Genomic DNA, 57671 nt, shown 5'->3' on the forward strand with positions numbered 1-57671 from the left:
AGGAAGGCGATGATCCCGCCGACAGTCAGCTCTCCTGCCGCGACCAACCCGGCACCGACGCCGAGCACGATCGCGGCCGCGACCTCGTAGGCGAGTTCGGTGAAGGAGAAGAACCACGCCAGGTGGATCTGGGAGCGGCGACGCCGCGCCAGCAACCCCGTCGCCAGGTCGTCGAAGATCTCGATGTTCCGACCCTCACGGCCGTACGCCTGCGCGACGCGGATCCCCGCGATGTTCTCCTGGAAGTTGGCGTTGACGGAGCTCAGCTGGTCACGCGCCTCGTCGTAGGCCTTGGTCGACACCTTCCGGTAGACGGCGACGGCGACGGCGAAGGCGGGCAGGAGCGCCACCGTCGCCAGGGTCAGGGGCGGACTGATCTGGACCATCACGCCCAGCACGCCGACGAAGGTCAGCGCCGCGACGACGACCATGCCGAGGCTGCCCTGGATGAACGCGCGCACCGCGTCGACATCGCTCGTGAGGCGCGTCATCACCTGACCGCCCCGCTCCCGCTCGTAGAAGTCGAGTCCGAGGCGTTGCAGGTGCGCGAACATCTTCACCTGCAACCAGTAGAGGACGCGCTCGCCGTTTCGCCCGACGGTCCGTACGTTCGCCATGGTGACGAGCCACCCGGCGGCCACGGTCACGAGCGCGAGCCCTGACATGCCGAACAACACGTCGGCGACGCCCTGGGTGACACCCTGGTCGACGCCCGCGCGGGTCAGCCACGGCACGGCGAGGCCGAGCGCGGCCTCGACCGTCACCAGCGCCGTGCTGACCAGGATGCCCGTACGGAAGGGGCGCCAGAGGTGTCGCAGGCTGAACGTCGGCTCGGCGCGTCGGGCCTCGTCGACGTCGACGTCGGGCGTCGCCTCGACGGCCGGGAGGGCCGCGACCTTCGCCTGCTGGTCGGGCGGCAGCGTCGCCTGGCCCAGCGCTCCGACTCCCACCAGGTCCTCCGCCGGCGGGTTGGACCACAGCTCCGGTGTGTGCGCCGGCGTCGTCGGCTCGGCGTCCGGCCGCAGCTGATCGTCGGCTCGGCCGACAGCATCCGGTCCGGCGTCCGGTACGGCGCCGTCGGTTTCGTCGTCATGGCCGGTGAGCAGCAGGCGGTAGCGCGCGCAGCGTCCGACCAGTTCCTCGTGGGTCCCGATGTCGAGGACCTCGCCATGGTGGAACACCGCGATCCGATCGGCCAACTGCAGGGTGCTGCGCCGGTGGGCGATGAGGATCGTCGTACGTCCCTTCATCACCTGTCGCAACGTGGCATGGATCTCGGCCTCGACTCCCGCGTCGACCGCCGAGGTGGCGTCGTCGAGCACAAGGATGTGCGGGTCGGACAGGATCGCCCGTGCCAGTGCGATCCGTTGCCGCTGCCCGCCCGACAGGGTGAGGCCGCGCTCCCCGACCACCGTGTCGTAGCCGTCGTCCAGGGCGCGGACGAACCGGTCCGCCTCCGCGGCCCGGGCCGCCGCTCTCACGTCGTCGTCGGTGGCGTCCGGACGACCGAACGCGATGTTGGCGCGGATCGTGTCGGAGAACAGGAAGCTGTCCTCGAAGACCATGCCCATGCGCCCGCGCAGCGAGCTCATCGACAGCCGGCGGATGTCCTGACCACCGAGCCGGACGGAGCCGCTCCACGGGTCGTAGAACCTCGCCAGGAGCATGGCGGCCGTGGACTTGCCCGAGCCCGCTCCGCCCACCAGCGCGAGCGTCTCGCCGGGGTCGACCCGCAGTGACACGTCGCGCAGCACCGGGTTGTCCGGGTCGTAGCCGAAGGTCACGCGGTCGAACTCGATCGGGACCGCGCCCGCAGGTGCGTCACCGGCATCCGGCGCGTCCGTGATCGTCGGCCGGGCGTCGATGATTTCGAAGATCCGGATCGCCGCGGCCTTGGTGGTCTGCGCCTGGGTGATCTGGCCGGTCAACATCATCAACGGACCGATCATCGAGCCCAGGTAGGCGGCGAACGCCATGAAGGTCCCGAGCGAGATGTCACCGCGCAGGGCGAGGTAGCCACCCACCGCCAGGATGCCGACCTGGCCCAACGCCGGCATCCCACGGAAGAACGGCATGTAGAGCGCGACCAGCCGGTTGACCCGGATGCCGGCGGCGTAGACCTCGGTCGCGGCGCGTTCGAGCTTGCGCTGTTCGCGATGTTCCTGACCGAAACCCTTGACGACGCGGACGCCCGACACGGCCGCTTCGACGACCCCGGCCACCTCACCCCGGCGCTGCGCCTGGTCCCAGGTCGCGGGGAAGAAGACACTGTTGCCGCGTCTGGTCACGAAGATCACGATCGGTGTGATCAGCAACGCCACGCTCGTCAGGATCGGCGACAGCACGGCCATGATGACCAGCGCCGCGACGAACTGCACCGCGCTCGCCAGGAGCAGCGGAACCATCGACATGAGCCGTTCGACCAGTGTCACGTCCGACGCCGACCGGCTCACGACCTGTCCGGTGCGTAGCTGGTCCTGCTGGGCGCCGTCGAGATGCTGCAGGGACCTGAACAGATCCATGCGCAGGTCGTACTCGAGGCCGTACTGGACGTTGCCGACGTACCAACGGCGGAGAAATGCGAACACTCCGCGTCCCACGCCGGCGAGGATGAGCAGGCCCAGCCACGGAGCGAGCGGCTGTCGTTCTGCCAGGATGACCTCGTCGACCACCTGCCGCACGACCAACGGCGTCAGCACGGCGATCGCGGTCACGCCGAGGGAGCCGACCAGGCCCAGCAACACCGCGCGGCGCGACCGCCAGCAGTAGCCCGTGAGCCGACGGATCCATCCCATGATGTGTCTCCCCCCACCTCGATTTCCTGCGTACGCGGCAGAACGGCGTCCGCAGGCTCCCGCAATGCCGTCTCACACAGAGTCGTCTCACCCGGTCTCGTCTCACCGGTGTCGTCGGCGCGCCCACACTAGCCACGCAGACCCGAACCCAGAAAGGGAATTTGATCGCCTGGCGTAGCATGCATACGAGCGCGTGGAGCCGATGCCTCTCGTTTTGTCGGCGCACTCGTCGAAGACCGGGACGAGACAACGTGCGACAGTGTGCGCAGCCGTGAGCGGCGAATACAAGTCTTGTTTTCCCGTGCTAGTTGCGATGAAATTGATCCAACGGCAAGTTGAAGCTGTTGTTTCTCAGCCCGCACGCTCTCTTCCGAGAGTCGTCGCGAGGGCGCCGACCCATTCGAGAAGTTGCTCGTCGCCTCCGGCGGGGGCGATGCACTGCAGGCCGTGCGGGAGGCCACCGGGCCCGTCGTAGACGGGAATGCTGATCGCCGGCCAGCCGGCAAGTGACCAGAACGACGTCAGCCAACTGTCGCCGGCATTCTCGTAGCCACCCCGCGCAACGGCTTACCGCCGAGCTGGCCGGCCGCGGGCCTGACCTGCCCGCCACCCGTCACCTGCTCGCCAGCCACTCGGCGCCGACGCGCTTCCGGGTTCTCGTGCAGGAACGCCGCGATCTCGGGATCGAGCCGGTCGATCTCATCGAGCGCCGTCGCCACGGTGGTCGTCATGCTCCACCATGCCTTTCCCGAGCCCTGACTGCCCGCCGTTCATGATCATGAGGCAGAAACTGGGCTTCGGTAGCCTAAGAAAGCCGACCTTCTGCCTCATGATCATGAAACCGGCCGCCGCCCGGCAAACGGAGGAGCCGAGATGAGCTTCCAGTCCTACGACGAGGCGATCACCCAGCACCGCTGGGACATCCCCGCGCGCTACAACATCGCCGAGGATGTCTGCTTCAAGCATCCGCCCGACACACTCGCCATGGTCCACGAGGACTTCGCCGGCAACGTACGGACGGTTCGCTGGGGCGAGCTGCAGGAGAAGGCCAACCGCTTCGCCAATGTCCTGCGCACCCACGGAGTCGAGCGGGGGGACCGGGTGGCGATGCTGTTGCCGCCCACGCCTGAGACGGCGGCCGCGTTCTTCGGCACCTACCAGAGCGGAGCGATCCTGCTGTCGATGTCCGTCCTCTACGGCGACGACGGTATCCGCCACCGCCTCACCGACTCCCAGGCGAAGGTCCTCGTCACCAACGCGGCCAACAAGCACCGGATCGATCCGAGCCTGGTCGAGCATGTCCTCGTCCTCGACGACGCTCTGCTCGCGTCCGGAGCTCCGACGTTCGACTGCGTGGACACCTCCGCCGACGATCCTGCCCAGCTCTACTACTCCTCCGGCACGACCGGCCTCGCCAAGGGCATCGTGCACGCGCACCGCTACCTGCTGGCGCACGAGGAGTTCGTCTACTGTCACGACGTCCGCGAGGGCGAGGCGTTCCACGGCATGGGCGAATGGGCCTGGGCCGCCGGCATCGCACCGCTGCTCGGACCGTGGCGGCTGGGTGCGGTGCAGTACGTCTACCAACGCGAGGGCGGCTTCGACCCGCACAAGCAGCTCGCCTTCCTGAGTCGCCACCAGGTCACGAACGTCTTCACGACACCGACGGCCGTACGCTCGATGATGGCGGTGTCGGACGCCGCTGCGCGTTACCCACAAGCGTTCCGCGTCGTCTGTTCGGCCGGCGAGCCGCTCAACCCGGAGGCGATCCGGTGGTTCCGCGAGCAGTACGGCGTGACGGTGCTCGACTACTACGGCCTCACCGAGTCCTACCCCCTGTGCGGCAACTTCGGCTTCATGGAGGTCCGCGAGGGTTCGATGGGCCGGCCGATGCCCGGGTGGGACGTGCAGATCCTCGACGAGGACGAGAAACCGGTCGCGGCGGGGGTGCGCGGCGAGATCTGTCTGCGGGCGCGGTCGAATCCGCACTACCCGTTGGGCTACTGGAACCGTCCCGAAGACACCGAGGAGGCGTTCGAGGGCGAGTGGTTCCACACGAAGGACGCGGCAACGGCCGACGAGGACGGCTACATCTGGTACGCAGGACGCGCCGACGACGTGATCATCTCTGCGGGCTACCGGATCGGTCCGTTCGAGGTGGAGTCGGCCTGTCTCGAACACCCCGCCGTCGCCGAGGCCGCGGTCGTGGCCTCACCGGACGAACGTCGCGGCACCGTGGTGAAGGCGTTCATCGTCCTGGCCGCGGGCAACGAGGGTTCCGACGAGCTGATCAAGGCGATCCAGGAGCATGTACGCAGCCGGCTGTCGGCGTACGCCTATCCACGCAAGGTGGAGTTCGTCGACTCCCTGCCGAAGACCCTCACCGGCAAGATCCGCCGGATCGAGCTGCGCCAACGCGAACTCGACCCACGCGGCTGAGGCGGAACCGCGGCCACCCGCGCGCCTTATTACTCGCCTGTTGCTCGCCTGGTCAGCCAGGCGTGTGCTCACCGACGAGGCGCCGACGCCTTGCCCACGTGCCACAGGCATGCTCAGCGTGGTCATTTGCGGCCCGGGGAGGCGGTGACCGGCGCCTACCGCCAACCGGGCACGGGGCGGATGTCACGACTGCTGGTACGCCTTCGCCTGCAGGTGGTAGAGCTCGGCGTACAACCCGTCTTGTCCGACGAGATCCTCGTGGCTGCCCTGCTCGACGACCCTCCCCTGGTCAAGCACGACGATCAGATCCGCCATGCGTACGGTGGAGAACCGGTGCGAGATCAGCAGCGTGACCCGCCCGGACCGGGCGTCTCGCGCGCCGGCGGCGACCTGCTCGAACAGCGCGTGCTCGGTGTGCGGGTCGAGGGCGGCGGTGGGTTCGTCGAGCACCATCAGCAACGGGTCCGTACGCAGCATCGACCGGGCCAGCGCGACCTTCTGCCACTCGCCGCCCGACAGGTCCACCCCGCCCTGCCACGACAGGCCAAGCTGGGTCTCGACCCCGCTGGGGAGGCGTTCGGTGAAGCCGGCGTTCGCCTTCGCCAGCGCGTCTCGCACCGCGTCCTCGTCGTCCATCCGGGGCAGGTCCCCGACGCCCACGGCCTCCCGGATCGCCAACTCGAAGCGCATGAAGTCCTGGAAACCGGCGGTGAGCCGCTTCCGGTACGCCTCGATGTCGATGTCGGCCAGGTCGATGTCGTCGAGGAGGATCCGGCCCTCGGTGGGTGCGTACATCCCGCACAGCAGCTTGACCAGCGTGGTCTTTCCGGCACCGTTCTCCCCCACGACCGCAACGACCCCGCCCGCCGGTAGCCGCAGCGAGACGTCGGACAACACGGACCGATCGCTCCCTGGGTAGCGGAAACTCACCCGGTCGAGGTCGACTCCCTGCCGCAGCTGGGCTGGAGGTGGCTCCGGCTCACTACCCGTACCCGAGGGACTGGCCTGCCCCTCGAGCCAGTGGTAGTGCTCGGAGGCGGTCCGGGTCCGGAGCAAAGACCCGGCAAGATCGGACAGGCGGCCGGCGGCCAGCACCACCGCCGCGGCGAGCCCCAACGTCAGCGCCACATCCCCGGCCGTCGCCCGCCCACCCGCCGCCTCGCGCAGCACCAGGAACAGGGCGCCGACATAGGTCACGGCAAAGAGCAACCAGCCTCCGGCGTTGACGGCCACCGCCAGGAAGTGCCCTGTTTCCATGCCCCGGTGGACGTCCCTGCTGACCTGGCGGTGGCGGTCGAGCAGCTCGTGGTGCAGGCCGTAGACGCGCACCTCGGTGGCCGGTCCGGCGGTCGAGGCGAGCGTCAGCAGGTGCTCGGCCACCCGACGGCCCTCGGCGGTACGCAGGTCGGCGGCACGGCGCAACGCTTCGGCGCGCTGGCTCAGCCACGCCGCCGGAAGCGCGATGACGGGGACGAGGAGCAACACCGGTTGCAGCCGCCCAAGCAGGACCGCGGTGACCGCCAACTCGACGAGCAGGATCGGTCCGATGACGGCAAGGCTCATCCCGAGCGCCAGGTCCTGCGTACTGCGTTCGAGCAGGCGTAGCCGGTCCCAGAACGCCGGCACCTCCAGGTGCTCCACGCGGGGCGCGCCGCCGGCCAGGGTGAGCATCCGGCGCTCCATCACCATGATCGACCGCTCCCGCAGCCGGATCGTCGTCCATCGGTAGCAGACGGGGGCCAGGGCGGTCAGTGCCAGCCCCACCGCGCACAGGACCGCGCCGCCCATCACCTGGTCCGCCCGGTCCGTCGTGACGCCGTCCACCAGCGGCCGCAGGCCGACGGCGAGCAGCAGCGGTGACACAGCGGCGATGACGCTCACGCCGACGTAGCTGAGGACCACGACCGGTCCGATCTCCCAGGCGATGCCGAAGAGCAGCCGCCCCGTCCGCAGCCATGCGTTCACTGCTCGCTCACCGCCGCTTCACCGAACCGGGACGCCTGGAGGGTGAACATCTCGGCGTACGCGCCACGGCGGTCGAGCAGGTCGTCGTGGGTGCCCTGCTCCACCACCCGGCCACCGCCGAGCACGACGATCGAGTCCGCCCGTCGCACGGTGGAGAAACGATGGGAGATGACGATCGTGGTCAGCCCTTCGGTGATGGCCAGGAAGCGTTCGTAGAGTTCGGCTTCGGCGCGGGCGTCCAGGTGGGCGGCGGGCTCGTCGAGGACCAGAACCGAGGCGCCGTGCCGGACCGCGAACAACGCCCGGGCGAGGCCCACCTTCTGCCACTCGCCGCCGGACAGGTCGGCACCGCCGGCGTACGCGGTCGACAGCGGAGTGTCCCAGCCGAGCGGGAGCGCATCGATCGGCCCGGCGATCCCGGCGTCGGCGGCGGCTGCCTCGATACCGGCACGGTCGTCCGCCGCGTCCACCCGCCCGAAACCCACATTGGCGTACGCCGGCAACTCGAAGCGGGTCGAGTCCTGGAAGACCGGAGCCAGTCGGCTCCGCCACTCGGCCGCATCGAGCTTCCTCAGGTCGGCGCCGTCGACGGTGATCCGGCCCGCAGTCGGCTCGTACGACCGGCACAGCAGCTTGATCAGCGTCGACTTGCCGACCCCGTTGGCGCCGACGATGGCGAGCGAACGTCCCGCCGGGATGAGGAGATCCAGGCCACTCAGGACCTCGACCGTGCTACCCGGGTAGGAGAACGCGACGCCCTCGAACCGGATCTCCTCGATCGGCCGTCTGTCGACCGGCCGCCTGTCGACGGGCCAGCTGCCCACGGGCCGGCTGTCGACCGGGCGCTCGTCGACCGGGCGTCTCTCGACCGGTGCCACGTCGCTCCCCGGCGGTGTCGCCGGCCGCGTCGTCTCCGGCGTCGCCTGCGGTGTCGCGGCCGAGTGCCCGGCCTCGGCAACGGCGGCGACGGCTCCGCCGTATCGGCGCAACGTCGCCAGCGCCAGCTCGTTCTGCAGGCTCGCCCACGAGGACGTGTGGATACCGGCGAGGCTCACCATCAGCGCCTGCAGGTAGACCGCCGCCGGGCCGGGTGCGATCCGGCCGGCCACCGCCTCCCACGCGATCCACGCCAGGCCGAGCAGGACAACGGCGAGCAGGACCAGCGCCGCGACCAGGGGGCGGCGTCCAGCAGGAGCGATCACCTCCACCATCGACCGGCGCCACAGGGTCGAGAAGCGGTCGAGCAGGAACCCCGACAACCCGAAGACCCGCACCTCCTTCGCGGCTGGCGGGCGTACACCCAGCTCGTAGTAGTACGTCGTACGCCTGGCCAGTTCGGTGCCGCCATGATGGTGCTCGGCCTCCACCCGGGACGCACGCTTGTCCTCGTACGCCGCCCAGATCCCGCCGACGAACAGGGCCGCGCCGAGCGCCGGGTGGAACGGGACGAGCATGGCGCACGCGCCGGCCAGCATGAGGCGCCCGGCGACCACGCCACTCACCGTCCGTACCAACCGCCCTGGCCGCGACCACGGCGAGCGGAACGTCTCCCGGCCCACACTGATCAGATCGAGGGCCGTCGGGTCTTCCAGATGCGCGACACCCGCGGGCCTCAGCACGGCGTCCATGAGTTCCCGCGCCAGGGCGGCGTCGATCCGCTCGCCCAGTGTCGTGACCGCCGCCATCTGCAGAGCGCCGGACGCCCACTGCAGCAGGAAGAAGGCGCCGGCGGCACCTGCCCACCACAGTGCCGCCCTCCCGGCAGGTGAGTCCAGGCCGTTCGCTGCCACGTCGGGGACCTCCCCGACGACCGCGCCGAGCGCGGCGACGGCGGCGAGGGGAGCCGCCGCGGACACGAGGACCGCGAGAACGCACACCGCACACAGCGCAGGGCTCTCCCGGACCGCGACGCCGGCGAGATGCCGGTAGGAACGCACGTTCGTCGACAGGGAGGTCCGGAGTTCGTGGGTGGTCATCGAATCGCGGACACTCTCATTTCCCGGCCTTTCTGTGGTGGCATGGCGAACGTCATTCTGCGCGGGAAAGAGAACAAAAACGAGTCTTGTCCTGCGGTCGCCCGTCATGATGGAATTGAGCCATCGGGCCGAGAGGCCCGTTTTCTTTTCCCTCCGAAACCGCGCCGGCGCCGCACGTCGGGAGCGGGCAGCCTGGCTCCTCCGGTGTCGTCCGCCCGAGCGTGATATCACGGAGGCAGGGACGGGGGCAGGCCATGGCGACATTTCTCCCCGCCCCCCAGGACCCGGCGAGTCGTCTGCGCGAGTTGGAGGCGATGATCGACGCGATCTCCAGTCTGGTGATCACCAAGCTGGACATCCACGGTCGCATCGTGAGCTGGTCCCCTGGCGGGCAGGCGATGTTGGGCTACACCGACGACGAGGTCCTCGGCCAACCGGTGTCGATGTTCTACACCGAGGAGGATCGGCAGGCAGGGGTCGCCCAACGCGAGCTCGCGGAGGCGCTCCGCTCCGACATGACCGCGTTCGAAGGTGTTCGGGTGCGCAAGAACGGCGAACAGTTCTGGGCCGGCATCACCGTCTCGCCGATCCGCGACGACACCGGTCGGACGACTGCCTTCGTCCAGGTGATGCGTGATCTCAGCCGGCGCCGGCACCACGAGGCGCAGCTGCATCGACAGCGGGACGAGATCGTCGAGCTGTCCACACCCGTCCTGCAGATCTGGGACCGCGTCCTCGTCCTTCCCATCATCGGCACGCTCAACTCCCTGCGCACGGCCCGGCTCACCGAAGCCGTCCTGAACAAGCTCGCCGAGACCCGGAACGACGTCCTCATCATCGACGTCAGCGGTGTGCCGGTCATCGACACCAACGTCAGCCAGCATCTGCTGCAGACCGTGCAGGCAGCCGCGTTGATGGGTACGGTCAGCATCCTGAGCGGCGTGCGAGCAGAGGTCGCGCAGGCGATGGTGCGCCTCGGTGTCGATCTGGGGCAACTGCGCTCGAGCAGCTCGCTCCGCGACGCGTTACTGCTCGCCCTTCGACACCTTGGCGAACGTGGTGCCGCGGGGTTCAGCCGTACTGCGCCTCGTAGTTCTCGCTGATCAGATCCGCCTTGCGCTGCAGCCGCTTGTTGAGCCGGGAGAAGACGGCCTCCACCGAGTCGGTCGAGGAGTAGAGCTTCTGCAGCGCCGTGTCCATCATCTCCCCCGCACTGGGGACGATCGGCCGGATCAGGTCCTGCGGCTTGGTCTTCAGCAGCTGGTTCAGCGCGGTCTGGTAGTTGGGGTCCTCCTGCGCCTTGTCCACGAGCGCCTTCTCCTGCTGCGCCGCCTTCGCCACCGGCATGTAACCGGTCTCGATCGTCCACTGGGCCGACTTCTCCGGCTGGGAGAGCCAGCGGATAAACTCCATCGCCGCGTCCTTGCGTTCCGGCGCGGCGTCGCGCATGACACCGATACCCGAACCGCCGGTGGGGCAGCCGAAGCCGTCGTACTCCGGGAGGAACGTCGTACCGACATCGAACTTCGCATCGGCCGACACCGACGCCAGGCTGCCGGTGCTGAGCATCGCGCAGGCCGTGACCTGGTTGGTGAAGTCGACCTGGGAGTCGGCCGACAGGTAGGCGGCCCTGTCCTTGCGAACGAGGTCGACCATCCAGTTGCCGGCTTCGAGCGACTTCTCGTCGTCGAGTGTGACCTTGAGGCCGTCGGAGTAACGACCGCCCCACTGCCAGACGTTGCCCTGGAAATACCAGCTCGCATAGCCACCGGCGAGGGCGAGTGCGTACTTGGTGTGCTCCTGCAGGGCCGGCGCCCACTCCTTCAGGTCCCGCCAGTTGCCCGGGCCGGTTTCGGGCAGGCCCGCCTTGGCGAAGACGTCCTTGTTGAAATAGAAGAGCGGCGTGCTCCGTGCGAACGGAATCCACCACACGGTGTCCTTGACGGTGCCCTCGTTGATGAAGTTGTCCAGGTAGATGTCGGGCGTGTAGTCGCCGCCGAAGTAGGAGTTCAGCGGTTCCAGTTTGTCGGCGAGGTGCATCTTGCGCCAGGTGACCTCGGACAGCACCACGATGTCGGGGATCTGCCGCGCGATGAGCGCCGCCGAGAGCTTCTGGACGGTGGCTTCGTAGGACCCCTGGAACTGCCCTTCGACGAAGATGTCGTCCTGTGCGCCGTTGAACTCGTCGATCAGCTTGTCCATCGCGACGCCGAGGTCGCCACCGAACGAGTGCCAGTAGACCACGTGCAGGCGGCGCCGGTAGTCCCGCGGAACGCTCCCGATCACCTGGACGTACTGTCCAGTTCCACAGCCGGCGGCCAGCGCCGCGGCCGCACCGCCGGCGGCGGCGAGAAAGCCCCGGCGACTCAGGGCACCTCGTGCCGTCATGCCAGCCCGTCCCCTCATGAAAGAGCCCTTCCCCTGCCAGTTCTCACAAAGCCTGTACGCATGGCGCCGGTACGCATGGATCTCAGCCCTTCGTCGCGCCCGCGGTGAGTCCCGCGATGATCTGCCGCTGGGCGAAGAAGAACACGACGAGGACGGGTACGACGACGAACACCGAAGCCGCCATCACGACGCCGTAGTTGGTGTAACCCTCGTCACTCTTCAACATCAACAGGCCCACCGGCAGCGTCCGCATCGTGTCGGTCGTGGTCACGATCAGCGGCCAGATGAACTCGTTCCACTTCTGCACCAGGGAGATGATGACGACGGTGACGACCATCGGCCGCGACATCGGCACGATGATGCTCCACAGAATGCGCAGATGGCTCGCTCCGTCGACCCTCGCCGCCTCGCTCACCTCGATCGGGAGGGTACGCATGTGCTGCCGGAGCAGGAACATCGCGAACACGCTGCCGAGGCCAGGCACGATCAGTCCGGCGTAGCTGTTGACCCAGCCGAGGCCCGCGACCGTCAGGTAGTTGGGAAGGAGCACGACGGTTCCGGGCACCATCATCGCGCCCAGGAACACCATGAACACGACGTTCTTGGCCGGAAAGCGCAGGAAGGCGAAGGCGTACGCCGACAGCACGGCGACACAGATCTCCAGCGCGGAACCCACCACCGCGAAGACGATCGAGTTGATGTAGAGCCGGCCGAAGGGCGCGGCGTGCCACGCGTCGACGTAGTTGCGGAGCTCCCAGGTCCACGGCATCGGGAACCACTCCGGCGGGAAGTGGTGCACCTCCGCCGAGGGTTTGAGCGAGCTGATGAGAAGCCAGTAGACGGGCACGATCGCCGCCAGGGCGACAAGAGCCATCAGCAGATAGAGCGCGATCTTGCCCAGCAGCGGAACGATCGGCGATCCGGTCTCGGTAGGCCCGGACGTGGCCGGTCGCTCCTCGGTGGACGTGGTCGTTGGCGTGGCCGTGCTCATCGGTAGTGCACCCTCCGCTCGAGGAATCGGGCCTGCGCCGCGGTGATGAGCAGCAGGATGACGAACATGATGATCGCGGCGGCACCCGCGCGACCGGCGTCGAATGCCTGGAAAGCTTCGGTGTAGATGAACCACGACAGCGTGGTCGTGGCGTCGCCCGGCCCACCACCGGTCATGATCGCGATGACGTCGAACGCCTGGAACGACCCGATGACCGTCACCACGGCGACGAAGAACGTCACCGCCGAGAGCAGCGGAAGCGTGATCCGGCGGAACAGCGTCCAGGCAGTCGCACCGTCGATCTTCGCCGCTTCGTACAGATCGGCAGGCATGCTCTGCAACCCGGCGAGGTAGATCACCGCGACGAAGCCGATGTTCTTCCAGAGATAGACGAGCACCAGGGCAGGCAGTGCCCAGCCCGCATCGGTGAGCCAGTCGGGCGAGCCCACACCGATGACGCCGAGCAGCTGCTTCATCAGCCCGAAGTCCGGGTCGAAGATGTAGAGCCAGACGGTACCGATCGCGGCGCCGGTCACGATGTACGGCGCGAACGACGTCGTGCGCACGAGGTTGCGGCCGAACAGCCGCTGGTTGAGCAGCATGGCGATGGCGAGACCCGCGACCATGCTGCCGATGGTGATCCCACCGGAGAAGAGGATCGTGCGCAGGAGGACGCCGAGGAAGTCGGGATCGCTCAGCATGTCGATGTAGTTGGCGAGCCCCACGAACGGCTTGAACTCCGACAGCAGGTCCCAACTGGTCAAGCTGAGGTAGAGGTTGTAGAGGACGGGCCAGTACGAGAACACCCCGAGCAGGATGACGTTCGGCGCGACGAAGGCCAGGAAGAGGAGATACTCACGGCGCCGCGAGGCACGTGCGTCAGACCTGTCGGGTGGGATCTTGCCCGGCGTGGTGCCGCGGTCGGCCACGGCCGTTGGTGAGCGTTCGGGGGCTGTCAACGGGCGTCCTCCTCCGTCGGGCGGACCACCGCAGGAAAGTTTCGCGATCTGCAGAGGTGCCGCAGGATACCGGCGGAGGCTAGGCCTCTTTGCCCTGGTATGCAACACCCTCGCGGAAGTTGTTCACGACCAGTTGTGCGCATGCTCGCCGACGACGGCGGGCGGTGCACTGCCGTTCACCTCAAGGGGGTCCGTGACTCACAGGGGTAGGACCTCACCAGGTCCGTGACTCACCGGGGTAGACCTCACCAGGTCCGTGACTCACCGGGTCGGCGGGTCACCGGGTCGGCGGGTCACCGGGTCGGCGGGTCACCGGGTTGGCGGGTCACCGGGGCACGACCTCACCGGGCACGACCTCACCGGGCACGACCTCACCGGGCACGACCTCACCGGGCACGACCTCACCGGGGCACGGTTCGCCGGCGCTCCGGTCAACAGGGTCGTGCGAATCACCTCGCCCCCGGTGGTCGGCATCGGTGGCGGCCAGGGAGGGTAGCAGTCGCCTGTGGGCTTCCTGCGTACGCGCGAACGTCTACCGACGAGCTGGCGAGTCCGCCGGAGCGTGCGGTGATCGACTTCGTGTTCAGGCTCTACGTCGCCGGGGAGGCGGACCCCTCACACGCCGCCGTCGCCCGGCTGCGGTCACTGTGCGAGTCCCGGATCTCCGGGCACTACGAGCTGGAGGTCGTCGACATCACGCAGCACCCCGACCTGGCCGAGGCCGACGGGATCGTCGTCGTTCCCACCGCGATCCGGCGGGTGCCGTTTCCGGAGCACCGGGTGATCGGCGATCTCTCCGATGACGTACGTACCGCCGCCGGGCTCGGTTTTCCCGATCCGGACCAACTGGCGGCGGAAAGGCGGGGGTGGCGATGAGCGACCGCACGGCGCTCGACCGGGTTCCGACCGGAATCAGCGGCTTCGACCTGGTTGCGCTGGGCGGCCTCCCGGCCGGTCGGTGCACCCTCGTGAGCGGGAGTACGGGAAGCGGGAAGACCCTGTTCGCCATCGAGTTCCTGGCCCGCGGAGTCGACCGTTTCGACGATCCGGGTGTCTACGTCACCTTCGAGGAGTCGCCGGCCGACCTCCGCCGGAACGCGGCGGCGATGGGGTTCCCGATCGAGCGGTGGGAACGCGAGGGCAAGTGGATCTTCGTCGACGCCTCGGCCGAGATCGCCGGCGAGACGACGACCGTGGGCGTCTACAACTTCGCCGCCATCACGGTCCGCATCGAGGCCGCGGTCCGGCAGATCGGCGCCCGCCGCGTCTCGCTGGACTCGGTGGGGTCGATCTTCACCCGCTTTCCCGATGTCGCCACGGTTCGCTACGAACTCCACCGGATCGCCGCCGCCCTGGAAACGTTGGGCGTCACCTCGGTGCTCACCGCGGAACGCACCGTGGAGTACGACGGCGTGTCGCGCCTGGGGGTCGAGGAGTTCGTCCTCAACAACGTCATCATCCTGCGGAACGTACTTAGCAAGGAGCGCCGCCGCCGGACCATCGAGATCATCAAGCTGCGCGGCGCGGCGCATCGCACCGGTGAGTGGCTGTTCACCATCGACGAGCGGGAGGGCATCGTCGTCATCCCGCTCGCCTTCGTCGCCCCCCGGGCGATGGCGTCAGCGGAGCGGGTCTCCTCGGGCAATCCCGGTCTGGACGCCCTCTGCGGCGGAGGCTTCTACAAGGACGCGGTCGTCCTGCTCACCGGACCCACCGGGACCGGCAAGACGCTGGCCAGCCTGAAGTTCGCCGCCGAGGCGGTCCGTACCGGCGAGTCCTGCCTGCTCTACACCTTCGACGAGAATCACGACCAGCTCGCCCGCAACGCCGCCGGCTGGGGCCTCGACCTCGCCGCCATGGAGGCCTCCGGGCTCCTTCACGTGTCCGCCGACTATCCGGAGATGGCTTCGCTGGAGGTCCACTTCCTCAACATCAGGCGCGCCATCGAGGAGATCCGTCCCTCACGCCTCGTCATCGACACGTTGTCGGCCCTCGAACGGATCGCCACCTCGCGCGCTCTGCTCGACTTCGTGATCGCGCTGGGATCCCTGCTCCGTCGACACCAGGTCACCGCGCTGCTGACGGCCGCGCCGAGTGGATACAAGCCGACGGCCGTCTCCTCGGCGATCGCCGTCGAGCTCGGCAGCCTCGCCGACGTCACGATCATGCTCCGCTACGTCGAGGCCGAGGGTCAGATCCAACGCGCGATCGCCGTGCTCCAGACCCGCGGCTCCGCCCACGACAATGCGATCCGCATGGTCGACATCGATGCCGACGGGATGCACATCGGCGAGCCCTTGTCAGTCGTGTCGCATGTCATCCCGGGAGGGCAGTACGTCCCTCCGACTCAGCAGTGACTGCTCAACCGGACTGCTCAACAGGGACCGCTCAGCAGTGAGCGGGGGCCACCCGACATCACTCGGGCCTGACATCACTCGGGCCCGCCAGCCGAACGGCTGGCAGCGATCCACCGGTCCAGGAGCGTTGCCGCCGCACCGGAGTCGATCGCGCCCGCGCACCGCTCGACGCCGGCCGCAAGCTCCTCCGCCAATGACGCGTCGCCCGGCTCGACCGCCACCAGTGCGCCAGCGGCATTGAGGAGAACGATGTCGCGGACCGGCCCACCCGCACCTTCCAGCAGCCGGCGTACCGTCTCGGCGTTCTGTTCCACGGCGCCGCCCCGGAGATCGGTCGGTGTGGCACGCGGAAGGCCCACGTCCGCGGGATCGACGGTGGTTCGGCGTACGCGACCGTCCCGGATCATCCACACCTGGGACGTGGTCGTCGTCGTGAGCTTGTCGACGCCGTCGTCGCCGCGGACGACCAGCGCCGAGCACCCTCGCGCGGCGAGGACGTCGGCGAGGACGCCTGCCATCCGTACGTCGGCGACGCCCACGACCTGGTGCCGGGGATGGGCGGGGTTGAGCAGTGGCGCGAGGACATTGAAGACGGTGGGAACGCCCAACTCCCGCCTCACCGGCGCCGCGTGCCGGAGCCCGGGGTGGAAGCTGGGCGCGAAGCAGAAGGTGATGCCGACCTTCTCCGCCAGCCTCGCGACCCGCTGCGGCTCGAGGTCGAGATCGAGGCCGAGGTACTCCAACACGTCGGCCGAGCCGCAGGTCGTGGAGGCGCCGCGTCCGCCATGCTTCACCACCGTGACGCCGGTCGCGGCGACGACGAGGGATGCCATGGTGGAGACGTTGACGACACCGCTGCGGTCGCCGCCCGTCCCTACGATGTCGACGAAGACCCCGTTGATCGGGAGGGTGCCCGCCTGGTCCATCACGGCGCGCGCCATGGCCGACACCTCGTCCGCGGTCTCGCCTTTGGCCCGTAGTCCCACCAGGAAGGCACCGAGTTGGGCAGGCGTCACATCGCCGCGTACGACCTGATCCATCGCCCAGGCGGCGTCCTCGCTCGAGAGGTCCCGCCGGTGGGCGAGCGTGCCGAGGATCCGGCTCCAGGACGCGCGGTCCGCCTCGTGCGTACGCGTCTGCATGGTGGTGGTGGTCGGGTCGGGTCTCATGTCGGTCTCCTCCACAGGGTGGGCGCTCGGTGCCCTCGGATGAGACCCGTACCTGGAGGATGATCCTCGAACGGCCGCCGCACCAAAGGGCGGCCGCGTAAGTGCGCGCGAAGCTTGGGCCGCCTACAGGGCGGGCCACCAGCGAAGCTGTACCGGTCGCGCGATCACGCCCTCACCATACCGGCCGCCTCGGCGGGGGACCTTCGCCACCGGCCGGGACCCCCACCCCCCTGGGACCCCGCCACCGGCTGGAGAACTCCACCACCGGCTGGGGATCTCGGCCGGCCGGGAGGCTTCCGTCGGTTAGCCTCGTCCTTCGCTGCCCGCCGGTTGCAGGAGGTACGTGAGATGGCCGCGATCTCGGCGACACTGGCCGCCAACGAGCGGATCCGCGCCCGGCTGGCCCGCGGCGAACCCCTCCAGCACCTCGCCTTCGGGGAGGCCGGCATCCCGGTGCATCCTGCGTTGGCGGAGGTGCTCCGGCGGGCGACCGGTCGTGGCGGGTATCCCTCGGTGGCAGGCGACACTGCGGCGCGGGAGGCGGTCGCCGGCTATCTGGGTCGACGTGGCATGACGGCCAGCCATGCCGATCCCGACCACGTGCTGCTGGCGCCGGGAAGCAAGTCCCTGCTGTACGCCGTCCTCGCGGTCCTGCCTGGTGACGTCGTACTCCCCCAGCCGTCCTGGGTGAGCTACGCCGCGCAGGCCGCGCTGATCGGCAAACGGGTGCTGCACGTGCCGGTGCCAGCCGAGGCGGGCGGTGTGCCGGATCCCGCGCTGCTGGAGGAGGCGCTGAGCCGTACGCCTGGGGCGGATGGCAGCCCACGCCCGGGAATCCTCGTTCTCACCAGCCCCGACAATCCCACCGGCACGGTCGCTGGCGAGGCGCTGCTACGCGACGTGTGCGCGGTCGCCGAACGGCACGGCCTCGTCATCGTCTCCGACCAGATCTATTCCGACCTGACCCACGACGGGACGGTCCCGACCAGTCCGGGCGAGCTGGTGCCGGACAGGACCGTGGTCACGACCGGGCTGAGCAAGAACCTCGCCCTCGGTGGTTGGCGGATCGGTGCGGTCGCGCTGCCGCGGTCACCGCTCGGCATCTCGCTTCGCGACTCACTGCTGCAGTTGGCGAGCGAGGTCTGGTCGGCACTTCCGGGGCCGATGCAGGAAGTGGCGGCGTACGCATTCGCCGAGCCCGACGACCTCGTCGCGCACGTCGAGCAGGCCCGGCGGTTGCACGGCACCGTCGCACGTGCCGTGCACACGATCCTCCTCGATGCAGGGGCGCGGTGCCGCGCACCGCAGGGCGGGTTCTACCTCTACCCGGACTTCTCCTCCCTCGGCACAGCCGGAACGCCTGGTTCGATCGGAACGACTCCCTCGGTCGGCTTGCCCGCCGACGCCGAGTCGCTCGCGGAGACGCTGCTCAGTAAGCACGGCATCGGCGTACTTCCTGGCTCCGCGTTCGGCGACGACCCGAGCAGGCTCACGTTCCGGGCGGCGACGAGCCTGCTCTACGGCACCGATGACGAGCAGCGGTGGGCCGCGCTGCACGATCCAGATCCGGTTCGCCTGCCGTGGATCAGCGAGTCCCTCGATCGGCTCCGCGCCGGTTTCGCCGCACTGACCGGCGCCGCCGGGGCACGCGAGTGAGCATGGTCGGTGTCATCTCCCGGTCGCGGAGAACCACGCCCCGGTAGGTGAGGTGACGAAGACGACCGGTGCGATGCACGAGTCGGGCAGGTCGACGGTGGTACTGATCCTCGCGTCACCACTGGCGGTCGCGGGGACGAGGCCGGTCTCCACGTTGACCGTGGTCGCAGCGCCGGTGTCGTCGGTGCTCACGCAGCTGACGATCGCCTTGAACGAAGGGGACGGGTTGACGCCCTGCCGGTCCGGTGGCACCGGGGCTCGGCGGGCGAGGACCAGGCCCTCGACGTTGATCTCCAGCTTTCCGTTGCTGTGGAGCTTGCCCTCGGCCTCGTCGATCTCCCAGGGCAGGCCGCCCCCGGCCAGGTCGCGAATCGGGTTCGCCGTACCTGTGAAAGGTTCGGTGACCGATGCCATCGTCTCGAAAGCGAGCATCTCCCCACGTCCCGAGGCGCTGGCGGCTGCTGGAACGGCGAGCAGAAGGGCGAACAGACTGGCTGCGAGCACGGTCGTACGTCGTCTCATTGGTGGCTCCCTCTCCCCGTGTGGCGGTGACTGCCTCCTTCCACACGTCCGCCACGGACGAAGGGTTCACCGCGCTGCCCACTCCGGGCGAGTGACCCGGCTGGCCGGACGTACGCCGGATTTCAGGGGCGTACGTCGAGCCAGACCAACCGGTGATCGGAACTGGGGAACGGAAACACGCCGGTCAACCGCGACAGCGGATCGGCGGACGGCGGCCAGAAGACGCCACCGCCCTGGACGGTGAGTCCGAAGCTGGGAAGTGCACGGTCGTTGTGTGGTGACCGTGGTGGGCTGGACTGTTTCCGTGGCGCTTGCCGATGCGAATCGGCAGGTCCCAGTGGCTCTTCGACGACAGCCTGACCGGGTTGAGTTCCTCGTCGGAGTACCACGGCGCGCCGTTGCCGGCGTCGGTCGGCAACGCGGCGCCGGGCATGTCCTTCCACCGGAAGGTCTGGAACGTACGGATCCCGGACCGCTGCATCGGGAACGCGAGCGACCTGGGGCCGCCGGAGTGGAGGGGACTCGGGGGGTGGCGGAGGCAACGCCTGCCCCGGCCGCCACGAGGGCAAGCCGAGGAGGATGCCCAACACGGGCGGTAGACCGGCAGGACGGCGAAGGAACATCAGCACGCTCCGAGGTCGCATGGACGTCGATGCAGGGTGAACTGCCGCGACGGAGATGGGTCCCTCCCGCGCGAAGCCGGCGGCACCACGACGTGAACGGCAGACCAGGTGTACCGGTGCGCAGTGAATGCTTGGTGAACCAACTCGGCCATCCACCTGGCTGGGGCGTTCCGCCACTTCACGAACGGCCCCCTCAGAACGGCGGCACGTCCGCGTCGATGGCGGTGATGCCCGGCGCGCCACCGGCGCCTACCGGATCTGGGTCCCGCGCATGGTCTGGGTCCCGCGCATGGTCTGGGTCCCGCGCATGGTCTGGGTCCCGCGCATGGTCTGGGTCCCGCGCATGGTCTGGGTCGCACGTGGGGTCGTCGGTGAGGGGTGGTGGTTCGGTCCGGTAGGTGCGTCCGTGGGGGTCGGTGAAGGTGTAACCCCCCGGTGTCGGCTGCTGGAGCTTCCACTCGGCTTCGGTTTTGACGGTGTGGTGGCGTGGGCACATGGGTCCGCTGTTGTCGACGGAGGTCTCGCCGCCGTCGGCATGGTCGGTGGTGTGGTCGAGTTGGCAGGTGTTCGCCGGACGGCGACACGTTGGCCAGACGCAGCGTTGGTTGAGGGCTTCGACCAACTCTGCGGCGAGTCCGCGGAGGAACCTGCGTGGGATGGGGTGCAGGGACAGTAATCGTCCGGTGGTGGGGTGGGTGACGCCGACGGTGAAGAGGGCGTCGGGGTTGTTCAGGTGGTTGGCGATGATTCGGCGGGCGGTTTCGATCAGGATCGGTCCGAACCCACCAAGCTCGCCCGGCTGTTTGCTGAGCTCGAGCAGGGTGGGTAGTGGGATGGTGAGTTGGATCTTCGCCCTGGTCCGTACCTGCGGCGGCCGAATGACTCCTTCCGGCCCGCCTGCGCTCCTGCTGCCTGCAGCACCGGTGTCTGTGGTGCCTGAGTGTCCGGTCCTGTCTGTGGTGCCGGTGTCTGTGGTGCTGGAGTCTGTGGGGTGGGGTTCTGCCGGGCTTTGCTGGTTGGTGCCTCGTGGGGCGGGTTTGCAGTCGGGGCAGGGGCAGTACCGGTCATGGTGGTCGTGGTCGCACCCGGTGTGCGGACAACCGTAGGTGGAGTCCTCACTACCGGACTCGCCCGTCTCGGCCATGCCGCTCGCCTCGGCCATGCCCCTCGCCTCGGCCATGTCGCTCGCCTCGGCCATGTCGCTCGCCTGGGTCTGGTCATTCGGCCCGGCTGCTTGGCTTGCCTGGTTGGGCTCGTCCACGTCCCCGATGCCGGTACCGGTTCTGGTGCCGGTAGGGGTGGGGGTCGTGCCGGGGCAGGGGGTGAGGTCGGCTCTGCCGGAGAGCAGGCTGGCGGCGATGTCGGCGCGGAGTTGGGGCAGGGTGCGTTCGTCACCGGTGGCCTTGACCGACCGGGCTATCGCATCCAGATACGCATAGGCCTCGGCCGCCTGGTCGGCGGGGATGCCAAGCAGGCGAAGGTCGGCTACCCCGTCGATCGCCGGATAGACCTCCACTCCACGGTCGGCGCGAGCTTTCTCGTGACGACGCGCGGCCGCCTCGGGGTTGACCTTCAACACTTCAGCTTCGACCCGGATCCGCAACAACCCGGCCCGCATCCCCACCACGTCCGGGAACAGGGCGTCCTCCACCGCACGCCGCTCTTCTACCGTTTCCAGAACCCGGATCCGGTCGGCGATCACCCGCACCTCGGGCAGTTCGAGTTCCCCGGCATTCAACGCCTGCCGGATCCGCGGCAGGGTTTCCAAGGTCAGCGCCAGGTCGAAATACCAGTCGGCGTGATACGCCGTCCACCCCAACAACGGCTCCAACACCGCCGACCCATGCGGCTGCAAAGCTGGTGTGCGGGCGGCCGGATCATCCACCAGCCCCGGCGGGCAGTACGCCAACGCCGCCACATCGCCCAAACACTGCGCTTCCAGGTGCGCGATCAGCTTCCGCCGGGCCCGGATCAACTCCTCCAACTCGAACCCGTTACACGAGCCCCGATCCACCGACCGCCGCGGCCGCCAACCCCGGACCGGCCGCCATCGAGGCGAACCCGTCCGGCAGCGGCGACACCCGCACCCGACCATCGATCATGCGTTCGACTATACCTACAAACGATCATGACCGCAACCGGACGCCACCCGAATCCACCTGCCGCCGGAACCGGTTTTCTCCTTACATCACAAGCGAAACCGGCCTACTCGCCATCAGCGAGACGCGGGTCTTGCCGGCGACGCGCCGCCCCCGCACTCACACCTATCGGTCAGCTATTCGGGCGCTCAGCCTGCCCGTGAGCGGAGACCCAGGCGGCGATCTGCGCGCGGGACGTGAAGCCCAACTTCACCAGGATGTTCTCCACGTGGCTCTCCGCCGTCCGTTGCGCGATCACCAAGGCCGCCGCGATTTCCTTGTTGCTCTGCCCTTTGGCGACGAGTTCGGCGATCTCGCGCTCCCGCCGGGTGAGGTGCACGGCTTCGCCACGCGCAGGGGCCGGCCGCGCGTGGTGCTCCTTCTCCCGCAGCGCATGGGAGATCGCCTGGTCGAGGTTCAGGTTGGCGCCCTGCAGGACCATCGCGTCGTACCCCTCCGCGCCAAGTGCGTCGCGCACCTGGTTCACGCACGCCTCGTGGTATCCCGCCAGATGTCCGTAACCCGACAGTGGCGCCCCGGTCGACCGCTTCAGCTTCTGCAGTGCCCCGAGAAGTCTGGCCGAGTGCTGGAACTGCCCCACCGAGGCGGCCACCCACGCCAGCACCTCGAGGTTGAGCGCGATGCCGAGCCGTGCGTCCAACGACCGGTTCAACCGAAGGCTTTCCTGTTCGATCACCGTCGCCCGGCGCGCATCGCCCTGACGCCACACGTCGATTCCCATGGCCATCAGGGCGTACGCCTTGCACCAGATGTCACCGACGGCGTCGGACAGCTTCACGCACTCCTCCCCCATGGCGATCGCCCGTTCGGAGTCGCCGAGGAAGGAGTAACCCATACAGAGCCGGACGAAGGTCAGCGCAAGTCCCTGCTGGTTTCCCGCGGCGAGATGAAGCTGGCGCGCCTCGTCGTACCGGCGAAGTGCGGTGGCACTGTCTCCGGAGTACATCGCGGCAAAGCCGGAGAACAGCGCGACGTAGCCCAGTATGCGCGGCGAGTCGAAATGCTCACCCAACCGCCGGGCCTCGTCGAGCATCACCTGGGCGGCCGCGGTGTCGCCCTGGATGATGGCCAACCAGCTGTCGGACCAGAGTGCGTCGGCGCGGGCCCGCGTGGGGGTGGCGTCCGCGGCGAGCATGCGGTCCAGCCAACGCCGACCCTCGATGAGGTAGTAGCTCCGTACCCAGTGGAAGAGCAGGTCGGCCGCCATCCGCAGGCCGTTCTGCGCCTCGCCGGGGATCGTGAGGCAGTACTCCATGGCGGCCCGGAGGTCGGCGTAGTCGAGAGTCAGCCCGCCGAACCACTCGACCTGGTTCGGTCCGAACTGCTCGACGGCCGTTCGCGCGGCGATCCGCTGGTAGTAGTCCCGGTGCCGCAGTCGGGTCCTCGCCTCGTCGCCGAGGTCGGCCAGCTTCCGTCGACCGTACTCCCGGATGATGTCCAGCTGCCGGTACCTCGCGACCCGCCCGGACTCCTCCCTGACCAGGATCGACTTGTCGATCAGCTCGGCGACGAGATCGATCACGTCCTCGGTCTTGATTCCGTCGCCCGCACAGATCGCCTCCGCGGCCGTCAGGTCAAAACTTCCGGAGAAGACCGAGGTACGCATCCACAGCAACTGTTCGGCGCTCGACAACCGCTCGAAGCTCCAGTCGATCAACGCCTGCAGGGTCTGGTGACGTGGCGCCGCACTTCTGGGGCCAGTGGTCAGAAGCCTGTACCGGTCGTCAAGGCGTTCGAGGATCTGCTCCGGTGTCAGGGTTCTGAGCCTGGCCGCGGCAAGCTCGATGGCCAGCGGAATACCGTCGAGCTGGCGGCAGATTCCGACCACCGCGCTCTGGTTCGCCTTGGTGAGGGCGAAGTCGTGGTGGACTGCGACAGCACGGTCGACGAAGAGCGCCACAGCGCCGGACTGCGCCGACAGATCACCCGGCAGCGACGTCTGCCCGTCCTCTGGCAGCGTGAGGGGCTGGACCGGCATGGTGTGTTCGTCCGGGATGTTCAGGGGCTGCCGACTCGTGGCGAGGATGCGCAGTCCGGGAGCGGCACGCAGGAGGGCGTCGGCGACCGTCGCGCACTCCTGCAACAGATGCTCGCAGTTGTCGAGGACGAGGAGGACCTGCCGGTCCCTGAGATAGTCGGTGAGGATCCGCAGTGGATCGCGACTCGACTGGTCATGGACCTGGAGCGTCTCGAGCACGGCCTGGACCACCATGCTCGGATCGGACAGCCTGGTCAGATCGACCAGCCACACCCCGTCATGGAATGCCCGCTGCATTCCCGCGGCGATCCGGACGGCGAGCCGCGTCTTGCCGACCCCGCCGACACCGGTGAGGGTCACGAGCCGTGCGTCGGAGAGCAGCCGCCGGACCTCGGCGACCTCGGACCGCCGGCCGACGAATGTCGTGGCGTCTGCCGGCAGATTGCCAGGCCGGTGTGCGGCGTGTGCAACGCTGGACATCATTTCCTCGAGACGCCCAGCCGACCGTGTCCTCGGTCCGGCTGACCGTCATCCGCCAGCGTATGTTCGTCTCCCGTTCACCGCTACCCGGCGGTGCGCACACTGTGCGAACAGGCGGTTTCGTGCGGGCGGATTTCACTCGTTGAAATGCGCGAAAAGTGACGGCCCACAATGGGCGCTGAGCGCCGAATACGACATTACGCCGGGTTCTGAGTCACTGGAAAATCCAAAACGCCTGAATACCCCACTCCAGAAAGACCCGGGAATTCAGTCGTACGCAACATCGGCGAGCTGCCGGACCAGTCGCTGACCTGACAACAAGGTCATCGGAATGCGGACGAACTGGCGCTCACCACGACCGGTGCCGATCGGCAGGGGCAGGGCCGCGAGATGGTCGATCTCGTACGGATCGGTCACCACCTCGGCCCGGCCGATCGCGTTCACGCTCCAGCCGCGCCACTGCTCGAGGTCGATGTCGTCGACCTCGAAGGCGACCACCGCGTCCCGCACGGCGCGGGCCAGGTCGGAGCCGACGGCCGTACGGATGATGACGGCGTCGCCGTCGAGGACGAAGTTCACCGGCTGGACCGAAGGCAGGGTCTTGTCGGTGAACACCACGCGACCCACGAGTGCGCCGTCGAGCAGCCGGAGGCACTCCATGACGTCGAGGACTTCGAATTCCTCCATTGTCTGGAACCTTCGGGGAGAGCCTGCCATTGCGCCCGCCTCGTCAGCGCAACCCATCCGGCATCACCGCAATCGACCTGGTCATGAGGACGCCTCGTGCGAATCTGGGAGGAGCCACCATGCCGCCGTGTTGGGGGGCATCTTCTCGCCCACACCTGGGTCGCTGGCAAGGAGCGGTTCCCCTTGCGCGGGGGCTGCGACCGGACGGGACGAGCAGTTGACGACGCAGGCGAATCCGTCGCCCCGGGTGAACGCCAGAACGCCTGGCTCGCTCGGCAGCCAGCGCAGCTGATCCGAGGACAGCGCGGGAATCCGGTGCCGCAGGGCTATCGCCTCACGGTAGAGGTGCAGCATCGAACCGCCGTCCCGCAGCTGCTGGTCGACGGCGAGCTCGGCGAACCAGCTCGGCTGCGGAAGCCAGGGCCTTGCACCGTTTCCGCGGGAGAAACCGAGGGACTCCTGCGACGACGCCCAGGGCAGCGGCACGCGGCAGCCGTCCCGGCCACGGCGTACACCGCTTGTCCGCTTGAACATCGGGTCGGTGAGAACGTCGATCGGCAGGTCGACGACCTCGGGAAGCCCGAGTTCCTCACCCTGGTAGAGATAGGCCGATCCAGGCAGCGCGAGCATGAGCAGGGCAGCGGCCCGGGCACGGGCCCGGCCGAGCTCCAGGTCTCCGGGACCCGCTCCGGGGGCGCCGCCGGCGAACCGGGTCACCGACCGGGGCACGTCGTGGTTGTTGAGCACCCAGGTCACGGCCGAACCTTCCGCCGCGATCGTCTTCATACCGGCATCGATCACACCGCACAGGTCGGTGTCGTTCCACGCGGTGTGCAGGAACTCGAAGAAGAATGTCTGGTGCAGTTCGTCCGGACGCTGGTAGTCGGCGAGCTGGCGGCGGTCGAGGACGCCGACCTCACCGATGAGGACCCGCTCGCGGCCGTCGGCGCGCATGTACTCATCTGCGATGGAGCGCCATTGGCGCCACACGTCGTGCACCTCAGGCTGGTTCCATGCGTACGGATTCACCGGGTCACCGGTGAGCTCGTCACCGGCCGCGTACTCGTGGTCAGGCAGGCCGTCCCGCTTGTGCAGGCCGTGGGCGACGTCGATCCGCAGGCCGTCGACACCGCGGTCGAACCAGAACCGCACCACCTGGTCGAAGTGGTCGACCACATCGGGGTGGCGCCAGTTGAAGTCAGGCTGCTCGGGGGCGAACGTGTGGAGGTACCACTGGCCCGGCGAGCCGTCGGGGTTCGTGGTGCGTTCCCAGGCCGAGCCGCCGAAGATCGACCGCCAGTTGTTCGGCGGCAGCTCGCCGTGCGTACCCCTGCCGTCGGCGAAGTGGAACCGCTGGCGTTCCGGGCTGCCGGGACGGGCACGCAGGGCGGCGGTAAACCACGGGTGCTCGATCGAGCAGTGGTTCGGGATCACGTCGATGATCACCTTGATGTCGAGCCGATGCGCTTCTGCGACCAACCGGTCGAAGCTCTCGACGGTGCCGCATTCGGGATCGACCGCGCAGTAGTCGGCGACGTCGTAGCCGTGGTCGTGCTGCGGCGACGGGTAGAACGGGTTGAGCCAAACACCGTCGACACCCAGCATCCGCAGGTACGGAAGCTTCGCGCGGACGCCGTCCAGGTCGCCGATCCCGTCGCCGTTGGCGTCCTGGAAGCTCCGTACGTAGACCTGGTAGATGACGGCATTCCGCCACCACCCGGGTGTGCTCGGCGCGCCCGGGGGGAGCGGCGAGCCCGGGCTGGCCTGCGCCTGGGGCCGGGTGACGCGGGGCGTACGCAGGGCGCGCGGCGCGCGTGCCGGGCCGGCGGACCGGCGGGGACGCGACGCGCGAGCGACGCGGGCCTCCGGTGGCGCTTCGGCGGGGCTGGTGACGAAGGGCATCGGGTACCTCGGGCCTTTGGTCAGCTTCTCGGATGCTGCGGCGCGGAGGGCGACTGGTCGGGACTTAGGTCATCGCCTCTGGGTGCCGTTAGACCACGGTGGCTCCGGCAGATGGCCCCACGCATCGGGGGCTCTACCTAGATGCGTACCTAGATTTGGTCCCGAGCCTGGTCCCGGATCGGACGTTGGCGGGCAAGCCGGGCGGGACCTTGGACCTGAACGGGTCACCGCCGGTCCCGGATTACGCTGACGAGCAGCCCCCGAAAGTCCCGCCGACCGTGTGTCCAGTGGGGCCTCCGCCCACGATTCCCGACGCTTTTCCGCGATTCCGACGATCGGAGCCAGCCGAAATGCCCATCACGCGTCTGAACCACGCGGTGCTCTATGTCCGGAACGTCGCCCGCAGCGTGGAGTTCTACACCGAGGTCCTCGGCTTCCGACCGGTCGACATGACCCCCGAGGGATTTACCGGCGCGGCGTTCCTGCAGGCCGAGGGATCGGTCAACGACCACGACCTTGGCCTGTTCGAGATCGGCGCGGAGGCGGGGCCGTCAGGCGCCGGCAAGGCGAGCGTCGGCTTGTACCACCTCGCGTGGGAGGTGGACACGCTGGCCGAGCTCGAAGCGGTGCACGGCCGGCTGGTCGAGGCGGGCGCGCTCGTGGGGGCCAGTGATCACAGTACGAGCAAGAGCCTGTACGGAGCAGACCCTGACGGGATCGAGTTCGAGATCGCATGGTTCGTACCGCCGGACCGGATCGACGCCGCCACCCTCGCCGGTCGCACCAGCATCCGGCCGCTCGACCTCGCCAGGGAGAAGGACCGCTACGGCGCGACCACCCCGGGTGCCAGCACACACACGTGATGTGCCGTACGTGATCAATGTCCAGATTGCGTTGACTTTACGTGTTACGTCGGACTGCGGGGGAAATGACCAATTCACGGAAAATGCCGTTGGCCGTCATCGTCCGGAAATCGATAGAAACGGCCGACTAGTTGCGCTCCGCCCGCGCCCACTGGTACCAATGCCACTTGACTCGGGGGCCGCAACCACATCCGCGCAAGGGGAGGGACGCTATGGGCGACCCGGTGACCGAGCAGGCCGGCACCGAAGCGACGACGAGTGCCACCGATTATCAACTGATTGGCGGAGCACCCGCCGTCAGCACTGTCGTCAATCGCTTCTACGAGCTCATACTGACCGACACACAACTGGCCCCGTTTTTCACCGACGTGGATATGGCCCGACTCAAACGCCACCAGGTCCTGCTGATCTCGCAGGTACTGGGTGGCCCAGCCGAGTACGACGGTAGGGAACTTCGTGAGGCACATGCCGGCATGAACATCACGACAGCGGATTTCGCGCGCGTGGTGACACATCTGGTGACAGCGCTGGAAGAAGCGGGTGTCAAACCGGACATCATCGACCGGGTATGCGCCGTGCTCGCGGGGGCTGAAAAGGATGTCGTCACCGCCTCCAACGCGTGAGCTGAGCGACTATGGATACGGCCGCACTGCAGAACAGCTGGGCTATTGTCGCCAAATCGGGTGACGAGGTACCACTGTTCTTCTATTCCCACCTGTTCCTCTCGCACCCTGAGCTGCGCGAGATGTTCCCGATTTCGATGTCGGCACAGCGCGACAAATTGGTCGGCGCACTCGGCCGAATTGTCAGTAATGTCGAGCAGCTCGAGGAGGTCACGCCTTTTATTCAGCAACTCGGGCGTGACCACCGAAGATTCTCCGTCGTCGCGGAGCACTACTCGAAGGTCGGCGCCTCGCTGCTGGCGACGCTCCGGCACTTTCTCGGGCCGGCTTGGACGGACGAGTTGGCCGCTGACTGGGCGGCGGCGTACGGCCTGGTCGCGAAGGTGATGGTGCAGGCGGCCGAGCAGGCGGCCGAGTCCACTCCCGCCTGGTGGCTCGCCGACGTCCTCTCGGTCGAGCGCCGGACGATCGATGTTGCGGTGGTGCAGGTGCGACCGCAGCAGCCGTTCTCCTACCTCCCCGGCCAGTCCGTCGCGTTCGAGACACCGTTGCGGCCGCGTCTGTGGCGGTACTTCAGCCCTGCCAACGCCCCGCGCGAGGACGGTTCACTCGAACTACACGTCCAGATCGTGGATGGTGGCCAGGTCAGCGGTGCCATCGTCAGGGCGATGCAGCCGGGTGACACAGTCCGGCTCGGTGCGGCCGTCGGTGATGACCTCGTTCGCTCACCGGGCGACCAACGCGACCTGATCATGATCGCGGGTGGTACCGGGCTCGCGCCCCTTCGGGCGGTTCTCGAACAGATCGACCGCGAGTGGCAGGCGGAAGGTCGCGCTCCGAACATCCACCTCTTCCACGGTGCCCGGGTGCCGTGGAACCTCTACGAGAGCCAGCTGCTCGCCAAGCTGACGTCGCGACCCTGGTTCGCCTACACCTCGGTCGTGTCTGACGACTCCTCCTTCCCCGGCGCCCGCGGACTGGTCGGCTCGGTCGCGGCGCGGAGCATGCAGTGGCAGGGGCGTACCGCACTGGTCTGCGGTTCACCACACATGGTCACGTCCACTCTGTCCGAGTTGACGTCGGCCGGCATGCCCCGCGACGACATCCGATTCGAGAAGTTCGCCAGCGCCGGCGGTGACGGCATCCATCCCCCGCTCGAAGCCGCCAGGTCAGGTGACCACTCATGACAGAGATCACGCCGATGCCCACCGCCATCCGCAAATCCCCTCGCGCAGTGCGCTACGCGACGTTCAACCAGCGCAGACGTGGCTGGGACCAAGAGGAAGTCCGCGAGTTTCTCGCCAGCGTGGCCGACGAGATCCAGGCCGCGGACAACGATCGCGCCGCCCTCCGCGCCGAGATCGACCGCCTCCGCAACAACCCGCCGGTGGACGCCGGTGGCGGCGACCGACCCGAGATCAACGCCCATGCCGTCGCACTTTTCAGCCAGGCACAGCAGGTCGCGGACCGGCTGGTCGCCGAGGCGGTGCAGCACGCCCGGGACCTGATGGTCAGCGCCCGTGCGCAGCAGCGGGAGATCCTGCAGCAGGCGCAGCAGGCCGCCGAGGCGGCGGAGGCCGCGGCAAGGAACGGGATGGCTTCCCAGCCTTCCCACCCGGACGGGCCGCAGGGCAGCCAACTCCCGATCCCGGAGGTCGAGTACGTACGCACCTTCGCCCATGTCGCGCAGGTCCAGTTGCGTTCGGTGCTGGACGCCCTGGCCGAGCAGGTGGACAAGCTCGGCGAGGTGCCCCGGCTCGACCACCACGACCTGCCGCACTACCCACCTGGCCCGCCCCCACCCGGGGCGCGCCCCCCGGCCGGTTCGCACCACCTGGCCGGTCAGCCCATGGACCGCCCGCCGCCGCACCTGGACATGCCGTGGCAGCTCGAAGCCGAGGCCGGCCGGACCCGCCGCCCACAGGCCGGCTGAGCTAGCCGACCGACCCGGATCGCTCGTACGCCACCTCGGCGAACTCCGGCCGGGTCAGGCTGCCGGTCGCCCGACCACAAGGTCGCGCCGCCGGTCATCGGTCAGTTCATGCCGTCCGCCGCGCCGTACTTGCCGATGATTCCCCTGGCCTGGTTGATGGGAATGGCGAAGCCGAGGCCCGAGCCGTCGGCTTTCGCCGCGGCCGCGTAGATGGCGGAGTTGATGCCGATGACCTGCCCGTCCAGAGTGACGAGTGGTCCACCGGAGTTGCCCGGGTGCAGGGTGGCGTCGGTCTGGATCGCTTTGTACGTCACGGATTTCGTCCCAGGGCCCAGGCCAGGCCGGTCGTCCACCCGCAGCTCCCGGTCGACGGCGCTGACGATGCCGGACGTGACGGTGCCCCGCAGTCCCTGCGGCGAACCGATGGCCACGACCGGGCTGCCGACCTCGACCGCCGACGAGTCACCCAGCTTCGCCGGCGTGAGCCCGCCCACTCGATCGGCCTGGATCACCGCCAGATCCTTCGCCGGTTCGGTACCGAGCACCCGCGCGGACGTGGTCTCCGCACCGTCCGCACCGGCCAGCCGGACCGTGATGTCGCCACCGTAGGCGGTGGCGACGACGTGGTAGTTGGTGAGAATCCGCCCGTCCGGTGACACGACGATGCCCGACCCGGTCTCCTTGCCGAGACCGGACGTCACGACGATCTCGACCACGCTTCGCGACGCCGCCTGGGCGACCTGCGGAAGTAGTGATCCGCTCGGGTCCTGCTCTACCGAGCGGCCGCCGGCGGCAGTGAGGGGATTCGGCGTCGCGCTGTTGGCGCCGAGGATTCCGCCGACGATGCCGCCGATCGCTGACGCGCAGAGTGCGATGGCGGCCACCCCTGCCGCAAGCTTGGCCCGGGTCATCCGCCATGGCTGGGGCGGTGGCGTACCGGAGTCCAACACCTCGCCCGGCGCCCGCGGAGGTTGCCCGAAACCCGGCGGCTCCTGCCGGACAGGCGTACGCCCCGCAGACTCGCCGGGCGGCGACTCCTCCCGCGGTGCCCGTGGCGCCGGTACGCCGATACCGGGCATGTCCGACGGAGCCTGCACATCCTCGGATGCGCCCGGTTGCCGGTCTCCACGCGCGCCTTGTCCAGGCTGGGGCGGCCGGTCGGGCACAGAGGAGTCGGTCACAGTTCCAAGCCTCCGTGGGACGTACGGCCGGAACGGGAGTCGTCCGCCCCCTCCTTCATGGGCGATGCGGTGGAGGGCAAACCCGCCGAAAACCCGCGCCGCCGTCACCACCCGAGCCGGCGCGGCCGCGCTGACACCCCTCAGCTGGTCTCGCTGGGACGTTGGGGTTCCTCCCTCGTGGGCCTGACCCGCACCGGGTGCTCCTCCTCGGATACCTCGAGGTGATGGATGACCTCGCCCAACCGGCTGCACGTGCGTTCGATCTCGTCCCGGGCGCGGTCGCGTTGGCTGATGATCGCGGCGAAGAGCAGCGACCCGAGCACGAGGGTCATGTTGAACATCTGGAGGGACACCATGCGCATCAGCACGTCCTCGCCGGCGAAGGCGCCGGCGGCGCCCACGGCCGCGTCAGCCGTCGTCACCGACACGATCAACGCACAGGGTGCAACGCCGACGAGCTGAAAGCGCAGCGCAGCCCAGCCGATGATCGGGAACGTGAGAAAGATGGCGTCCATGACGTGGGTCCCCACCCACGCGGCGCCGAACGACGCCGCCAACAGCAAGCCGAGTTCTGCGTACCGGTACCACTGGATGTGCCGGAGTCGCCAGTACTGACGAACAGCCAACAGGAACGGCGTGACGAGCAGGATCCCCATGGCATCGCCGGTCCACCACACCGACCAGACCTGCAGGAACTTCCCGGGTTCCAGCTGCCCCACAAAGACACGTACGCCGCAGCCCACGAGGGAACTGATCAGCGTCGAGCCGAAGGCCGCAAGGAACACCAGTGCGAGAGCGTCACGCAGCCGGTCGATCTGCAGCCGGAACCCGACTCGGCGCAACAGTAGATAGCCGGCCAGCGCGGTGGCGGCCGCGGCGCCGGTGTCGATCACCACGCCGACGAGCGGCACGAGTGGCAGGTCGGTGAGGAACGCGGCCGCCGCGATCGCCGGCAGGACTCGGATGCCATAAAGGAGCAGGGCGACCAGGGCCACTCCCGTCGGAGGCCACAGCGGGCTGACGTTCTCGCCGATCTCCCCCGCCAGGAGCCCCAGCTGCCCGGAGCCGTAACAGACGGCAACGACGGCAAGATTCGCAACGCCCACCTCTATCGTGGAGGGGATCCGCCGGCCTCGCCATGTCCGCGCCATGCCGCACGCCTTCGCGTTCTCTGCCTTGCGTTGTCAGCCCGCGCAAATGACGCATGAACCCAGATTCGCGACACTGAGCCGACTCGGATATGCCCTTTCCCATGCTTGCACCATCGAGGGGAACGTCCAACGGGCGCGCGTCTGCGTCAACGAGACGGGCTCCGCAGGGCGAGGGCCACACCGACCATGAGCGCGAGTGGGGCGGCGACGACCAGCCAGGCGGCGGGTGGGTGGGGCAGGAGGACCACGCCCATCACCACCAGCGCGCCGGCGAGTGCGGGACCGAGCACCGGCGTCAGACTCCGCACCCAGCCCGCCAGCATCGCGACGTCCAGGGGCGCTGAGGCTCCGTCGAGGGCGTCCGCGCCTTCCAGCAGGACGAGGTACGCGACGGCCAGCAGCCCGATCGCCGTGGCGCTGAGGACCGGCAACTGGACAGCGTCCGCCGCCGTGGTGACGCCGATCGTTACCACGACAAGACCCCAGGGAACGTACGCACCGAACCCGCCGCCGAGCCCGGACAGCGCGACGGCCAGGGCGGCGCCCCCACCGATCCACCGGTCGAGACCTGACGGGAGCGCGGCCACCAGGACCCCGACCATGGCGAGGCCGCAGGCAACGCCGGCCAGCCGGACAACTCCCCCGCCCACCCGCCGTCCGGCCGGATCCCCGCCGGCAGCGGTCGACCCAGCCGTCGACGCGGCTGGGTCGACTGGTTCAGATGCCGACCCTGCTGTCGGCTCGGACATCAGCGGCCACCTCGCAGCATGGGTTCGAGTCGGACCCGATCGAGTGGCACGCCGGACTCCTCGTCCCACTCCAGGACCGTGACGCCGATGGCCTGCAGCCGGTGGACGAGCGCCTCGCGTTCGAGCCGCCAGATCCGCTGCGCCAGCCGTTGTTCTCTCACCCGGTGCCGCCCGACCCGCTCGACGGGACCCACGGGCGGCTCCCCCGTCAGGACGTCGATCAGCACGACCGGATGGCCGCGTTCGCGCAGGTCCCGGATCGCCTCGACGGCACGCGGGTCGAGCAGCGGGGTGAACACGAACGCCAGCGCACCGGGCGGCAACGCCTGCGGCGGAAGGTGGGCGAGCTCGGGTTCGAGGAAGCTGTTGTCCAGCCGGGAGGACAGGAGGGTTTCGACGATCCGGTAGTACTGCCGGATGCCGACGTCCGGGGACAGCCACCGCAGGGTTCCGCCGAGCGCCACGAGACCCACCCGGTCGGCATAGCGGAGGTACGCCTGCACCACGGCGGCCGCGCCGCGCACCCCGATGTCGAGACTGGACCGCCCTGGCGTACCCACGTCGACTGTCGTGTCGACGACCGCCACGATGTCGGCCGCCCGCTCCGCCGCGAACTCGTTGACGAACAGCTCACCCGGCTCCCCTCGGCGGGTGCTCGCCGCCCAGTTGATCCGGCGTACGGCATCACCCGGCGCGAACGAACGGATCCCGGCGAACTCCACGCCCGAACCTGCCCGCCGCGCGACGTGACTGCCGACCCGGGCGAGCAGCATCGGCGGCACGGCGATGTCGCGGGCCCGCCCCGGCGGAGGGAACACGGTCAGCTCGCTGAGGGTGAGTTCGACCCTGCCGACATAACCCCAGCCGGACGTCCGCAGCCGCAGGTGCAGCGGCCCGAGCCGCCACCGGCCCCAGCGATGCGCGCGGACGGTCCACGTCTCGGTGACCCGCGCGACGCCGAACCGGTGGCGGCCGCGTTCGCCCTCGATCCCGAAGTACGTGGAGCCGCGCCGGGTCCGCCGTTGTTCGGACGTACGACTGGACTGACGGTCCACGCCCGATGCGGCCCTGTCGGAATCCCCGCCGTTCACGCTGGCGGTTCCACCCGGACCCGCTCCACCGCCGTTCTCGACAGCCGGTGCCGAGCGCTCCGGCACCCTCGGCAGGGCCAGGTCGAGCGCGATCTCTCCCAGGACGAAAGGCGCTCTCACCTGGACCTCGACCTCGACTGGGTCATCCTCGAACGCTCGTAGCTCGGACACCGTGGCGGTCACCACCACCCGCTCGGGCCGCGGTTGCCGCAGTGCGACGACCACGGCGACGAGGCAGGGGACCGCGACCACGATCGGTTCCGACCGCCCGGCCACGAGTCCGCCCAGCACGGCGAGGATCCCGGCCGCCGCGAGGCGCCACACGAGCCGGCTCACCTGCCAGCGCGGCGACGCCTCGACCCCGCCGACTGTCATGGCCGCGGACGTCTGCGCCGACGCGGGCACGCCGTAGGTCGTCATCAATCCCGGACGATCCGCGTCGGCGGAGTCGGTACCTCGGCCAGGACATCTGCCACGACGTCCTCTCCGGTCACCCGGCGTACCCACAGCTCCGGACGCAGCACCAGCCGGTGCCCGAGCGCGGCCCCGGCGACCCGCTTCACATCCGCCGGCGTCACGTAGTCGCGACCGGCGAGCATCGCAGCACCCCGCGCCAACTGCGTGACCGCCAGCGTGCCGCGAGGGCTCGCACCCACCTGCGCCTTGGGATGCGACCGCGTCGCCTGGACGATGGAGACGACGTACGCCAGGACATCGTCGTGCACCTCGACGCGTTCGAGCGAGGAGATCATCGCGAGCAGCTCGGCCGTGTCCACGACCTGCGCCAGCGACGGTCGCGCGGCACCCCGCTCGAGCCGGCGGCGCACCATGTCGGCCTCGAGGTCGGCGGACAGATAACCCAACCGGGTACGCAGAACGAACCGGTCGAGCTGCGCCTCCGGCAACGGGTACGTACCTTCGTACTCGATCGGGTTCTCGGTCGCGAGCACCACGAACGGCAGTGGTAGCGGCCTGGTGACGCCGTCGGCGGAGACCTGGCGTTCCTCCATCGCCTCGAGCAGCGCGGCCTGCGTCTTCGGCGGCGTCCGGTTGATCTCGTCGGCGAGCAGCAGCTGGGTGAAGACCGGACCCTCACGGAACACGAACTCCGCCGTCTTCTGGTTGTAGATCGACGCGCCGGTGACGTCCTGCGGCAGCAGGTCCGGAGTGAACTGCACGCGGGCGAAGCTGAGCCCCAGCACCTGGGCGTACGACCGGGCGAGCACCGTCTTGCCCAGCCCGGGAAGGTCTTCGAGCAGGACGTGGCCGCCGGCGAGGATGCCGAGCAGGACGAGTTCGAGCGGGCCACGCTTGCCGACGATCACGCGTTCCATCTCGTCCAGGACGGCGCTCGCCCGCTCCCGGGTCTGCGCGGGCGCCAGCGTCGAGGCGGTGACGGTCATGGCGTCCCTTCCTTCGATCCGGTGGTGCTCGATCCGGTGGTGCTCGACCCGGTGCCGCTCGATCTAGTGCCGCTCGACCCGGCGCCTGCTACCTGGCCGGAGCGCAGGCGTTCGATCGAGGACACCATGCGCTCCAGGGTCGGCAGGTCGACACCCGGCTCGCTGCGGGCGTCCGATGCCGGCCGACCCGGCGCCAGCAGTGACCAGGTGGTCGCACCGAGCAGGTCACGACAGGCGTCCTCGGTCCGGGGGTCGGCCGGATCGATGCCGTGCCCTGCCTCCAGGCGGACGCTCGCCGCCTCGACCAGCCGCTTCCTCAACCCGACATCGAAGTCGCGCCGCGAGTACCGGGACCACGCGATCTCACCCAGAATCCGGTCGTACGTCGGAAAGCCCGCCCGCGTGGACGGCTGCCGCCACCGGCGCAGCCACTCCAGCGGAAGCACCATCCCCCGCAGGAACCGAAGGCGGCGTTGCCACTCCAGGGCGCGGGACCTGTCGTGCGGTCCCGCGTCGCCGCGGATGAGGCGCGACCACAGCCATCGCCCCAGGCGGCGCCACCGCGCCCACAGTGGCGTCGAACGCCGACTTCTGCCTGGTCCTTCGAGCTGGAGGAGTTGGCAGAGCAACTCGTTGACGGCAAGCACGGTCAACCCGATCAGCATCCCGCGGAACCGCATGGTCACGACCAGTACGAGCAACGCGAGGACGAGGACGAACCGGAGCCTCCTCACGACCCCGCCCGGTCCTTTGCCGCCTCATCGTCCCGCGCATGCCGCTCCCGGGCATGCCGCTCCCGGGCACGGAGCTCTGCCTGGGCACGGAGCTCTGCCTGAAGCCGGTTGAGTGCGGCGACCGCCGCCAGCCTCGCGTCGGCAGGCAACGCACGTCGGGAGAAGCGGGCACGTTCGAAGAGCCCGGCGAGTTCGCGGGCGGCGGCCTCACCGGTCGAGGTGAGCAGCCCGGCCCGGATGGTCCGCGCCAGCAGGTCCGACGGTGTGTCGGTCACGCCACGGGCGACGCCCTGGTTGGCGAGCGCCTCCTCCATGGCCGCGTAGGCGCCGATCACCGCGGCCCGAGGCTCGTCCACGTCGGCGAGCGCGGCGAGTCCGGCCGCGACCATGTGCTGCACCTCGTCGGCGGTGGGATCGCCGTCGCCGATCTGCGTGGACTCGAGGCCTGACCGGCGGGCGACCCACGTGAGCGTGACGACGACCGCGGCCAGCAGCAGGCCGGCCATCGCCACCACCGGCCACGACCAGGACGGCGGCCGACCAGCCCCGTCCGCGCCCGGGTCCGCGGCGCCCTCGCCACCGGGTGTCCCGGGTGGGCGGCCGCCGGCGTCCGGTTCGCCGCGCTGGTTGAACAGGTCCTTCAGCTCGTCGGCATGGCGGAGCAGGAGATAGAGGAGCCCGACCAGGACGAGGAGCTGGACGACGCGGGCGACCAGGCTGGTCCGCTTCGGCTCAACCCCGCGTGGCGGACCGCCGCTTTGGGTGACGAGCGCGACGACCATGAGGACGAGTCCCGCGATCAGGACGGCCGCGAAGAGCATGACCAGCCCGCGGGTGGACAGCTGCCGATCGTCGAGCGTGATCCGCTCCCGGCCGTCGAGACCCAGAGCGCCGAGGGCGAGGAGAGCCACCACCGCGGCCACCACGCCGACCCGCGCGGCCGGACTCGTCTGGGCGGATGTGCGAAGGTCGGCCAGAGCGCGAAACCGTGAGCCCGTACGCACAGTCGCCCCACACCTCCCCAGGCGCGCCTAACCGGTCACCCTAGGACGCCATGATCAGGATCCGTAGCGAGCAGCCGTACCGATTCGGCAACGAAATACCGCGGCATCACGCACTGTCAAGAGTGTCGCTGCGGGTGGTCAGCCCCGCCACCGAACGGGGTACGGGAGGGCGGACGCCGGACCGGAGTACTCGGCCAGCCACCGGCCGTCCGGACCCATCACGATCGTGAACCGCTCGTCGACCGGCTCGGCGTAGCCGTCGCCACTGTCACTCACCAACCGCCCACCGCCGGCCCGGGACTGTGCCGGCCCGGGCGGGTAGGCCTCGAGGACGATCGCGGTCGTGCCGACCTCCGGCCGACGCTCCTCGGTTGGCAGCACGGCACCCGCGCGGACGAACACCGGCGGCCGGCCGAGCGGTGCGTCCACCACGACGTCGCCGGGGCCGTCGTGGGCCGCACCAGTCCGCCGTTCGTACCACCGGCCCGCCGGCAACCGAACCACCCGCTCCCGCGCGCCCTCGGCGAGCACCGGCGCCACGAGCAGCGCGTCGCCGAGCAGGAACGCGTCGTGCACGTTCCGGAGCGCGTGATCCGTCGGGTCCTCCCAGGCGAGCGGGCGGACGTACGGCAGGCCGGTGCGGTGGGCTTCCCAGGCGAGCGTGTACCAGTACGGCAGCAGGGCGTACCGCTCCTCCAGGACGCCACGGACCTGCTCCAGGACCTCGGGTCCGTACGCCCACGGCTCCCGCGGCGGCGTGGACTTCGCACAGTGGGAACGGAAGAACGGAAGGTACGCGGCCAGCTCGAACCACCGCACGAACAGCTCCGCCGGCGGATGGCCGTCGAACCCGCCGATGTCGGGGCCGGAGTACGGCACGCCACACGCGCCGAGCCCCACGGTGAACGACAGCGTGACGGCGAGGTTGTCCCACCGCGAGGCGATGTCACCGGTCCAGGTCCCTGCGTACCGCTGCACTCCCGCCCAGCCGGCCCGCGTCAACAGGAACGGCCGCCGGTCCGGCCGCAGCCGACGGACGCCTTCGAAGGTGGCGCGGTTCATCGTCAGACCGTAGAGGTTGTGCGCCTCGCGGTGATCGCCGCCGCGGCCGTCGAGGTCGGCCCGCGTCGACGCCGGCAGGCTGGGATCGCCCCAGGCCGCGAACGCCGACGGTTCGTTCATGTCGTTCCAGAACCCGTCGATACCGAGGCGTACGTACTTCGCGTGCTGGTCGCCCCACCAGGCGCGCGCCCGCGCGGCCGTGAAGTCGGGGTAGACCGTCGTGCCCGGCCACACGACGCCGTGAGCCACCCGCCCGCGGAGGTCGCGGCAGTACGCATCAGCCGCCAGCCCGTCGCGGTAGAGCGGCATGGACCGCCGTCGCGGTATCGCCGGGTCGACGATCGCGACCAGGTGGATGTCGTCCTTGGCGAGGTCGGCGGCGAACCCGCCGATGTCGGGATAGCGCTCCTCGTCGACGGTGAACACTCGCCGGCGGTCGAGATGGTCGATGTCGAGCCAGACGCCGGACAGTGGCAGGTCCCTGCGCCGGTACTCGGCCACCATCTCCCGCATCGCAGCCTCGCTGCCGTAGGCCCACCGCGACTGGTGGAAGCCGAGCGCCCATCGCGGCGGCAGTGCTGGCCGGCCGGTCAGTGCCGTGTAACCGTCGAGGGCCCGCTCCGGCGGTCCCGGTAACACGTAGTAGCGAAGAGGTCCGCCCGACAGTTGCATCGCAATCTCGTCACCCACCGTGACGCTTCCGGCCGAACTGTTGTCATAGAACGCGAGATGAGAGCCCGCATCGGTGACAACGAGTGAGACTGGCAGGCACATGGACAACGGATCGTCGCCACGGACGTACGTACCACCAGGATCGCTGTTCCACAGCCGGTAACGGCCGGGTCGCCGGTCGAGTCCAGCCGCGCGGCCACCCAGCCCGAGAACCATCGCGTCAGGGCTGAGGACGCTCCGATGGGTCCACGCCTCGCCCTCCCACCATGGCGGCTCGTCTCGCCGGAACGACGTCTCACGGTCAGCGCTGGTGAAGGTCAGCCGTCCGCCTGGGCCGACCGTGACCGTCAGGTCTCCCGCCCGGACGGTCCAGCAGTCTCCGGCCGAGGCCAGCCGGGCCCGCCCGTCCCACTCCGGCTCCCGACCCGCCTTGCGCCCCGCGTTGTCCTCGGCGTCCTGTCCGGTGTCCTGTCCGCCGTCCTGCCCGGTCTCACCCCCGACGAGCGCGTACGACGGAAGCGGTGTCGCTCCGTCCCACGCCACAAAGACGCCACCCCCTCGCAGGCAGCGGACGTCCAGACTCGCGTCGGTAAAGGTGAAGCGACCGCCCCCGGGCACCGCCCCGGCGGACAGGAGCCGGCCGGGGATGCGCGGCGCCTGCTCCGCCCGCCCGCCTCGGCCCCGCCGTCGGCGGCGCAACACCCTCGAACCCTCGCGCCCCCCGCAGGGCCGACGGCGAAACGCCTTCGCGTCCAGCCGGTCCCGGTGGACCGAGTACGCGATTGCGCGAACGCTGTTGACCGGCCCGATCAGCGCGGCCGATCGCAGCAGAGAATGAATATGGCGGCCCCAACCCCGGTGGGTTGGGACCGCCATGTTCGTTTGTCCTGTCTATCCGACGTCGCTGAGAAACCGCTTTGTCAGCGGCCCTCGGCACCCCCACGCTGTTCGGGGAGCACGCCTGCCAACAGGGCGCGCACCTCGGACTCGCGGTAGCGCCGGTGCCCCCCCAGCGTGCGGATAGAACTGAGCTTGCCGGCCTTGGCCCACCGGGTGACCGTTTTGGGGTCGACCCGGAACATGGCCGCGACCTCTGCCGGCGTGAGCAGAGACTCTGTCTCCGGCGTACGTGTCGTCATGAGCGGCCTCCTCCACGAGAACCGGACCGTTAAGTCCGTCCCGCACCCTCCATTGGTGCATCGAAATCACTTATTTCAGAAAAGGAAATAGCGGACATCCACCCCATTACGCTCACGCCGCGTTCTTCATCCCCCACGTGACGTATCGGTGTCAATCCTCCCCTTCCCTCACGTGACTCACCGTAACCCGAATCGGAGCGTTCCGCCCAGATTTTCCAGAATTTCCCGAACATGGCCCGGTGTTTCACGATGCGCGCTCCTTCACGCGCAGCGCCCACCATCGCTTCCGTAGTCGGTGGTAGGCCGTTAGTGCCTCCTCATCGTTACCCTGTGCTACTGCCCTGAGTGCAGTAGTGACATCCGCGGCCGACTTGTCGCTGGTCAGCGTGTCGGCGTCCATCAGGTGGACAAGCCCTCCGTAATCAAGCTCCACCCAGGAGTGCGGGTGGAACGCCTCGATCCAGCGGCCGAGCGCGGCCAGCGGATCGAGCTTCCAGTCCGGCCGGGACTGGCTGAGGAGCCGATGAGCGCGGCCCACCCGGCGTCGCGCCTCCACCATCGGCGTGCGGTAGCGGAGTTCGCGCACCGGATCCATCCCGACACTGCGTTCCTCATCACCAAAGATGACGAACCACACCAGCGGAACGTGCCATCTGGCGGTAAGGATGTGAGGTACGGCGTCCGGGGGGCAATTCCTCAACGCGCTGAAATCGATCCGTTCCAGGCCACCGGCCGGAAGCAGGGCCTTCAGCACATGGTCGGGCAAGGCCGTCATCAGGTCGCTCAACGCCTCACGGATCCGCAAGGCGGGCTCATCCGGACAGAACAGGACGGCCCCGTCGACCTCCATCGCGTACGCCCGCTGCTCGTGGTCGCCCGCGAACGCGCCAGGCGGGAGCACCGGCAGCAGGGCCGCCAGCGCCTCCCGCTGCTCCGCGACCACCAGCGCACCGGGCTGCGCCCGGTCGGGGACACCGCCACCGGCCGCCACCCACGACGAGCGCACCCGCTCCGGAAAGGCGGCGACTGGCTCGTAGACGCGTAGGTAGCAGCAGTACGGGGTCAGGACCGAGGTCCGCATGCTCCCATCGTGCACCTCTCCGTTGGTTCGCGGCACCTGTCCGGAGAGATCGGAGTGGAGCCGTTCTCGCTCTATGGTGGTGTCGGACGCCCGCACCACCCATGTGGGCCGCCCGGACGAGGAGTCACCACCGTGGCCGAGTTCTTTGCCCGACATTCCGGGCACGAGCAGGTTGTCTACTGTGCCGACGGTCCGTCAGGCCTGAAGGCGATCATCGCCATCTACTCCACCGCTCTCGGTCCCGCACTTGGCGGTACCCGTTTCCACCCGTATCCGGACGAGGAGTCCGCGCTCGCCGACGTCCTCAACCTCTCGACCGCGATGGCGTACAAGGCCGCGCTCGCCGGACTCGACCTCGGCGGCGGCAAGGCGGTGATCATCGGCGATCCCATGCGGGACAAGTCCGAACGCCTGCTCCGTGCGTACGGCCGGTTCATCCAGTCCCTCGACGGCCGGTACATCACCGCATGCGACGTCGGTACGTACTCCCCGGACATGGACGTGATCGCCCGCGAGTGTTCCCACGTGACCGGCCGGTCGGTGGAACAGGGCGGCGCGGGCGACTCGTCGATCCTCACGGCGTACGGAGTGTTCCAGGGAATGCGCGCCTGCGCGTCCCACCGGTGGGGCACACCCTCCCTCTCTGGCCGACGGGTCGGCGTGGCCGGGGTGGGCAAGGTCGGGCGACGACTGGTCGGACATCTGCGCGACGAGGGCGCGGAGGTCGTCGTCACCGACGTCTCGGCGCGGGCGATCGAGCAGGTCCTGCGTGACCATCCCGACGTGGTGGTCGTCGACGACGTGGGCGCACTCGCGGCCGCCGACCTCGACGTCTACGCGCCGTGCGCGATGGGCGGTGCGCTCGACGAGTCGGCGCTGGCGTCCCTGCGCGCCGGGATCATCTGCGGTGGCGCCAACAACCAGCTCGCCCATCCCGGTATCGACAAGTTGCTCCAGGATCGGGGCATCCTCTACGCCCCCGACTACCTCGTCAACGCCGGCGGAATCATCCAGGTCGCCGACGAACTCGACGGCTTCAGCTTCGAGCGCGCCAAAGCGCGGGCTGCCCGGATCTACGACACGATGCGCCGGGTCCTGGAGCTCGCGGCCGACGAGGGCGTACCTCCTGCCGCCGCCGCCGACCGGATGGCCGAACGCCGGATCGCCGGAGCGAGCGCCCGACGTACCCTCTGGCTCGGCCATCCGGTCGGCGGGACACCGCACGAGTGACCGCTGAGACAAATGACCACGCTGCCCATGCCTGTGGCAGGGCAACGCACGAAAGCGCCGCGCAAATGACCACGCCGCCCATGCCTGTGGCGCGGCCACCCGCGAGTGCCCGCGCAAATGACCACGCTGCCCATGCCGCCGAACCGTGGGCAAGGCATCGACGCCTTGCGAAGGTCCACACGCATGGGCAGCGTGGTCATTTGCGGCACCGCCGGCGTGCCAGCTGGCGCGTCTCGCCCTACGACCGGCCGGCGACCCACTTCGCGGCGTTGCGGATGATCTTGCGTACGTCATCCCGGTAGTACGTGGGGTTCTCCTCGTGCCCGGGTCGGAAGTAGAAAACGCGACCCGCGCCGACCGTGTACGCACACCCGGACCGGAACTCGTGCCCGCCCGGGAACGTCGAGTGGAACACCACCGTGTCGGGCTTGCCGCAGCCGAACTCCTCGTCGTACATCTCCTCCGGGTCGATCGAGAAGTCGCTGATCCCCTCGGCCACCGGGTGGTCAGGTGCCAACACCTTGATCTCCTCGGGACCCGCCTCGTGCTTGACGCCACCGATCCGGCCGTCATCACCGATCAGCCGGGTGAATGGCTTCGCCATGTGCGAGGAGTGCAGCGAGAGGAAGCCCATGCCGCGCTCCTTCACGTGCCGCTCGATCCGGTCGACGGTCTCGTTACGTACGGCGTTGTGGAGCATGTGACCCCACCACGCGAGGACGTCGGTCTCGGCGAGTGCTTCCTCTGGCACGCCCTGGCCGGGGTCGACAAGTTCGGCGGTACGCACGTCGAACGCGTTCGGCTCCTGCCGCAGGCCGTCGGCGACCGCGCCGTTGATGTCGTACGGATACATCTCCTTGGGAGCGGTGTGCTCCGACCAGACGAGGACGCGGATCTTTCCTTGTTCGCTCATGATTCCTCCAGGCGGCGAGGGAGTTGGTTGACGCGGGTCGGCCGCAGGGTCAGGGCAGCCGCAGGGTCAGGGCAGCCGCAGGGTCAGGGCAGCCGAACGTCACGGCAAAGCTCGGGTTCAACGGCTCAGGTTCCAGGCAGGGCTCGACTTCCAGACAAGGCTCGGGTTCAGGGCTGTGGACTGCGCGAGCAGAACGCACGGACAGGGTTGGGGTCGATCTCACCGAGGAACTCCTCGGAGTCACACGTCGGTGCGTACCCGAGGTCGGCGGCGGCACCGGAGGTGTCCCACTCCCGGCGGGTGTTGGCCGACACGCCGTGGTAGACACCGAAGCGGATGTCGTCAGCCTCGATCGCGCGGCCGACCAGCTGCCGCAGGTCCGGCGCCCCGACCCAGAAGGCCATCGCACCCACCGAGCCCGGGCGCCGCTGGACGCCCCCGAATCGAAGGCAGATGACCGACAGTCCGGTCCGGTAGCTGCAAGCGCGGCCCAGCGCTTCCGCGAACGCCTTGGTCGCGCCGTACGCACAGCACGGCCATGGGGGCCACTCCTCCATGACCGGGTGCCGCTCCTGTTGCACGTAACCGCCCATCGCGTGAACGGAACTCGCGAGGATCACCCGTCGTACGTCGGCCCGCTGTGCGGCCTCGAGGACGCTCACCAGCGCTTCGACGTTCGGGGAACGGAGCGCGTCCCAGGTGGCGTTCGGGTGTGGGTTGGCCGCGAGGTGCAGCACCGTGTCGACACCTTCGACGACCTCGGCCGCGAACGAGCGGTCGGCCAGGTCCCCGCCCCGCACGTCCGGGGGCACCGCCTCCGCACCATCGACGTCACCGTCCCCCACCCCACGGCTGACGTCGCCCGGGGCCGCACCACCGTCGTGGTCCGCCGCCGCGCTGCCGACACCTCCGCCCATTGCTACGGCGCCGTCTCCCCCGGAACCGCCTGGCTGGACATCGCCCGGCTTGACCAGGTCGACGAGCCGGAGGGAGTACCCCCGGAGTCCGGGTATCAGGAGCCTGGCGACGTGACCGGAGCCCCCGGTGAGCAGCACTGTCCGCTGGGTCATGCGATTGGGTGCCCTGCCGTTCGTGTGAGGGAGCACGGGCTGAGTCCGCGCCTCCAGCCGGCGTACGAAAGGTCTCCGATGACCATGTGTGCGGACACCTTTGTATCCCAGCCAGCGGACTGCCTTCGAGCCGATTTCGGTGTCTGGACCGGCTTGCCCGATCCTGGACTCGGTCGGATAGTTTCGAGATTGGCTACACGGAAGAGTTGACAGTTCACGCAATGTCACGCGATCCGGTACGAAGTCGGACACTCGACTCCCGTCACCCCGGATTCCCACGCCAATGATTGTGGAAAACCTGTGGATAACGACTGTCGGCGTTGAGGTGCGGGTCGGACCCGGCGTGCGGGATTACGGCGGCTGCCGGTACGGTTGACCTACGAACAGATGAGACCGTGAGCCCGAGGGTGCACGCCGGTGTTTCACACTGTGCCGTGTTGCCCCGGTTTATGTTGTGCGAGGGGGTCGACCCATGGGGCGCGGCCGTGCCAAGGCCAAGCAGACGAAGGTCGCCCGGGAGCTGAAGTACCGCACCCACGACACCGACCTCGAAGCGCTGCAACGAGAACTGTCGAGTCGTGAGGACGGCAAGAACGGCAACGTTCACGCCGAGCAGGATGACCCCGACGGCGAGCTTGACGACGGGGCCGACGAGGACGACCGCATCGCACGTCGCCGCTGACGCGGTCGAACGCGGTCACCTCCGCCCGTAGCTTCCCTCCAGACGCGCGGAGCCCTCACCTGCGAGCACTCTTCCGGCAACCCAGGCGTGGATGCCGCGGTCAATGAGCATGTCGACCGCGGCATCGACGTCGGCGGATTCCACCAGGGCGAGCATGCCCACACCCATGTTGAAGGTGCGCTCGAGTTCGTCTGACGCCACGCCACCCCACTCACCGAGCAGGGTGCAGATCCGTGGCGGCGACCAGCTCGACCGGTCGAGCACCAGGTCCAGGTTGTTCGGGAGTACCCGGGCCGCGTTCGCGGCCAACCCGCCACCAGTGATGTGGGCCATCGCATGGACGTCGTACGCCTCTGCGAGGGCGAGACAGTCCTTCGCGTAGACCTTGGTCGGCTCGAGCAGCTCCTCGCCGAGCGTCCGACCGAGCTCGTCGACGTGACCGTCGAGGCGCCGGCCGGCGACCGCGAGGACCTTGCGTACGAGTGAGTAGCCGTTGGCGTGCAGGCCCGACGACGCCATCGCGATCACCACGTCACCGGCTCGGACCCGGTCCGGGCCGAGCACCGCATCGGCCTCGACGACGCCGGTCGACGCGCCGGCCACGTCGTACTCCGCGGGCTCCAACAGGCCAGGGTGCTCCGCGACCTCGCCGCCCACCAGCGCGCAACCGGCCACGACGCACGCCTCGGCGATGCCCTTCACGATCGTCGCGATGCGTTCGGGCACAACCGAGCCACACGCGATGTAATCGGTGAGGAAGAGCGGCTCCGCGCCACAGACCACGAGGTCGTCGACCACCATGCCCACCAGGTCGAAGCCGATCGTGTCGTGCTTGTCGAGGGCCTGGGCGATCGCGACCTTCGTACCCACCCCGTCGGTGGATGTCGCGAGCAGTGGGTGGCGGTAGTCGCGCAGGGCGGACGCGTCGAACAGCCCGGCGAAGCCGCCGATGCCACCCACCACCTCGGGACGGCGGGTCTTCTCGATCCAGTCCCGCATGAGGTCGACCGCTCGGTCGGCCGCCTCGATGTCGACGCCCGCGTCGGCGTACGAGAGTCCACGGTCTGTGCCTGCTGGGGCACCGGATCCACTCATGGCGACGTCCTCTCTCTCCCACGCGGGTTCGGATGAGGGGCACCCTCGGCCAATAGGTTCACGTCAGGGGTCCCCTCACCCAAGGCCGGTTCGGATCAGGGGCACCTCGACCAACAGGTTCACGTCACGCGCACCCTCAACCACCAGGTTCACCGGCCGCTGACCGCGACCTCGAGCTGGTGCTTGCCGAGGCGCGCGCCGTCGGGGATGGCGACCGGGTAGACCCCGTCGAAGCAGGCCCGGCACAGCTGGTTGGCCGGCTGCCCGCTCGCCGCGACCAGCGCGTCGAGATCGATGAAGCCGAGCGAGTCGGCCCCGATCGCCCGGCAGATCTCGTCGACGGCCATGTCGGCGGCGATGAGCTCGGTCGCCGACGCGAAGTCGATGCCGTAGAAACACGGCCACTTCACCGGCGGGCTCGAGATGCGGACGTGGACCTCGCGGGCACCGGCATCGCGGAGCATGCGTACCAGTGCGCTCTGGGTGTTGCCGCGCACGATCGAGTCGTCGACCATCACGAGGCGCTTGCCCTCGATGACCTCGCGGAGCGGGTTGTACTTCAGCCGGATGCCGAGCTGGCGGATGGTCTGGCTGGGCTGGATGAACGTCCGCCCGACGTAGCTGTTCTTGACCAGGCCGTGGCCGTAGGGGATGCCGCTCTCCTCGGCGTAGCCGATCGCCGCGGGCGTCGCGGACTCCGGCACCGGGATCACCAGGTCGGCGTCGACCGGGTAGTCCCGAGCCAGGCGGCGGCCGACCTCGACCCGGCTCTCCTGGACCGAGCGGCCGGCGATCCTGGCGTCAGGGCGGGCGAGGTAGACGTACTCGAACAGGCAGCCCTTCGGCTCCGCCGCGGCGAACTTCTTCGACCGGATCCCGGCGCCGTCGATCGCCACCACCTCGCCGGGATCGACCTCCCGGACGAACGACGCACCCACGATGTCGAGCGCCGCGTTCTCACTGGCGACCACCCAGCCGGTGTCGAGTGCTCCGATGACCAGCGGGTGGATGCCCTGCGGGTCGCGCGCGGCGTACAGGGTGGACTCGTTCATGAAGACCAGGCAGTACGCACCACGCAGAGCGGGGAACACCTCAGCCGCCGCGTCGAGCAGCGGCCGGTCCGCGTAGCTGGCCAGCAGGTTGGTGATCAGCCCCGTGTCGGTCGTGGACCGCTCGTCACCGATCGGCGCCGCCAATAGGCTGGTCTCGGCGGCGCGCTTGGCGGCGAGCTCCACCAGGTCGCCCGAGTTGGTGAGATTGCCGTTGTGCGCCAGCGCGAGGCCGCCGGCCGCGGTGGACCGGAACGTCGGCTGGGCGTTCTCCCAGACGCTGGACCCGGTGGTGGAGTAGCGACAGTGACCGACCGCGATGTGGCCGGTGAGGGACTCGAGGATGGCCTCGTCGAAGACCTGGGAAACCAGGCCCATGTCCTTGTAGACGAGCACCTGGCGGCCGTTGCTCACCGCGATCCCGGCCGATTCCTGGCCGCGGTGCTGCAAGGCGTAGAGACCGAAATAGGTGAGCTTCGCGACCTCCTCCCCCTCGGCCCACACACCGAAGACGCCGCAGGCGTCCCTGGGTCGGTGGTCGTCGGGATCGAGGAGGCGGGGGCGGGCCCCGGCGAGCTCTGGGTTTGCCCGGGGGACGACCCCCGGATCTCCCGGGGGATGTTGGGGGCTGGAAACGCCACTGTGGGAATGCGATCCATCGCCACTCACCGGCACGTTGTCGAGTCTAACCAGACGCCTTGGCCGGGGCCCACGTCGCGGTCGGCGAAACGCCGGCTGAGGTCGGAGTCGTCCGCTTTGCCCCGGACTCCTGCGGTCCCGCGCCCCCGCCGCAATCCAGCCGCCGGTGTTGTAAGCCCACCCGCCGATTCCGGCAAATGACCACGTTGAGCATCCCTGTGGAGCCCCAACCAGGCGTACATGCGTGCTCCGCTTACCGCGGGCACGCTCAACGTGGTCATTCATCTTGCCAATCCCGGGGCGTGCACATACACCAGACCGGCGCGCCGGAAGGGCCGAAAGGTCCGCCGGTACGGTGACGCCATGTCCGACCTCTTTCCGAGCACGGCTCGGAGCCTGCTGCACCGGATCGCCAGGGAGCAGGCCGAGGCCCGCGCGCCGGGGCTGATGGCCGGTGTGGTCCGCGACGGGGCGCTCGTCTGGACCGGCGCCCGCGGCCGCGTGGACGACACTGTGCCCAGCAGCGACACCCAGTCCCGGATCGGGTCGATCACCAAGACGTTCACTGCGGTGCTCGTCGCCCGCCTCCGGGACGAGGGTCGCCTGGACTTCGCCGATCCGCTCGAACGCCACATCACGGGTACACCGCTCGGCGACCGGACGATCGCCCAGTTGCTGTCGCACACGTCCGGTGCCCAGGCCGAGCGCGACGGCCCCTGGTGGGAGCGGACGCCCGGCGACGACTGGCCAGCGCTGTCGTCGACGTTCGACGCGCACACGGTGAAGCATCCGGGCAGCCGGAGGTACCACTACTCCAACCTGGGCTTCGCCATCCTCGGCGAGGTCGTCGCGCGGCACCGGGGACGGTCCTGGTGGGATGCCCTGCGCGGCGAGATCCTCGAACCACTGGAGTTACGTCGTACGACATATCTGCCGAAGGCACCACATGCCGAGGGATACGCGGTCCATCCCTGGGCGGATCTGATCCTGCCCGAGCCCGCCCACGACGCCGGCGCCATGGCCCCGGCCGGACAGCTCTGGTCGACCATTGGTGATCTGGCCAGATGGGCGGCCTTCATCGGCGGCGACACGGGCGGCGTGCTGAGCCCGGCCACCCTCGCCGAGCTCCGCGACCCCGTGATCCTCGAGCGGGCACCGGAATGGACGAACGGTTACGGCCTCGGCCTGCGGGTCCTGCGCCAGAACGGCCGGACCATGGTGGGCCACCAAGGCTCCATGCCGGGCTTCCTTGCCGACCTGCTCATCGACGTCGACGAGCAGGTCGGCGCCGTCATGTTGGCGAACACGACGAGCGGCGTGGGCGGGGTTGCCGCGGATCTCGTCGGGATCGTCCTCGACGCCGAACCGCGGCTGCCGGCGGAGTGGACGCCGGTGGACGCGCTGGACGATTCCGTCCTGGAGATCGTCGGGCAGTGGTACTGGGGGCCCGCGGCTTTCGTCCTGCGGGCGCGCGGCAGAGAGCTTCTCGAGCTCACCCGGATGTCCGGCGGCGAGCGGGTGCGGTTCCGCTCGAACGGCGACGGCACCTGGATCGGACTCGACGGCTACTACGCCGGCGAGACACTACGGGTCGTACGGGAGGGCGCGGAGCGGGGCGGCAGCACTCGCGGCGGCGCGGGAGACTGCCGGGTCAGTCATCTCGACCTCGCGACGTTCACGTTCACGCGGGAGCCGTACGACCCTGAGGCGCCGGTGCCGGGCGGGGTCGATCCGGCTGGCTGGTCAGGCCTCGACCAGCCGGCCAGCGACGCCTGACGACCGCCAGGCCGGACACCTGACCACCGCCAGGCCGGACACCTGACCACCGCCAGGCCGGACACCTGACCACCGCCAGGCCGGACGCCTGACCGGAAGGCTGGCGTATTGGCGCAGCCTTCCGTCGGACGTGAACCCGGCGAAGGTCATCGCTGCCTGGCCCCGGGCACGAGCCGGTCCTGGCGGGTGAGGGTGGTTCGGGCCCGCAGGCACATCGCCGCGACGGCATCGGCCTGCCGGCGAACGTCCTCGTCACCAGAGCTCGCGGCCGCCAGCGGTTCGGCGAACGCCCCCAGCGCGCTCATGAGAATGCTTCGGTCAGGGTGCGGGAGGGTACCCTCCAAATCGGCCATTTCGTCGGCACGGTCCTGGGAGCGGGCGTAGCGTGCGAGGATCGCCGTGCCGGCCAGGGCGAGTGCCTGGAGCCCGGCCTGGCCCAGGGCGATCGGATCGATCTCAGCCAGCGGGGCGAGACTCGGTTCGTGAGTCTTATTCGAATACATGTTCGAACTCTAGCAGTCCGTACTCCCCCTCGCTACGTACCAGCGAGGCGACACTCACCACGTTCTGACGCCCGATCACCTGCGGGAGGCGACAACGATGGCGACGAGGCCGACCGCGCGGACACTCATGCCGCGGGCCGCCAGGCTCTTCGGCGATCGGGTGCACGGCGTACCCGCTGATCTGTGGAAGGCACGCACCCCCTGCACCGAATGGTCGGTCCACGACCTGGTCAACCACGTGGTCGCCGAACACCTGTGGGCACCGCACCTGCTCCGCGGCGAGACCATCAGCGAGGTCGGCGACCGATACGACGGGGACGTGATCGGCGACGAGCCAGCCACGCGCTGGGCGGCCGCGATCGACGACTCGCTCGCCGCGTGGGCAGAGGCCGCCGACGACCGGTCGGTGCACCTCTCGATGGGCGACGCGCCGGTCGCGGAGTACGCGAACCAGATGCTCATGGACCTGACCGTCCACGCCTGGGATCTCGCCCAGGCCGCCGGTCTGCCGGACCGGCTCGACCCGGACGTGGTTGAGTACGTATGGGAGTACGCCGAGCAGGTCGTGCCCCAGTGGCAGGGCACAAGCATCTTCGCGCCCCCGGTCAAGGTCGCGGGGGACGACCGGCAGGACCAGCTGATCGGCCTCACCGGCCGCCATCCGTAGGCCAGCGACCGGACACGGCGCCGGGCGAGGCGGGGCGAGGCGAGGCGCGGCGGGCGCGGCAGGAGCGAGGGGTCCGGACGCCGGACCCGGTGGGAGACGTCGGCGATGCGTGCGTTGGTGAAGGCGAAGGCCGAGCCCGGGCTGTGGCTGGAGGAGGTCCCTGACCCGGCGCCGGCAGCCGGCGAGGTCCTCATCCGGATCTTGCAGACCGGGATCTGCGGCACCGACCTGCACATCGTCTCGTGGGACGACTGGGCCCGCGCCCACGTACCCGTCCCGCTCGTCATCGGCCACGAGTTCGTCGGCAGGATCGTCGAGCTGGGCGCCGGCGTCACCGAGCTCGAGGTCGGCGACGTCGTGAGCGGCGAGGGCCACCTGGTGTGCGGGCGCTGCCGCAACTGCATGGCCGGGCGCAGGCACCTGTGCGCGCACACGCAGGGAGTCGGACTGTCCCGGTCCGGTGCGTTCGCCGACTACCTCACGCTGCCGGCGACCAATGTGTGGCGGCACCCGGCCGACATCAACCTCGACGCGGCGACGATCTTCGATCCGTTCGGGAACGCGGTCCACACGGCGCTCACGTTTCCCGTGCTGAGCGAGGACGTGCTGATCACCGGCGCCGGACCGATCGGGATCATGGCGGCGGCCGTCGTACGCCATGCCGGAGCGCGGTTCGTCGTCATCACCGACGTCAACGACTACCGGCTGGAGCTCGCCGGTCGGGTCGGTGTCACCCGCGCCCTCAACGTCGGGCGTACGACCTTGGCAGATGCGCAGCACGAGCTCGGCATGAAGGAAGGATTCGACATCGGCCTCGAGATGTCCGGCCACCCGACCGCGCTGCCCGCCATGGTCGACGCGATGGCACACGGCGGTCGGATCGCGATGCTCGGCATCCCGGCGGAGTCGGACCGGATCAGCATCGACTGGAGTCGGGTGGTGTTGTCGATGCTGACGATCAAGGGCATCTACGGCCGGCAGATGATGGAGACGTGGTACGCGATGTCGGTGCTCGTCTCGGAGGGCCTCGACATCACGCCGGTGATCACGCACCGGTTCCCGGCCGCCGACTACGAAGCGGCGTTCGCCACCGTGCGGGAAGGCCAGTGCGGCAAGGTACTCCTGGACTGGGACCAGAATCCGCCCGAGCATGCTGCCTGAGGGCGCCCCTCAACCCGACCGGGTTCGCATCAGGGGCCCCTCAACCCGACCGGGTTCGCATGAGGGCGCCCCTCATCCCATAGGTTCGTCACAGGGGCAACCTCATCCCATCGGGATTCGCCTCTGGGCGTCCCCCATCCCACGAGGGCACACACCACCCTCGTCCGGCACAGGTCGAAGGGAACGACGTGTACGGCAAGATCCGCGACCACCTCCGCGACACCCTCGACGAGATCCGTACCGCGGGTCTCTACAAAGCCGAGCGCCCTCTCACCACTCCACAGAGCGCGACGGTGGGCGTTGCCGGCGGCCGCGAGGTGCTGAACCTCTGCGCCAACAACTACCTCGGCCTCGCCGACCATCCAGAGCTCATCGCGGCCGCGAAGGCCGGGCTCGACGAGTGGGGCTTCGGGATGGCGTCGGTGCGGTTCATCTGCGGTACGCAGGAGCTGCACAAACGCCTCGAACGCCGGATCTCGGACTTCCTCGGCACCGAGGACACGATCCTCTACAGCTCATGCTTCGACGCCAACACCGGGCTCTTCGAGACCCTGCTGGGGCCTGAGGACGCGATCATCTCCGACGCGCTCAACCACGCGAGCATCATCGACGGCGTACGCCTGTGCAAGGCGCGGCGCTTTCGCTACAAGAACGCCGACATGGCCGACCTCGAGGTCCAGCTGAAGGCCGCGGCCGATGCGCGGTTCCGGCTGATCGCCACCGACGGGGTCTTCTCGATGGACGGCTACCTCGCACCGCTCGCCGACATCTGCGACCTCGCCGAGCGCCATGACGCGCTGGTCATGGTCGACGACTCGCACGCGGTGGGGTTCGTGGGCGCGCACGGCCGGGGTACGCCGGAGCTGCACGGCGTCGCCGACCGGATCGACATCCTCACCGGCACCCTCGGCAAGGCACTGGGCGGGGCGAGTGGCGGCTACACGTCCGCCCGCGCCGAGATCGTGGAGGTGCTGCGGCAGCGGTCGCGTCCGTACCTGTTCTCCAACTCGCTCGCGCCGTCGATCGCGGCCGCGTCGATCCGGGCGCTCGACCTCCTCGACTCCTCTGACGAGCTGCGCGAGCGCCTGCGCGACAACACTGCGTACTTCCGCGAGCGGATGGTCGAGCTGGGCTTCGACGTACTCCCGGGCGAGCATCCGATCATCCCGGTCATGTTCGGCGACGCCGTCCTGGCGGGGCGGATGGCCGCTGCGCTGCTCGAGCTCGGAATCTACGTGACGGCGTTCTCCTACCCGGTCGTGCCGCACGGCACGGCGCGGATTCGTACGCAGATGTCGGCGGCCCACACCCGCGACGACCTCGACCGCGCCGCCACCGCCTTCGCCACGGCCCGCGACAAGGTTGTCCCCTCCCCGTGATCATGACCGTGATCCTCCTCGTGATCATGACCGTGATCATGAACCCGAATGGGTCGGCGACAGGGCCCGGTGATCATGAAGGCAAACGGGTCCCTGAAGGGAAACGGGGCCATCTGACCTCTGCGGCTTCATGACCACGATCATGATCACCGGAAGCGTGAGGGCGGTCTTGTGCTTGCCGCTTCAGTGAACCATCAGACGAGCGCGCTCAGCGCCGGGATCGTCAGGTGGCGCTGACGATCATGCCGGCGCCGACGGTGACGTTGGTGGCCTCGTCGATCAGGATGAACCCGCCGGTCCACCGGTTCCGGCGGTACTCGTCGACGAACAGCGGCTGCGCCACGCGAAGGTCGATCCGCCCGATCTCGTTGAGCCCGAGCTGGCCGGCTGTCTCGTCGCGGTGCAGGGTGTTGACGTCGAGCCGGTAGTGCAGGTCCTTCACGATCGCCTTGGCCGTGCGCGTGGTGTGCTTGACGAGGATCCGCTGACCTGGCTCGAGAGGCTTGTCGACCATCCAGCTCACCATCGCGTCCACGTTCTGGGCGGCGTGCGGAGCGTTGTGCGGCCGGCAGATCATGTCGCCCCGCGAGATGTCGAGGTTGTCGGCAAGCTGCACGGTCACCGACATCGGAGGGTACGCCTCGTCGATCGGTCCGTCGGCGGTGTCGATGTGGGTCACTCGGGACGTCAGCCCCGACGGCAGCGCCATCACCTCGTCACCCGGCTTGAGCACACCGCCGACGATCTGACCGGCGTAACCGCGGTAGTCGTGGTAGTCGTTGGAGTGTGGCCGGATGACGTACTGCACCGGCATGCGGACGTCGACCAGGTTGCGGTCGCTCGCGACGTGGACGTTCTCGAGATGGTGCAGCAACGACGGACCGTCGTACCACGGCATGCTGGGCGACCGGTCGACTACGTTGTCGCCTTCCAGCGCGGAGATCGGGATGACCTCGAGGTCCGGGATGTTCAGCTTGGTGGCGAAGCCGACGAAGTCCTCGTGGATCTGGTCGAACACCGCCTTGTCGTAGCCCACCAGGTCCATCTTGTTGACACACAGCACCAGGTGCGGCACCCGCAGCAACGACACCAGGAACGCATGCCGCCGGGTCTGCTCGACCAGGCCGTTGCGGGCGTCGACCAGCACCAGGGCGAGGTCGGCGTTGGACGCACCGGTGACCATGTTGCGGGTGTACTGGATGTGGCCCGGTGTGTCGGCGATGATGAACTTCCGCCGCGGCGTCGCGAAGTAGCGGTAGGCCACGTCGATCGTGATGCCCTGCTCCCGCTCAGCGCGCAGACCGTCGGTGAGGAGCGCGAGGTTGGTGTACTCGAAGCCCTTGTCGCGGCTCGTGCGTTCGACCGCTTCGAGCTGGTCTTCGAAGATCGCCTTCGAGTCGTACAGCAGCCGGCCGATCAGCGTGCTCTTGCCGTCGTCGACGCTGCCGGCCGTGGCAAACCGCAGCAGATCCATCAGAAGTAACCCTCCCGCTTACGGTCTTCCATCGCGGCCTCGGAGAACTTGTCGTCGGCCCGGGTCGCTCCACGTTCGGTGACCCGGCTGGTGGCGACCTCGGCGATGATCTCCTCGATCGTGCTTGCCGTGGACACCACCGCGCCCGTGCAGGAGATGTCGCCGACAGTGCGGTAACGCACCGTCTGCTCGGTCAACTCCTCGCCCTCCCGGCGAGGTACGAACTCCGACTCGGCGAGCAACATGCCGTCGCGCAGGAACACCTTCCGCCGGTGCGCGTAGTAGATCGACGGGATCTCCATGCCCTCGTCGGCGGTGTACTGCCAGATATCGAGCTCGGTCCAGTTGGACAGGGGGAACGCGCGGATCGACTCGCCGGTGTGAAGGCGGCCGTTGTAGAGGTTCCACAGCTCGGGCCGTTGGTTCTTCGGGTCCCACTGACCGAACTCGTCGCGGAACGAGAAGACCCGCTCCTTCGCTCGCGCCTTCTCCTCGTCACGGCGACCGCCACCAAGCAGCGCATCGAACCGGTGCTCCTCGACCATCTCGAGGATCACCGGGGTCTGCAGCCGGTTTCGGGTCTCGCCCGGGCGCTCCCGGATCCGCCCCTCGTCGATCGCCTTCTGGACCGACCCCACGATCAGTCGCACGCCCAACTCCTCGACGCGCCGGTCGCGGAAATCCAGCACCTCGGGGAAGTTGTGGCCGGTGTCGATGTGCAGGAGCGGGAATGGAATCCGCGCCGGCCAGAACGCCTTCTCGGCGAGCCGGAGCATGACACAGGAGTCCTTGCCACCGGAGAAGAACAACGCTGGTCGCTCGAACTCGGCCGCGACCTCACGGAGGATGTGGATCGACTCGGCCTCGAGCGCCTGCAGGTGTGACAATCGGTAATCGACGGACATGAACTCCACCTGCCGTGGCATCGGGACGGGACGGACGCCCTGCGATGCTACCTGGGCCCTCCAGCGGCGGTCCGGTGCCTCTCCGCATCACGGACGCGAGAGCGGATACCCCCAGCTGAGCCGGTCACTAGGCTGGCAGGTCATGACGCTGTACATCGTCGGTGCGGGGGGATTCGGTCGCGAAACCTACGACGCGGTACTCGCGGCGCGTGATCATGCCGACCGTGGCACCGAGCGCGGTCACGAGGGACGCGGGTACGACCGTGGCCAGGCTGCCCCCGTGGTGTTCTGTGATCATTCCCGCGCCGGCGAGCGGATCCGTGGGCTCACCGTGATCCATCCGGACGACGCCGATCCGGATTCCGACCCGGCGGACGAAACGGGCGCCGGCTTCGTCGTGGCGATCGCGGATCCGGCCGTACGAATGCGACTTTCCGCCGAGTTCGCCGCCCGAGGATTCACGCCACGCACCGTCGTACATCCGCGCGCGGTCATCGGTCCGGAGACGACGGTCGGTGCCGGGTCGGTGATCCTGGCCCTCGCCCACGTCTCGTCGTCCTGCGTTCTCGGCCGCCACACGCAGGTCAACTACACCGCGTCAGTCGGCCACGACGCCGCCCTCGAGGACTTCGCGACGGTCTTTCCTGGAGCGAACGTCGCCGGTGACGTCCGACTCGGCCAAGGCGTCACGATTGGCTCGAACGCGTGCGTACTCCAGGGTCTCGAGGTCGGATCGGGTGCCTACGTCGGCGCTGGTGCGGTGGTGACCCGTTCCGTCACGGCCGGGACGACCGTGGTCGGGGTGCCCGCCCGGCCGCTCACCAGGTCCGCGACCGCGCCCCCCGGCTGACGGAGCCACGCGGTCTTGAAGGAGGGCCTCGTGGTCGAGGACCTCGCCTGGTCAGCAGGCGCGGAGGAGCTTGCGACCCTCGGCGTCGAGGAGGAGTTCGTCGGTCAGCGCTTCGGCGCGTTCCTCGTCCAGGTCGGACATGAGCGCCCGCTGGTCGGCGACGGCACCCTCCCGCGCGAAGACGACCCGGATCGTCCGTACGATGATCACCGCGTCGAGCCAGAGCGACCAGCGGTCGACGTACTCCACGTCGAGGCTGAGCCGGGTGCCCCATCCCACCGTGTTGCGACCGGCGATCTGCGCCAGTCCGGTGATGCCTGGCCGGACGTCGAACCGGCGGCGCTCGGTGGCGGTGTACCACGTGTCGTACTTCGGCAACAGCGGCCGCGGGCCGACAATGCTCATGTCGCCGCGCAGAACGTTGATGAGCTGCGGAATCTCGTCGAGGCTCAGCCGGCGCAGGAGCCGCCCGAGCCTGGTCAGGCGGCGGTGGTCGGGCAGGAGCTCCCCGCGGGCGTCCCGGCGGTCGGTCATCGTACGGAACTT

50 protein-coding genes (2 of these 50 cut by a window edge) are annotated in these 57671 nt (G+C 69.0%); 17 read left to right on the forward strand and 33 right to left on the reverse strand.

Translation table 11 applies throughout. The features are described 5' to 3' along the window. From ABN034_RS27245 to ABN034_RS27250, 3 genes are all read right to left on the reverse strand, one after another. Positions 1–2795: the 5' portion of an ABC transporter ATP-binding protein gene (locus tag ABN034_RS27245; protein WP_349693832.1), read on the reverse strand. It extends 1072 nt beyond the left edge of the window; the window shows 2795 of its 3867 coding nt (coding positions 1–2795); the start codon lies at positions 2793–2795; its stop codon lies beyond the left edge, outside the window. A 351-nt stretch (positions 2796–3146) separates the two neighbouring features. Then, entirely contained in the window at positions 3147–3320 is a 174-nt protein-coding gene (locus ABN034_RS34605) for a hypothetical protein (RefSeq protein WP_502879102.1), read from the reverse strand. Beyond that, positions 3317–3526 carry a hypothetical protein gene (locus ABN034_RS27250; RefSeq protein ID WP_349693833.1) on the reverse strand — a complete coding sequence of 70 codons (210 nt, stop codon included), beginning with the start codon at positions 3524–3526 and terminating at the stop codon, positions 3317–3319. Before ABN034_RS27250 ends, ABN034_RS34605 begins: the two co-directional genes overlap by 4 nt. 142 nt (positions 3527–3668) lie before the next feature. Here ABN034_RS27250 and ABN034_RS27255 point away from each other — a divergent pair, with 142 nt between their 5' ends. Further along, on the forward strand, positions 3669–5234 hold the full coding sequence (locus tag ABN034_RS27255; protein ID WP_349693834.1) for an acetate--CoA ligase: 1566 nt from the start codon (positions 3669–3671) through the stop codon (positions 5232–5234). A gap of 183 nt (positions 5235–5417) precedes the next feature. Here ABN034_RS27255 and ABN034_RS27260 read toward each other — a convergent pair whose 3' ends face one another. Beyond that, positions 5418–7199 carry an ABC transporter ATP-binding protein gene (locus tag ABN034_RS27260; protein WP_349693835.1) on the reverse strand — a complete coding sequence of 594 codons (1782 nt, stop codon included), beginning with the start codon at positions 7197–7199 and terminating at the stop codon, positions 5418–5420. Continuing rightward, positions 7196–9175 carry an ABC transporter ATP-binding protein gene (locus ABN034_RS27265; RefSeq protein ID WP_349693836.1) on the reverse strand — a complete coding sequence of 660 codons (1980 nt, stop codon included), beginning with the start codon at positions 9173–9175 and terminating at the stop codon, positions 7196–7198. The genes ABN034_RS27260 and ABN034_RS27265 overlap by 4 nt, the downstream gene beginning before the upstream one ends. A gap of 254 nt (positions 9176–9429) precedes the next feature. On the opposite strand from ABN034_RS27265, the gene ABN034_RS27270 reads away from it, so the two are divergent. Next, the gene (locus ABN034_RS27270; protein WP_349693837.1) at positions 9430–10278 is read left to right on the forward strand and encodes a PAS domain S-box protein; all 849 of its coding nucleotides are present in this window, start codon (positions 9430–9432) and stop codon (positions 10276–10278) included. Here ABN034_RS27270 and ABN034_RS27275 read toward each other — a convergent pair. The 3 genes from ABN034_RS27275 to ABN034_RS27285 all read right to left on the reverse strand — a co-directional run bounded on the left by ABN034_RS27275 (position 10247) and on the right by ABN034_RS27285 (position 13513). After that, positions 10247–11563: an ABC transporter substrate-binding protein gene (locus tag ABN034_RS27275; protein WP_349693838.1), complete on the reverse strand. Its 1317-nt coding sequence runs from the start codon at positions 11561–11563 to the stop codon at positions 10247–10249. The two genes, ABN034_RS27270 and ABN034_RS27275, sit on opposite strands and share 32 nt — an antisense overlap. A gap of 82 nt (positions 11564–11645) precedes the next feature. Continuing rightward, entirely contained in the window at positions 11646–12554 is a 909-nt protein-coding gene (locus tag ABN034_RS27280; protein WP_349693839.1) for a carbohydrate ABC transporter permease, read from the reverse strand. Then, entirely contained in the window at positions 12551–13513 is a 963-nt protein-coding gene (locus tag ABN034_RS27285; protein WP_349693840.1) for a carbohydrate ABC transporter permease, read from the reverse strand. Before ABN034_RS27285 ends, ABN034_RS27280 begins: the two co-directional genes overlap by 4 nt. A gap of 256 nt (positions 13514–13769) precedes the next feature. On the opposite strand from ABN034_RS27285, the gene ABN034_RS27290 reads away from it, so the two are divergent. The 3 genes from ABN034_RS27290 to kaiC all read left to right on the forward strand — a co-directional run bounded on the left by ABN034_RS27290 (position 13770) and on the right by kaiC (position 15870). Beyond that, complete coding sequence (locus tag ABN034_RS27290) at positions 13770–14009, forward strand: hypothetical protein (RefSeq protein ID WP_349693841.1); 240 nt, start codon at positions 13770–13772, stop codon at positions 14007–14009. A gap of 71 nt (positions 14010–14080) precedes the next feature. Further along, positions 14081–14389 (forward strand): circadian clock KaiB family protein, encoded by a 309-nt coding sequence (locus ABN034_RS27295; protein WP_349693842.1) that lies wholly within the window; start codon positions 14081–14083, stop codon positions 14387–14389. Beyond that, a complete protein-coding gene (gene kaiC, locus ABN034_RS27300; protein ID WP_349693843.1) occupies positions 14386–15870 on the forward strand; it encodes a circadian clock protein KaiC in 1485 nt (494 codons plus the stop codon). Before ABN034_RS27295 ends, kaiC begins: the two co-directional genes overlap by 4 nt. A gap of 74 nt (positions 15871–15944) precedes the next feature. Here kaiC and trpD read toward each other — a convergent pair whose 3' ends face one another. Beyond that, positions 15945–17039, reverse strand: a complete 1095-nt coding sequence (trpD, locus tag ABN034_RS27305) for an anthranilate phosphoribosyltransferase (RefSeq protein ID WP_349693844.1) — start codon at positions 17037–17039, stop codon at positions 15945–15947. A gap of 348 nt (positions 17040–17387) precedes the next feature. Between trpD and ABN034_RS27310 the strand changes: the two genes are divergently transcribed. Further along, positions 17388–18695, forward strand: a complete 1308-nt coding sequence (locus ABN034_RS27310) for a pyridoxal phosphate-dependent aminotransferase (protein ID WP_349693845.1) — start codon at positions 17388–17390, stop codon at positions 18693–18695. Positions 18696–18707: 12 nt separating this feature from the next. On the opposite strand, the gene ABN034_RS27315 is transcribed toward ABN034_RS27310, so the two are convergent. The 6 genes from ABN034_RS27315 to ABN034_RS27340 form a co-directional block, all read right to left on the reverse strand. Continuing rightward, on the reverse strand, positions 18708–19217 hold the full coding sequence (locus ABN034_RS27315) for a hypothetical protein (RefSeq protein ID WP_349693846.1): 510 nt from the start codon (positions 19215–19217) through the stop codon (positions 18708–18710). 184 nt (positions 19218–19401) lie between these two features. Then, positions 19402–19698 carry a hypothetical protein gene (locus ABN034_RS27320; protein WP_349693847.1) on the reverse strand — a complete coding sequence of 99 codons (297 nt, stop codon included), beginning with the start codon at positions 19696–19698 and terminating at the stop codon, positions 19402–19404. A 335-nt stretch (positions 19699–20033) separates the two neighbouring features. Then, positions 20034–21824 carry an HNH endonuclease signature motif containing protein gene (locus ABN034_RS27325; RefSeq protein WP_349693848.1) on the reverse strand — a complete coding sequence of 597 codons (1791 nt, stop codon included), beginning with the start codon at positions 21822–21824 and terminating at the stop codon, positions 20034–20036. Positions 21825–22111: 287 nt separating this feature from the next. Then, on the reverse strand, positions 22112–24457 hold the full coding sequence (locus ABN034_RS27330; protein WP_349693849.1) for an ATP-binding protein: 2346 nt from the start codon (positions 24455–24457) through the stop codon (positions 22112–22114). Between the two features lie 267 nt (positions 24458–24724). Beyond that, positions 24725–25144 carry a pyridoxamine 5'-phosphate oxidase family protein gene (locus ABN034_RS27335; protein ID WP_349331998.1) on the reverse strand — a complete coding sequence of 140 codons (420 nt, stop codon included), beginning with the start codon at positions 25142–25144 and terminating at the stop codon, positions 24725–24727. Positions 25145–25225: 81 nt separating this feature from the next. Beyond that, positions 25226–27046, reverse strand: coding sequence for a glycoside hydrolase family 13 protein (locus ABN034_RS27340; protein ID WP_349693850.1), 1821 nt, complete (start codon positions 27044–27046; stop codon positions 25226–25228). Between the two features lie 350 nt (positions 27047–27396). Here ABN034_RS27340 and ABN034_RS27345 point away from each other — a divergent pair, with 350 nt between their 5' ends. The 4 genes from ABN034_RS27345 to ABN034_RS27360 all read left to right on the forward strand — a co-directional run bounded on the left by ABN034_RS27345 (position 27397) and on the right by ABN034_RS27360 (position 30465). Then, positions 27397–27909, forward strand: a complete 513-nt coding sequence (locus ABN034_RS27345) for a VOC family protein (protein ID WP_349693851.1) — start codon at positions 27397–27399, stop codon at positions 27907–27909. 212 nt (positions 27910–28121) lie between these two features. Further along, entirely contained in the window at positions 28122–28532 is a 411-nt protein-coding gene (locus ABN034_RS27350) for a group I truncated hemoglobin (RefSeq protein ID WP_349693852.1), read from the forward strand. An 11-nt stretch (positions 28533–28543) separates the two neighbouring features. Continuing rightward, positions 28544–29719, forward strand: coding sequence for a globin domain-containing protein (locus ABN034_RS27355; protein ID WP_349331993.1), 1176 nt, complete (start codon positions 28544–28546; stop codon positions 29717–29719). Next, complete coding sequence (locus tag ABN034_RS27360) at positions 29716–30465, forward strand: DivIVA domain-containing protein (protein ID WP_349693853.1); 750 nt, start codon at positions 29716–29718, stop codon at positions 30463–30465. The genes ABN034_RS27355 and ABN034_RS27360 overlap by 4 nt, the downstream gene beginning before the upstream one ends. Positions 30466–30566: 101 nt before the next feature. Here the strand turns inward: ABN034_RS27360 and ABN034_RS27365 are convergent, their stop codons facing one another. The 10 genes from ABN034_RS27365 to ABN034_RS27410 form a co-directional block, all read right to left on the reverse strand. Beyond that, on the reverse strand, positions 30567–31646 hold the full coding sequence (locus ABN034_RS27365; RefSeq protein WP_349693854.1) for a S1C family serine protease: 1080 nt from the start codon (positions 31644–31646) through the stop codon (positions 30567–30569). Between the two features lie 140 nt (positions 31647–31786). Then, the gene (locus tag ABN034_RS27370; RefSeq protein ID WP_349693855.1) at positions 31787–32752 is read right to left on the reverse strand and encodes an MASE1 domain-containing protein; all 966 of its coding nucleotides are present in this window, start codon (positions 32750–32752) and stop codon (positions 31787–31789) included. 191 nt (positions 32753–32943) lie between these two features. Continuing rightward, positions 32944–33546, reverse strand: a complete 603-nt coding sequence (locus ABN034_RS27375; RefSeq protein WP_349693856.1) for a hypothetical protein — start codon at positions 33544–33546, stop codon at positions 32944–32946. Continuing rightward, positions 33546–35057: a DUF58 domain-containing protein gene (locus tag ABN034_RS27380; protein ID WP_349693857.1), complete on the reverse strand. Its 1512-nt coding sequence runs from the start codon at positions 35055–35057 to the stop codon at positions 33546–33548. Before ABN034_RS27380 ends, ABN034_RS27375 begins: the two co-directional genes overlap by 1 nt. Beyond that, positions 35057–36040 (reverse strand): AAA family ATPase, encoded by a 984-nt coding sequence (locus tag ABN034_RS27385; protein WP_349693858.1) that lies wholly within the window; start codon positions 36038–36040, stop codon positions 35057–35059. The genes ABN034_RS27380 and ABN034_RS27385 overlap by 1 nt, the downstream gene beginning before the upstream one ends. Beyond that, positions 36037–36774 carry a hypothetical protein gene (locus ABN034_RS27390; protein ID WP_349693859.1) on the reverse strand — a complete coding sequence of 246 codons (738 nt, stop codon included), beginning with the start codon at positions 36772–36774 and terminating at the stop codon, positions 36037–36039. Before ABN034_RS27390 ends, ABN034_RS27385 begins: the two co-directional genes overlap by 4 nt. After that, entirely contained in the window at positions 36771–37778 is a 1008-nt protein-coding gene (locus tag ABN034_RS27395) for a DUF4129 domain-containing protein (protein WP_349693860.1), read from the reverse strand. The genes ABN034_RS27390 and ABN034_RS27395 overlap by 4 nt, the downstream gene beginning before the upstream one ends. Before the next feature lie 138 nt (positions 37779–37916). Further along, positions 37917–40214 carry a glycoside hydrolase family 31 protein gene (locus ABN034_RS27400; protein WP_349693861.1) on the reverse strand — a complete coding sequence of 766 codons (2298 nt, stop codon included), beginning with the start codon at positions 40212–40214 and terminating at the stop codon, positions 37917–37919. Positions 40215–40432: 218 nt separating this feature from the next. Next, entirely contained in the window at positions 40433–40651 is a 219-nt protein-coding gene (locus ABN034_RS27405; RefSeq protein ID WP_020576220.1) for a BldC family transcriptional regulator, read from the reverse strand. A gap of 244 nt (positions 40652–40895) precedes the next feature. Then, positions 40896–41732 carry a DUF8083 family protein gene (locus tag ABN034_RS27410; RefSeq protein ID WP_349693862.1) on the reverse strand — a complete coding sequence of 279 codons (837 nt, stop codon included), beginning with the start codon at positions 41730–41732 and terminating at the stop codon, positions 40896–40898. Positions 41733–41864: 132 nt separating this feature from the next. Here ABN034_RS27410 and ABN034_RS27415 point away from each other — a divergent pair, with 132 nt between their 5' ends. Then, the gene (locus tag ABN034_RS27415; RefSeq protein WP_349693863.1) at positions 41865–42962 is read left to right on the forward strand and encodes a Glu/Leu/Phe/Val family dehydrogenase; all 1098 of its coding nucleotides are present in this window, start codon (positions 41865–41867) and stop codon (positions 42960–42962) included. Between the two features lie 238 nt (positions 42963–43200). On the opposite strand, the gene ABN034_RS27420 is transcribed toward ABN034_RS27415, so the two are convergent. Continuing rightward, positions 43201–43875, reverse strand: a complete 675-nt coding sequence (locus ABN034_RS27420; RefSeq protein WP_349693864.1) for a ThuA domain-containing protein — start codon at positions 43873–43875, stop codon at positions 43201–43203. Between the two features lie 167 nt (positions 43876–44042). Continuing rightward, entirely contained in the window at positions 44043–44945 is a 903-nt protein-coding gene (locus tag ABN034_RS27425; RefSeq protein WP_349693865.1) for an NAD-dependent epimerase/dehydratase family protein, read from the reverse strand. Positions 44946–45417: 472 nt separating this feature from the next. Here ABN034_RS27425 and ABN034_RS27430 point away from each other — a divergent pair, with 472 nt between their 5' ends. Continuing rightward, on the forward strand, positions 45418–45627 hold the full coding sequence (locus ABN034_RS27430; RefSeq protein WP_349331979.1) for a DUF3073 domain-containing protein: 210 nt from the start codon (positions 45418–45420) through the stop codon (positions 45625–45627). 15 nt (positions 45628–45642) lie between these two features. On the opposite strand, the gene purM is transcribed toward ABN034_RS27430, so the two are convergent. After that, entirely contained in the window at positions 45643–46722 is a 1080-nt protein-coding gene (purM, locus tag ABN034_RS27435; RefSeq protein WP_349693866.1) for a phosphoribosylformylglycinamidine cyclo-ligase, read from the reverse strand. Between the two features lie 149 nt (positions 46723–46871). Beyond that, a complete protein-coding gene (gene purF, locus ABN034_RS27440) occupies positions 46872–48446 on the reverse strand; it encodes an amidophosphoribosyltransferase (protein WP_349693867.1) in 1575 nt (524 codons plus the stop codon). A 327-nt stretch (positions 48447–48773) separates the two neighbouring features. Here purF and ABN034_RS27445 point away from each other — a divergent pair, with 327 nt between their 5' ends. Then, entirely contained in the window at positions 48774–50186 is a 1413-nt protein-coding gene (locus tag ABN034_RS27445) for a serine hydrolase domain-containing protein (protein ID WP_349693868.1), read from the forward strand. Between the two features lie 146 nt (positions 50187–50332). Here ABN034_RS27445 and ABN034_RS27450 read toward each other — a convergent pair whose 3' ends face one another. Beyond that, the gene (locus ABN034_RS27450) at positions 50333–50689 is read right to left on the reverse strand and encodes a hypothetical protein (RefSeq protein WP_349693869.1); all 357 of its coding nucleotides are present in this window, start codon (positions 50687–50689) and stop codon (positions 50333–50335) included. 97 nt (positions 50690–50786) lie between these two features. On the opposite strand from ABN034_RS27450, the gene ABN034_RS27455 reads away from it, so the two are divergent. The 3 genes from ABN034_RS27455 to ABN034_RS27465 all read left to right on the forward strand — a co-directional run bounded on the left by ABN034_RS27455 (position 50787) and on the right by ABN034_RS27465 (position 53896). Then, positions 50787–51356: a TIGR03086 family metal-binding protein gene (locus ABN034_RS27455; protein ID WP_349693870.1), complete on the forward strand. Its 570-nt coding sequence runs from the start codon at positions 50787–50789 to the stop codon at positions 51354–51356. 105 nt (positions 51357–51461) lie between these two features. Beyond that, on the forward strand, positions 51462–52517 hold the full coding sequence (gene tdh / locus ABN034_RS27460) for an L-threonine 3-dehydrogenase (protein ID WP_349693871.1): 1056 nt from the start codon (positions 51462–51464) through the stop codon (positions 52515–52517). Positions 52518–52717: 200 nt separating this feature from the next. Beyond that, a complete protein-coding gene (locus ABN034_RS27465; protein WP_502879103.1) occupies positions 52718–53896 on the forward strand; it encodes a glycine C-acetyltransferase in 1179 nt (392 codons plus the stop codon). A 223-nt stretch (positions 53897–54119) separates the two neighbouring features. On the opposite strand, the gene ABN034_RS27470 is transcribed toward ABN034_RS27465, so the two are convergent. Both ABN034_RS27470 and cysD read right to left on the reverse strand, forming a co-directional pair. Next, complete coding sequence (locus tag ABN034_RS27470) at positions 54120–55370, reverse strand: sulfate adenylyltransferase subunit 1 (RefSeq protein WP_349693873.1); 1251 nt, start codon at positions 55368–55370, stop codon at positions 54120–54122. Next, complete coding sequence (gene cysD, locus ABN034_RS27475) at positions 55370–56275, reverse strand: sulfate adenylyltransferase subunit CysD (RefSeq protein ID WP_349331970.1); 906 nt, start codon at positions 56273–56275, stop codon at positions 55370–55372. Before cysD ends, ABN034_RS27470 begins: the two co-directional genes overlap by 1 nt. A gap of 142 nt (positions 56276–56417) precedes the next feature. Between cysD and ABN034_RS27480 the strand changes: the two genes are divergently transcribed. Then, the gene (locus tag ABN034_RS27480; protein ID WP_349693874.1) at positions 56418–57125 is read left to right on the forward strand and encodes an acetyltransferase; all 708 of its coding nucleotides are present in this window, start codon (positions 56418–56420) and stop codon (positions 57123–57125) included. 51 nt (positions 57126–57176) lie between these two features. Here the strand turns inward: ABN034_RS27480 and ABN034_RS27485 are convergent, their stop codons facing one another. After that, positions 57177–57671 carry the 3' portion of a sugar transferase gene (locus ABN034_RS27485; protein ID WP_349693875.1) on the reverse strand. The gene runs 183 nt beyond the window's last position, so the window shows 495 of its 678 coding nt (coding positions 184–678); its start codon lies off the right edge, out of view; it ends in the stop codon at positions 57177–57179.

The organism is Actinopolymorpha sp. B11F2, from assembly GCF_040195635.1.
Classification (GTDB): Bacteria; Actinomycetota; Actinomycetes; order Propionibacteriales; family Actinopolymorphaceae; genus Thermasporomyces.

Excerpts from the sequence above, each read along its gene's own strand:
- ABN034_RS27250 (WP_349693833.1), bottom strand. The coding sequence starts at position 3,526 with ATGACGACCACCGTGGCGACGGCGCTCGATGAGATCGACCGGCTCGAT.
- ABN034_RS27255 (WP_349693834.1), top strand. The coding sequence starts at position 3,669 with ATGAGCTTCCAGTCCTACGACGAGGCGATCACCCAGCACCGCTGGGAC.
- ABN034_RS27265 (WP_349693836.1), bottom strand. The coding sequence starts at position 9,175 with ATGACCACCCACGAACTCCGGACCTCCCTGTCGACGAACGTGCGTTCC.
- ABN034_RS27270 (WP_349693837.1), top strand. The coding sequence starts at position 9,430 with ATGGCGACATTTCTCCCCGCCCCCCAGGACCCGGCGAGTCGTCTGCGC.
- ABN034_RS27275 (WP_349693838.1), bottom strand. The coding sequence starts at position 11,563 with ATGACGGCACGAGGTGCCCTGAGTCGCCGGGGCTTTCTCGCCGCCGCC.
- ABN034_RS27280 (WP_349693839.1), bottom strand. The coding sequence starts at position 12,554 with ATGAGCACGGCCACGCCAACGACCACGTCCACCGAGGAGCGACCGGCC.
- kaiC (WP_349693843.1), top strand. The coding sequence starts at position 14,386 with ATGAGCGACCGCACGGCGCTCGACCGGGTTCCGACCGGAATCAGCGGC.
- trpD (WP_349693844.1), bottom strand. The coding sequence starts at position 17,039 with ATGAGACCCGACCCGACCACCACCACCATGCAGACGCGTACGCACGAG.
- ABN034_RS27310 (WP_349693845.1), top strand. The coding sequence starts at position 17,388 with ATGGCCGCGATCTCGGCGACACTGGCCGCCAACGAGCGGATCCGCGCC.
- ABN034_RS27315 (WP_349693846.1), bottom strand. The coding sequence starts at position 19,217 with ATGAGACGACGTACGACCGTGCTCGCAGCCAGTCTGTTCGCCCTTCTG.
- ABN034_RS27320 (WP_349693847.1), bottom strand. The coding sequence starts at position 19,698 with ATGCAGCGGTCCGGGATCCGTACGTTCCAGACCTTCCGGTGGAAGGAC.
- ABN034_RS27330 (WP_349693849.1), bottom strand. The coding sequence starts at position 24,457 with ATGTCCAGCGTTGCACACGCCGCACACCGGCCTGGCAATCTGCCGGCA.
- ABN034_RS27335 (WP_349331998.1), bottom strand. The coding sequence starts at position 25,144 with ATGGAGGAATTCGAAGTCCTCGACGTCATGGAGTGCCTCCGGCTGCTC.
- ABN034_RS27340 (WP_349693850.1), bottom strand. The coding sequence starts at position 27,046 with ATGCCCTTCGTCACCAGCCCCGCCGAAGCGCCACCGGAGGCCCGCGTC.
- ABN034_RS27345 (WP_349693851.1), top strand. The coding sequence starts at position 27,397 with ATGCCCATCACGCGTCTGAACCACGCGGTGCTCTATGTCCGGAACGTC.
- ABN034_RS27350 (WP_349693852.1), top strand. The coding sequence starts at position 28,122 with ATGGGCGACCCGGTGACCGAGCAGGCCGGCACCGAAGCGACGACGAGT.
- ABN034_RS27355 (WP_349331993.1), top strand. The coding sequence starts at position 28,544 with ATGGATACGGCCGCACTGCAGAACAGCTGGGCTATTGTCGCCAAATCG.
- ABN034_RS27360 (WP_349693853.1), top strand. The coding sequence starts at position 29,716 with ATGACAGAGATCACGCCGATGCCCACCGCCATCCGCAAATCCCCTCGC.
- ABN034_RS27375 (WP_349693856.1), bottom strand. The coding sequence starts at position 33,546 with ATGTCCGAGCCGACAGCAGGGTCGGCATCTGAACCAGTCGACCCAGCC.
- ABN034_RS27380 (WP_349693857.1), bottom strand. The coding sequence starts at position 35,057 with ATGACGACCTACGGCGTGCCCGCGTCGGCGCAGACGTCCGCGGCCATG.
- ABN034_RS27385 (WP_349693858.1), bottom strand. The coding sequence starts at position 36,040 with ATGACCGTCACCGCCTCGACGCTGGCGCCCGCGCAGACCCGGGAGCGG.
- ABN034_RS27405 (WP_020576220.1), bottom strand. The coding sequence starts at position 40,651 with ATGACGACACGTACGCCGGAGACAGAGTCTCTGCTCACGCCGGCAGAG.
- ABN034_RS27410 (WP_349693862.1), bottom strand. The coding sequence starts at position 41,732 with ATGCGGACCTCGGTCCTGACCCCGTACTGCTGCTACCTACGCGTCTAC.
- ABN034_RS27420 (WP_349693864.1), bottom strand. The coding sequence starts at position 43,875 with ATGAGCGAACAAGGAAAGATCCGCGTCCTCGTCTGGTCGGAGCACACC.
- ABN034_RS27425 (WP_349693865.1), bottom strand. The coding sequence starts at position 44,945 with ATGACCCAGCGGACAGTGCTGCTCACCGGGGGCTCCGGTCACGTCGCC.
- ABN034_RS27430 (WP_349331979.1), top strand. The coding sequence starts at position 45,418 with ATGGGGCGCGGCCGTGCCAAGGCCAAGCAGACGAAGGTCGCCCGGGAG.
- purM (WP_349693866.1), bottom strand. The coding sequence starts at position 46,722 with ATGAGTGGATCCGGTGCCCCAGCAGGCACAGACCGTGGACTCTCGTAC.
- ABN034_RS27445 (WP_349693868.1), top strand. The coding sequence starts at position 48,774 with ATGTCCGACCTCTTTCCGAGCACGGCTCGGAGCCTGCTGCACCGGATC.
- ABN034_RS27450 (WP_349693869.1), bottom strand. The coding sequence starts at position 50,689 with ATGTATTCGAATAAGACTCACGAACCGAGTCTCGCCCCGCTGGCTGAG.
- ABN034_RS27455 (WP_349693870.1), top strand. The coding sequence starts at position 50,787 with ATGGCGACGAGGCCGACCGCGCGGACACTCATGCCGCGGGCCGCCAGG.
- tdh (WP_349693871.1), top strand. The coding sequence starts at position 51,462 with ATGCGTGCGTTGGTGAAGGCGAAGGCCGAGCCCGGGCTGTGGCTGGAG.
- ABN034_RS27470 (WP_349693873.1), bottom strand. The coding sequence starts at position 55,370 with ATGGATCTGCTGCGGTTTGCCACGGCCGGCAGCGTCGACGACGGCAAG.
- cysD (WP_349331970.1), bottom strand. The coding sequence starts at position 56,275 with ATGTCCGTCGATTACCGATTGTCACACCTGCAGGCGCTCGAGGCCGAG.
- ABN034_RS27480 (WP_349693874.1), top strand. The coding sequence starts at position 56,418 with ATGACGCTGTACATCGTCGGTGCGGGGGGATTCGGTCGCGAAACCTAC.